Source organism: Pseudomonas sp. 313 (assembly GCF_000316965.1).
Classification (GTDB): Bacteria; Pseudomonadota; Gammaproteobacteria; order Pseudomonadales; family Pseudomonadaceae; genus Chryseomonas; species Chryseomonas benzopyrenica.
This window is the reverse complement of sequence record NZ_ANBZ01000067.1, coordinates 1-56,825: the sequence shown is the minus strand read 5'-3', so window position 1 is coordinate 56,825 and position 56,825 is coordinate 1. Positions and strand designations below refer to the sequence as shown.

Sequence of the window (56,825 nt, the reverse complement as noted above, 5' to 3'; positions counted from 1 at the left end):
GGCCTTGAAGCGTTCGAAGGACAGTGCCTCGGGGCGGTCGTCGGTGCGCAGCCGGCGTTCTTCCTTGATCACTTCCAGTTCCCGGGTGACCTCGTCGGGCGCCAGGCGCAGATGAGCCATGCGATCGGCTTCCAGCTCCAGGGCCACCGGCAGGCGATCGCGGGCGAGCAGCTGGTAGTAGACGGTGTAGTCATCGGTGGTGAAGGCATTCTCCTCGGCGCCCAGATCGCGCAGCAGGTGCGAGGCCTCGCCGGCACCGAGCTTGCGGCTGCCCTTGAACATCAGGTGTTCCAGGGCGTGGGACAAGCCGGTCGCGCCGGGTGCCTCCAGGCTCGAACCCACGCGATACCAGAGTTGCACCACGGCGACCGGCGCCCGGTGATCTTCGCGGACTACCAGCTTGAGGCCGTTGTCGAGGGTGAATTCCTCGGTGTTCTGCCGGCTGGCGGTGGCCAGGGCGAGGGTGGAGAGCAGGCTGAGCAGGACGACCAGGGCGGTCCGACGGAGGCGGGAGGCGGGCATCGCGAGAGCAGGCCTTGTAGCGCGGTAGGGGACGAAGCGGCTGCGTCCTGGGGACGGTCGCGCGTTTTTCGCCGACGGGGAGGTCTTCCGCCCGGCAGGCTGCTAGGATACGCATCCCTTTTCCCGACGGCCATGCCTGACGGTCGAGCCCCGCCTGGCGGAGCTCCCGCAGCTGGCTCGTCCGTTCGATACAGAGCCCTGCATGTTTGGATCCGACGACAAGAAGTCTCCCCCCACGGAGAAGAAAGGCCTGTTCGGCTGGTTCCGCAAGAAGACTGCCGAACCCGTAGCGACGCCGGCCGAAGCCCCCGCCGCCGCGCCCGAAGCCGAAGAGCGCTTGCCCGAGCCGCTGACCAGCGAACCGGTGCAGCATCCGGAGCCGGTACCCGAGCCGCCGGAGGCGATCCCCTCGCTGACCCCGGTCGCCGAAGAGGAGGCCCCGTCGCCGGTGGCCCTGACGGCGCTGGTCGAGCCGCTGGTGGCCGATCCCATCCTGCCGCCGGTCGAGGTCGAGCCGGTAGTTGTGCCCGAGACAGAGCCCGAGCCGGTATCGGCGCCGGTCGCGCCACTGGCACCGGTAGTTCCTGCGCCTGTCGTAGAGCCCGAGCCTGCTCCAGCCCCGGTCGTACCCGTCGCCCCGGTACGTCCTGAGCCCGTGGTGATTGCACCCGAACCCGAATCCGAATCCGCTGCGCCGGCCGTCGCCGCTCCGGCCGAACCAACCAAACTGGGTTTCTTCGCTCGTCTGCGCCAGGGGCTGTCCAAGACCAGCGCCAGTCTCGGCGAAGGCATGGCCAGTCTGTTCCTCGGCAAGAAGGCCATCGACGACGACCTGCTCGAAGAGTTGGAGACTCGCCTGCTGACCGCCGACGTCGGCGTCGAGGCCACCGGCGTCATCATGCGCAACCTGACCCAGAAGGTGGCGCGCAAGCAACTGGCCGACAGCGAGGCGCTCTATCAGGCCCTGCAGCAGGAGCTCACGGAGATGCTGCTGCCGGTGGAGCAGCCGCTGGTGATCGACACCTCGCACAAGCCCTACGTCATCCTGGTGGTCGGTGTGAACGGCGCCGGCAAGACCACCACCATCGGCAAGCTGGCCAAGCGCCTGCAGAACGACGGCAAGAAGGTCATGCTGGCCGCTGGCGACACCTTCCGTGCCGCCGCCGTGGAGCAGCTGCAGGTCTGGGGCGAGCGCAACCGCATCCCGGTGATCGCCCAGCACACCGGCGCCGACTCCGCCTCGGTGATCTTCGACGCGGTGCAAGCCGCCAAGGCCCGCGGCATCGATGTGCTGATCGCCGATACCGCCGGCCGGCTGCACACCAAGGACAATCTCATGGAGGAGCTGCGCAAGGTACGCCGGGTGATCGGCAAACTGGACGAGGCGGCGCCCCACGAGACCCTGCTGGTGCTCGACGCCGGTACCGGCCAGAACGCCCTCAACCAGGCCAAGCAGTTCCACAATGCGGTGCCCCTGACCGGCCTGGCGTTGACCAAGCTCGACGGCACCGCCAAGGGTGGGGTGATCTTCGCCCTGGCCAAGCAGAGCGCCCTGCCGATCCGCTATGTCGGCGTCGGCGAAGGCATCGACGACCTGCGGCCCTTCGAGGCGCGGCCCTTCGTCCAGGCCCTGTTCGCGGAGCGGGGCGTCTCATGATCCAGTTCGACCGCGTCTCCAAGCGCTATCCCAACGGTCACGTCGGCCTGCAGGAACTGAGCTTCCGTGCCGAACGCGGCGAAATCCTCTTCGTCACCGGTCATTCCGGCGCCGGCAAGAGCACCCTGATGCGGTTGATCCTGGCCATGGAAAGGCCCACCGGCGGCAAGCTGACCCTGGCCGGCCAGGACATCTCGCGCATCACCAATGCGCAGATTCCCTTCCTGCGCCGGCAGATCGGCGTGGTCTTCCAGAACCACCAGCTGCTCTATGACCGCACCGTGTTCGACAACGTCGCCCTGCCGCTGCAGATCCTCGGCCTGTCCAAGCCCGAGATCGCCAAGCGTGTGGCCGCCGCTCTGGAGCGGGTCAGCCTCAAGGACAAGCTCGACGACTATCCGGCCGAGCTGTCCACCGGCCAGCAGCAACGGGTCGGCATCGCCCGTGCCGTGGTGCATCGCCCGGCCCTGCTGCTCGCCGACGAACCCACCGGCAACCTCGATCCACGCCTGGCCTCGGAGATCATGGGCGTCTTCGAGGACATCAACAGCCTCGGCACCACGGTGCTGATCGCCAGCCACGACCATGCCCTCATCGCCCGCCTGCACCATCGCATGCTGACTCTGCAGCGCGGCCGCCTGATCGGCGACGAAGAGGAGAGCCAGCCATGAGCGCCACCGAACTGCCCCGTGGCCAGGAACAGGGCGGCAAGCCCCAGCGTCCGCAGCGCCAGGCCCCGAAGAAACCCAAGAGCGACTGGCGCAGCCCGCTGCACGCCTACCTCGAAGCCCACCGCACCGGCCTGAGGGACAGCCTCAGGCGCATGGTGCAGCAGCCCATAGGCACCTTTCTCACCTGCCTGGTGATGGGCATCGCCCTGGCGCTGCCCATGGGGGTGTCCTTGCTGCTGAAGAACGTCGAGCGCCTGGGTGGCTCCTGGCAGCGCGCGGCGCAGATCTCGGTGTTCCTCGACCTGCGCACCGGCCAGGACCAGGCCGAGGTGCTGATGAGCCAGATCAAGGTCCTGCCCGATGTGGCCGAGGCGCGCTGGATTAGCCCGGACGATGCCCTGAAGGAATTGCAGCAGGACGCCGGCCTCGGCGAGGCGTTGCGCGAATTGCCGCAGAATCCGCTGCCCGGCGTCATCGCCGTGACGCCCAAGGAAATCGACAAGAGTCGCCTCGACATGCTGCGCAGCCAGCTGGCCGAGATGAACGGCGTGCAGCAGGTGCAGCTGGACATGCAGTGGGTCGAGCGCCTCACCGCCATCCTCAAGCTGGGCGAGCGCTTCGTCTTCGGCCTGACCGTGGTGCTGGTGATCGCCCTACTGCTGGTGATCGGCAACACCATCCGCCTGGCCATCGAGAATCGCCGCACCGAGATCGAGGTGGTCAAGCTGGTGGGTGGCACCGACGGCTACGTGCGCCGGCCCTTCCTCTACATGGGCGCGCTGTTCGGCCTGGGCGCCGGCATCGCCGCCTGGGCGCTGCTGGTGTTCGGCCTCAACTGGCTCAACGGCGCGGTGCTCGACCTGGCCGGCCTCTACGGCAGCGATTTCGCCCTGGGCAGCGTCGCCATCGAAGACGGGCTGCAACTGCTGATCGGCGCCGTGCTGCTCGGCTACATCGGCGCCTGGCTGGCCGTTGCCCGCCATCTACGCGAACTCGCGCCGCGCTGACCAACGACCGTTTCCGACACCTTTGGAAACGGTCTAACCCCCTGATGACACAAGCATTTCACGGTGGTTTTCAGCTGGGGTTAAGGGAACCTGGACTAGTCTGGCGCTGTCCAAAAAATCAGTGTTAGACTGCCCAGTGCTTAGTGAATCGGAGGATTCGCATGACCACTTCGTTGCAACCTGTTCCTACATTGGTTCCTGGCGCCAGCCTGGAAGCCTATGTGCATTCGGTGAACAGCATTCCGCTGCTCACGCCGGAGCGGGAGCGTGAACTGGCCGAGCGCCTCTTCTACAAGGAAGACGTCGAGGCCGCCCGGCAGTTGGTGCTCGCGCATCTGCGCTTCGTGGTACATATCGCCAAGAGCTATTCCGGCTATGGTCTGGCCCAGGCCGACCTGATCCAGGAAGGCAACGTCGGCCTGATGAAGGCCGTGAAGCGCTTCAACCCCGAAATGGGCGTACGCCTGGTGTCCTTTGCCGTGCATTGGATCAAGGCGGAAATCCACGAATTCATCCTGCGCAACTGGCGCATCGTCAAGGTCGCCACCACCAAGGCACAGCGCAAGCTGTTCTTCAACCTGCGCAGCCAGAAGAAGCGGCTGGCTTGGCTGAACAACGACGAGGTCCATCGCGTGGCCGAAACCCTGGGCGTGGAGCCTCGGGAAGTGCGCGAGATGGAGAGCCGCCTGACCGGTCAGGACATGGCCTTCGATCCGGCCAGCGATGCCGATGACGATGCCGCCTACCAGTCACCGGCCCAGTACCTGGAAGACAGCCGTTACGATCCGGCACGCCAGCTGGAAGAGGCTGACTGGACCGACAGCTCCACGGCCAATCTGCACGAGGCCCTGGAACGCCTGGATGATCGCAGTCGCGACATCCTCTACCAGCGCTGGCTGGCCGAGGAAAAGGCGACCCTGCACGAGCTGGCGGCCAAGTACAACGTCTCGGCAGAGCGTATCCGTCAGCTGGAAAAGAACGCGATGAACAAGCTCAAGGGCAATATCGCCGCCTGATCCGCTCGTTGATTGAAAAACCGCACCTTAGGGTGCGGTTTTTTTATGTCTGCAAATCTTGTCGCCCAGCCAGTAGGCTGGCTTGGATCAGGCTCTGGCCATCGCGGCCATACAAGTACCGGGAAGTCCGTAGGAGCGGTCCATGGCCGCGATAGAGCGTCTGTAGGCTGAAAACCGCGTGCGAAGTCGCCTTGCTACTGCCCGGTCATCCGTCGCAGGTAGTCGCTACCGCCCAGCTGGCGCTCCTGCTGGCGGATCCAGGCGGCGCGTTCGGCGACATAGGCGCTCGGGCGGCTCGGGCTCCATTCGCGGGGATTGGGCAGCACGGCGGCCAGCAGGCTGGCCTGGCGGTCGGACAGGTAGGGAGCACCTATGCCGAAATGGTGACGAGCCGCGGCCTCGGCGCCAAACACGCCGTCGTCCCATTCCACGCTGTTGAGATAGACCTCGAGGATGCGCTGCTTGGACCAGAAGGTTTCCAGCAGCACGGTGAACCAGGCCTCGAAGGCCTTGCGCAGGTAGCTGCGGCCGCTCCAGAGAAAGAGATTCTTGGCGGTCTGCTGGCTGATGGTGCTGGCGCCGCGCAGGGAGCCGCCGGCTTCGTTGTGGCTGAAGGCCTGGCGGATCGCCGTCATGTCGAAGCCCCAGTGTTCGGCGAAGTGCTGGTCCTCGCCGGCGATCACCGCCATCTTGAGATCGTCCGGCAGCTCCTTCCAGGGTCGCCAGTCGCGCTGCAGGTCGATGGGTTTGCCGTCGATCCAGGACTCGACCTTGCGCTCCACCATCAGCATGCTGCCCGGCGGCGGCACCCAGCGCAGGATCAGCACCAGGGCGGCGCTGAGGACGGCGAACCAGAGGGCGATACGCAGGAGACGGCGGAGGAGGGTGAGCAGCATCGGCTTGGTCTTTGGCGGTTAGCGGGCCATTATAACCAGCGCTTCTCTTCCATCGCCCGGTAAAACCCATGTTGCGTCTCTTCCTGCTGTTCGCCGCCCTGGCCGGCTTCACCGGTGTCGGACTCGGCGCCTTCGCCGCCCATGGACTCAAGGGCCGGCTGACCGCCGACTACCTGGCCGTATTCCAGACCGGCGTGCTCTATCAGCTAATCCACGCCCTGGCGCTGCTCGGCGTCGCGCTCCTGTCGCTGCACTTTCAGGGGCGCCTGGTGGCCTGGGCCGGTGGCTTCTTCATCGCCGGCATCCTGCTGTTTTCCGGCAGCCTCTATCTGCTGACGCTGACCGGCATCTCGCGGCTGGGCATCATCACCCCCTTCGGCGGTCTGTGCTTTCTCGCCGGCTGGGCCTGCCTGGCCATCCTCGCCTGGCGCCTCGGCAGCCTCTGACCGAGCACTGGCCGTCGTTCCCGGTCTGGCGTCGCTGCAATGCACGCCCGACCGGCGTAGAATGCCGGCTCACCCCGTGACGATGCCTTTGCCATGCAGATTCTGTTGAACGGCGAATCCCTTGAATTGCCGGACGGCGCCACCGTCGCCGACCTGCTCGTGCGTCTTGACCTGACCGGGCGGCGAGTGGCGGTGGAACGCAACCTCGACATCGTGCCGCGCAGCCAGCACGCCACCACCGCCCTGGTGGACGGCGACCGGCTGGAAGTGGTCCACGCCATCGGCGGCGGCTAGCCGCGCAAGAGGAATCCAGATGAAAGACACTCCCTTTACCCTGGCCGGGCGCACCTATGAATCGCGTCTGCTGGTCGGCACCGGCAAGTACCGCGATCTCGAAGAGACCCGCCTGGCCATCGAGGCCTCCGGCGCCGAGATCGTCACCGTGGCGGTGCGCCGTACCAACATCGGCCAGACTCCCGGCGAACCCAATCTGCTCGACGTGATCTCGCCCGAGCGCTACACCATCCTGCCCAACACCGCCGGCTGCTATGACGCGGTGGAAGCGGTGCGCACCTGCCGCCTGGCGCGCGAGCTGCTCGACGGTCACAACCTGGTCAAGCTGGAAGTCCTGGCCGACCAGAAGACCCTGTTCCCCAATGTCATCGAGACCCTCAAGGCCGCCGAGACCCTGGTCGCCGACGGCTTCGACGTCATGGTCTATACCAGCGACGACCCCATCGTCGCGCGCCAGCTGGAGGCCATCGGCTGCATCGCCGTCATGCCGCTGGCCGGTCTGATCGGCTCGGGCCTGGGCATCTGCAATCCCTACAACCTGCGCATCATCCTCGAAGAGGCCAAGGTGCCGGTGCTGGTGGATGCCGGGGTGGGTACCGCCTCCGACGCCACCATCGCCATGGAGCTGGGTTGCGAAGCGGTGCTGATGAACAGCGCCATCGCCCATGCCCGCGAGCCGGTGCTGATGGCCGAAGCCATGAAGCACGCCATCGTCGCCGGTCGCCTGGCCTATCTGGCCGGGCGCATGCCGCGCAAGCTCTATGCGACCGCGTCCTCGCCGCTGGACGGCCTGGTCAACTAGACCTGGCGCCCTCCATCACGCGCCCGGCCTGTGCCGGGCTTCTCTTTTTCCCACTATCGATAACGCCATGACCGATCATCAAGACGACCAAACCCCCGACCGCCCCCGGCGCACCATCAAGAGCTTCGTGATGCGCGCCGGCCGCATGACCGAAGGCCAGCAACGCGGTCTCGACCAGGGTTGGCCACGCTTCGGTCTGGAGCTGACCGTCGGCCTGCAGGATTTCGACCAGGTGTTCGGGCGCCAGGCGCCACGTACCTTCGAGATCGGCTTCGGCATGGGCCATTCCACTCTGGAAATGGCTGCCGCCGCGCCGGAGCAGGATTTCATCGGCGTCGAGGTGCATCGTCCGGGCGTGGGCGCGTTGCTCAATGGCGCCATGACCCAGGGGCTGACCAATCTGCGGGTCTACAGCTGCGATGCCCTGGAGGTGCTGCGCCAGTGCGTGGCCGACGCCAGCCTGGACCGGGTGCTGCTGTTCTTTCCCGATCCCTGGCACAAGAGCCGCCACCACAAGCGGCGGATCGTCCAGCCGGCCTTCGCCGAGCTGGTTCGGCAAAAGCTCAGGGTCGGCGGGGTGCTGCACATGGCCACCGACTGGCAGGCCTATGCCGAACACATGCTCGAGATCATGAACGCCGCCCCCGGTTACCATAACCTCGGCGACGCCTCGGGCTATGTACCGCGTCCCGAGGAAAGACCCATCACCAAGTTCGAACGCCGTGGCGAGCGCCTGGGGCATGGCGTCTGGGATCTCAAGTTCGAACGCCAGAGCTGACCGTGTATCTCTGACGAATCGAGCTTGAGCTGGTGAGGGACAATTGGCATGATGGCCAATTGCCCTGCTGTGATGGCGGTTGCATTCGAATTCACAGAGACACCTGGATGTCAGCCCTTCCCGAGAATGCCAACCGGCTCCGCGCCGCCCTTCGTGCAGAGCGGATCCGATGACGGACCTGGTACGCCCCGACTCGCCAGCGGCCGAGTTGCACGCCGTACGGCGCTGGCTCGAAGTCGAACGCAGCGCCCGGCAGCGTACCGAACGCTCGTTGCACCTCATCGCCTCGGCCTTCGCCCTCTGCCGCGACGCCATGGCCGTGCTGACTGAAAGCGGTCAGATCATCGAAGCCAATGACGCCCTGCGCGCCCTGATGCTCAGCGCGGAGCGCAGTGTCAGCGGCCAGTACCTGTCGCATTACATCAAGCTGCCCGAGGCGGCCATCCGCACCTTCGAGCGCGACGGCTATGCCCTGTGCGAAGCCCAGTTCCACGTCTCCGCCAAACGCGTCACGCCGGTGGAGATCAGCCTGAGTCGCTTTGCCGGCGAGGCGGATCGCGAAGGCTATGTGGTCGCCAGCCTGAGGGACATCACCGAGCGCAAGCGCGCCGAGCAGGCCCTGGAGCGCATGGCCCTGAGCGATGCCCTGACCCAGCTGCCCAACCGGACCTCCTTCTACCAGGATTTCGAGACGCGCCTGCAGAACCTGGAGGAGACCGGCAACCTCGCGGTGCTGTTCATCGATGTCGATGGCTTCAAGGAGGTCAACGACTCCCTGGGCCATGCCGCCGGTGACGAGCTGCTCTGCGCCCTGGTGCGGGAGTTGCGCCAGGTGCTGGGCGCCGACGAGGTGCTGGCACGTTGGGGCGGCGATGAATTCGTCGCCCTGCTGGACGTGAGCGATCGCGAGCAGGCCCGCCAGGTGGCCGAGCAACTGGTGCAGGCGGTGGGTCGGCAGCAGTGCATCGCCGGCCACGATATCCGCGTATCGGCCAGCATCGGCCTGAGTCTGGCCCCCGAAGAAGGGCTGGATGTGGAAACCCTGCTGCGCAATGCCGATGCCGCCATGTACGCAGCCAAGGCGGCCGGCAAGAGCCGGGTGCGCTGCTACGATCCGCAGTTGACCAGCGAGGCGCGCAGCAAGGTGACCCTGTTGGCTCATCTGCATGGCGCCATCGAGGCGGAGCTCATCACCTTCGTGCTGCAGCCCAAGTTCGATGCCCGTCAGCGCATGATCAGCGCCGAGTTGCTGGCGCGCTGGAATTGCCCGGGCGTCGGGGCCGTGCCGCCCAATGTCTTCGTCGCCCTGGCCGAGCAGAACGGCATGGCCTCGGCCCTCGGGCGCCTGGCCATCCGCCGTGCGGCCGGTTGCGCCCGCGCCCTGCAGGACGCCGGCCTGCAGATCCCGGTGGCGGTCAACATCTCGCCGCTGCAGGTGGCCGATGATGAATTGGCCGAGGTCCTGGCGGCGGCCTGCGCCGAATTCGGTATCGCGCCCAGGGCACTGGAGCTGGAGGTGACCGAGTCGGTCTTCCTGCAGAAGGGCACGCCGGAGCGGCGCCTGGCCGCCTTGCGCGAGCAGGGCTTTCGGGTGGCGATGGATGACTTCGGCACCGGCTATTCGTCGCTGGGCTATCTGCACCGCTTGCCCTTCGACACCATCAAGATCGACCGCAGCTTTCTGCTGGCGGTGGACGCCGATGACAGATCCCGGCAACTGCTGGCCGGCATCGTCAGCCTGTGCCGCGCGCTGGACATGCAGATCGTCGCCGAGGGGGTGGAAACCCAGGCCCAGTTCGAATTGCTCAAGGACCTGGGCGTGGACACCTTCCAGGGCTTCCTGCTGGGGCGCCCGCAATCACTGGAGTGCCTGCTGGACAGTATCCGCGTCTGCCAGCGGGGCCAGCCCTAGCCGCGCCGCTCGGCCAGCACGCCCAGCAGGCAGACGCCGATCAGCAGCACCGGGGCCAGGGCATAGTTGTTGAACTGCGCCAGACCCTTGACCACCCAGGGGGTCAGGAAGGTCATGGCGGCGCCGTAGATCGCCAGGCACGCCAGGGCGAAGGCCGGGACGCGGATGGCGGTCGGCAGGCTGCCCAGGCGCGCCTGGATGAAGCCATTGACCTGGCTGCCGAACAGCACCAGCAGGGTGGCGGTGACCGCCAGGGCCACCTCGTCCAGGTGGCTGCGGCTCCAGCGGGAGAGGTCGGCGATATGGTCGAGCACGAAGTCCAAGGCAGAGCTCCTCGTCAGTCAGGCAGAAAGGATTGCAAGAGGTCGTTCAGGAACAGCTGGCCGCGAGCGGTGGGGCGCAGGCGCTGTGCATCCTCGGCCAGCAGGCCGGCCTGGCGCGCCGCGGTCAGCGCGGGTGCCAGACTGTCCAGCGACTGGCCGGTGCGCTGCGGATACCAGGCGGCCGGTACCCCGTCCACCAGGCGCAGGGCGTTCATCATGAAATCGAAGGGCAGGTCGGCCGGCTCCAATTGTTTTGCGCCGGCCTGGAAGGCCTTGGCCGGGTCCAGATAGTCCTTGGGTAGACGGGTCTTCCAGGTGCGCAGCAGGGTGCCGTCCGGGGCGCTCAGCTTGGCATGGGCGCCGGCGCCGATGCCCAGGAAGTCGCCAAAGCCCCAGTAGTTGAGATTGTGCCGCGCCTGGCGCCCGGGCTGGGCATAGGCAGAGGTCTCGTACTGCTGGTAGCCGGCGGCCGCCAGGCGCGCCTGGCCGGCTTCCTGGATGTCCCAGAGGGTGTCGTCCTCGGGCAGCTCCGGCGGCTGGCTCCAGAACACCGTGTTGGGCTCCATCGTCAGCTGGTACCAGGACAGGTGCGTGGGCGCCAGGGCGATGGCCTGGTCGAGGTCGCCGAGGGCATCGGCGACGCTCTGCTCGGGCAGGCCGTGCATGAGATCCAGATTGAAATTATCGAAGCCGGCGGCGCGTGCCCGGTCGGCGGCGCGGATGGCTTCCTCGCGGCCGTGGATGCGCCCCAGGGCCTTGAGCTTGGCGTCCTGGAAACTCTGGATACCGATCGACAGCCGATTGATGCCCAGACCGCGGTAGGCAACGAACTTGGCCTGCTCGAAGGTACCGGGGTTGGCTTCCAGGGTGATCTCGATGTCCGGCGCGAAGCTCAGCCGCCGGGCCACGCCGTCCAGCAGGCGGCCCAGGGCCTCGGCGGAAAACAGACTGGGTGTGCCGCCGCCAAAGAAGATCGAGGTCAGCGGCCGGCCATGGACGTGGATCAGGTCCTGGTCCAGATCCGCCAGCAGGGCGTCGACGTACTCCGTTTCCGGTAGCGTCGGGCCAGCGGCATGGGAGTTGAAGTCGCAATAGGGGCACTTGCGCACGCACCAGGGGATATGGACGTAGAGCGCCAGTGGCGGCAAGGCGAAGGTGTCGGTCACAGCTGGAGCCGTTGCTTGAGCTGGGCCATGGCGCGGGCGCGATGGCTGCGCTGGTTCTTTTCCGCCGGCGCCAATTCGGCCGCGGAGACCGCTTCGCCGTCGGGCTGGAACAGCGGATCATAGCCGAAGCCATGCTCGCCCTGAGCGGCATGCAGGATGCGCCCGGGCCAGAGGCCTTCGCAGAGGATCGGCAGCGGATCGTCGGCGTGGCGCACCAGGGCGAGCACGCAGACGAACTGGGCGGTGCGCTCGGCGTCGGGCACGTCACGCAGGGTGTCGAGCAGCTTGGCGTTGTTGGCGGCATCGCCCTGACCATCGGCGTAGCGCGCGGAATAGATACCAGGGGCGCCGCCGAGGGCGTCCACCGCCAGGCCCGAATCATCCGCCAGGGCCGGCAGACCGGACAGCCGCGCGGCGTTGCGCGCCTTGAGGATGGCGTTCTCGACAAAGGACAGCCCGGTTTCCTCGGGTTCCACCTGGCTGAATTCGCCCACCGAGCGCACCCGCACCCGGTCGCCGAGCATGGCCTGGAGTTCCTTGAGCTTGCCGGCGTTGTGGCTGGCGAGAACCAGTTCGGTTAGGTCGGACATGAGGGGCACCGTGTCGCATTGGGAAGGGCGGCGTATTGTACGCGAAGCCAGGCCCGGGCTGGCCGCGCCGCCCAGGCCTTACGTCATATGGCGACGCGCAGGTCGTGCAGATGCGGCGCGCTGACCCGATAGATGCCGATCTCGCCGAGCAGGTTGGGCCACAACTTGCTGGCCCAGCCGTGGCGGTGCAGGCGATCCACGGCAAGACGATCCAGTACCTGGGCGCGCTGTTCGCGGCAGAGGCGCTCGAAGTCCTCGAAGGTGCAGAAGTGGATGTTCGGCGTGTTGTACCAGGTGTAGGGCAGGAAGTCCGAGACCGGCATCCGCCCCTTGCCGCCTAGGTACAGCCGGCAGCGCCAGTGACCGAAGTTGGGAAAGGTGATGATGCACTGGCGACCGACCCTGAGCATCTCCTGGAGGATGCGGTCCGGGTACTGCATGGCCTGCAACGACTGGGTCATGACCACCACGTCGAAGCTGTCACTGGCGAAGTTGGCCAGGCCGCCGTCGAGATCCTGCTCGATGACGTTGACGTCCTTGAGTAGGCATTCGGCGATCTTGTCCGGGTCGATCTCCAGGCCGTAGCCGGTGACCTGCTTGTGATCGCGCAGCCAGGCGAGCAGTTCGCCGGTGCCGCAACCGAGGTCGAGGACCCGGCTGCCGGCGGGGATCCATTCCTGAATGATGTCCAGATCGGCGCGCACGGCAGCTATACCTCGATGCGGGTCATGTAGTGGGAGAAGGCCTGCAGATAGCGCGGGATGGGAATGAGGAAGGCGTCATGGCCCTGGGGCGCGTCGACCTCCAGGTAGCTGACGTCCTTGCGCGCGGCCATCAGGGCGTTGACGATCTCCTTGGAACGCGCCGGCGAGAAGCGCCAGTCGGTGGTGAAGGAGACGATCAGGAAGCGCGCCTGCACCCCGGCCAGGGTCTTGGCCAGGTCGCCGCCGTGGGCATGGGCCGGATCGAAGTAGTCGAGCGCCTTGGTCATCAGCAGGTAGGTGTTGGCGTCGAAACGGCCGGAGAATTCCTCACCCTGATAGCGCAGGTAGCTCTCGACCTGGAATTCGACGCTGTGGAAGTCGTAGTTGAGCTGGTCGGTCTTGAGTTCGCGACCGAATTTTTCGCCCATGGCCTCGTCGGACAGGTAGGTGATGTGGCCGACCATGCGCGCCAGCATCAGGCCGCGCTTGGGGATCACACCCTTTTCCTGGAAGTGGCCGGCGTGGAAGTCCGGATCCGAGAGGATGGCCTGGCGCGCTACCTCGTTGAAGGCGATGTTTTCCGCCGACAGCTTGGGCGCCGAGGCGATGGCCAGGCAGTGGCGGATGCGCTCGGGATAGCTGATGGTCCACTGCAACGCCTGCATGCCGCCCAGGCTGCCGCCGATCACCGCCGCCCACTGCCCGATACCCAGGCGATCGGCCAGGCGTGCCTGGCTGTTGACCCAGTCTTCCACGGTCAGCACCGGGAAGTCGGCGCCATAGGCCCGACCGGTCTCGGGGTTCGGACTGCTGGGGCCGGTGGAGCCGTTGCAGCCGCCCAGATTGTTGAGGGCGACCACGAAGAACTTGCGGGTGTCGATGGGCTTGCCGGGGCCGATGCAGCTGTCCCACCAGCCGGGCTTGCGGTCGTCCAGGCTGTGATAGCCGGCCGCGTGGTGATGGCCGGAGAGCGCGTGGCAGATCAGCACGGCGTTGCTGCGACTGGCGTTGAGTTCGCCATAGGTCTCGACCATCAGGTCATAGGCCGGCAGGGTGCGACCACAGGCCAGGGCCAGGGGCTCGTTGAAGTGCAGCAGCTCGGGGGTGACCAGGCCGACGGAATCTTCGGGAATGACGCTGGGCATTGACGGCTCGTCCGGGGCGGGGCTCGCCAGTCTAAAGAGCACCGCCGGGAGCGGCAAGGGCAGGCGTGGCGCGGCGGCCAAGGACCGCGCCACGGTAGCGGATGGCGCTAGCCGACCCGCGCCAGCGGCAGGGTGACCACGTTGTCGTGGCGCTGGGACGGCGCCGGCCGGCTGATCTGCTTGAGCATGTCGCTGACCTCGCTGAGCTGCCCGTGCAGGACGTCCTCGTGCACCTGTAGCCGGCGCACCTGCTCCTGGCTGTTGAGGTTCTGCTGGGTGAGCTGCTTGAGCGCCAGCATGCTGGTCTCCAGCAGCTGCTTCTGTTCGCGGGTGTGCTGCACCAGCGGGGTCAGGGCGCCGTCGTTCCAGCGCAGCACCTGGGCATGGGCGCCTTCCTGCAGCGCCTGGACCTCCTGGGCCACGGTGGCGAAGAAGCGGCGGGCCAGGGCGCTCTGCTCGGTGAGCAGGGTCTTGACCTGACGCTGGACCTCCTCGGTCTTGAGTTGCAGCTGGCGCAGCTCGCGGACATAGGGGCGGATGCGCAGTCGCGGCGCTTCCAGGGGATGCAGCGGATTCTCGACATTGTGCCGCTGGTAGACTGCGCCGAGCACCTTGTTGGCCCGGTCCGCCTCGTTGTCCAGGGCCAGCAGGTCATGCTCGACCACGCGAAAGAAACGGGCGATGGACTGGTTGATGCCGACGGTGGTCAGGCTGCTGCGGAATTCCCGGCGGGCGGTGTCCAGATGGGCGTCCAGGCGCTCCGACGCGACCAGGTCGGTCAGCAGCTTGCGCTGCCCGGCCAGCATGTTCTGGGTGGTGCGTAGGTCCAGCAGGCGACGGTGATACTGGTCGTATTCCTGGCGCGTGCGAGCGGTCTGCAATTCCAGGCCGGCACCGGGCAATTCCTCGTCGGCCAGTTGCGCGTACTGGGCGCGAATGGCTTCCAGGCGCTGCTCGATGAGGGTACGGCTGGCGCCCAGCAGACCACTGGCCTGCTGCACGATGCGCTGCTGCAACAGACGCTCGCGGGCGCCGACGATGCGTTCGGCGAGCAGCTGTTCGAGGCTGTCGAGCTGGCTGCGCGCGAGCAATTCCAGATCGCCGCGGACCTTGCCCAGCAGCGCCTGCTTGGCCGACAGCGGCAGGATGTGCTCGGCCGGCAGCGCCAGTTGCCGGGCGCTGGCCTGGCGGACGTTTTCCAGGGACTGGGCGACATGGGCGACCCCGCCGAGGTCGTCCCAGAGGCTGTCGATCTTGTTCATCACTGCGAACAGCCGCTCCGGGGCATCGCCCAGGGAGGGCTTGACGCACTGTTCCCAGAGCGCCAGGTCCGAAGCGGTCACGCCGGTGTCGGCACCGATGAGAAAGAGTACGGCCTGGGCGTGGGGCAGCAGCGACAGGGTCAGTTCGGGTTCGGCGCCCAGGGCGTTGAGGCCGGGGGTGTCGAGGATGCGCAGGCCCTGGCGCAGCAGCGGGTGGTCGATGCTGATCAGCGCGTGGCGCCAGGCCGGGATGCTGACCAGACCGGCGCTGTCGAGCTGTTCCAACTGCTCGGGGTCGAAGCCCAGTTGCACGGCAGCGGCGGTTTCCACCTCGCGGGTCTCGGTGACCTTGGCCAGCAGGGCGGCCATGGCGTCCGGGTGGCGGTCGTCCAGGGCGAAGCGCTGCCAGGCCTCGGGCGTCTTGCGCCAGGCGGCCAGGCTGCGTTCGTCCAGGCGGCTGTCGATGGGCAGCAGCTGCAGATAGGGCCCGTCGGCCCCGGCGTCATGGAAGATCTCGGTGGGGCACATGGTGGTGCGCCCGGCCTGGGACGGCAGCATGCGCTGGCCGTAGTCGGCGAAGAAGAGGGCGTTGATCAGCTCGGTCTTGCCGCGGGAGAACTCGCCGGCGAAGGCCAGGGTGATGCCGTCGGCCTGCAATTCGCTCTGGCAGCTGGCCAGGGCGGCGTCCAGTGCCGGGGAGGCCAGACGATTACGCTGCAACCAGTCGCGGTAGCGGCCCAATTGGGTGTCGAGTTCGGCTTTCCACGTGGCATAGGCATCGACGTGGCGGAACAGGCGTTCCATAGGGGACTTCCTTGACCTGGACAGCAAAGGCTGGACGGTGCCCCAGCGTCCAGAGGACGTCAATGCCGCCTCCGCCACGACGCGGCAGGCGGTCGTGGCGGGTGCGCGAGTGGTGCGTCAGAGGAAGGGGGCGAGAATCTGCGGCATGCCGGTGGCTGCGGCCAGCTGGCCGATGACGAAGCGATCCAGCAGATTGATCACGATGAAGGCGAAGATCGGCGACAGATCCAGGCCACCCAGACTCGGCAGGATGCGGCGGAAGGGGGCCAGCAGCGGCTCGCAGATCTGATTGACCAGCTCGGCGGCGGGGTTGTGGGTCTGGGGCGCGACCCAGGAGAGGATGACGCTGACGATCAGGGCGAAGAAGAACACCTTGAGGAACAGCGAAGCCACGCCCAGCAGGGCCCAGATCAGCAAGGCGGGGAACAGACCGCCGATGCTGGCGCCGAGCAGCACCACCACGACCATCATCAGCGCCAGCTGGACCAGGATCGCCAGTACCAGGGCCGCCAGATCGACGCCGCCGAAGCCGGGAATGATGCGCCGCACGGGCTTGAGCAGCGGCTGGGTGGCGCGCACGGTGAATTGCGACAGCGGATTGTAGAAGTCGGCCCGCACCAGCTGCAGGATGAAACGCAGCAGGATGATCAGCAGATAGAGACTGCCGAGGGTCTGGATGACGTAGACGAGGGCTTGCGCGAAAGCGGACATGGATACTCCTTATCGATCCGGCAACTGGGCCAGTTCCGCAGCCCGGTCGGCCGCGGCGGTGAGGGCTTCTTCCACCAGGTCCGCGAAGGCCCCGGCTTGGAAGGTTTCGATGGCGCGTTCGGTGGTGCCCTTGGGGGACATCACCGAACGACGCAATTGTTCGGGGCTGCGGTCGCCCTGACAGGCCATGGCGGCGGCGCCGCGGGCGGTGTGCAGGGTCAGCTGTTCGGCCACCGCGGCCGGCAGGCCGAGCTTGGTGCCGGCCTGAGTCATGGCTTCCATCAGCAGGAAGAAATAAGCCGGGCCACTGCCGGAGACGGCGGTGACCGCGTCCAGCTGCTGTTCTTCCTCGACCCAGAGGGCCAGGCCGACCGCGGCGAGGATCTCCTGGGCGCGGGCGCGCTGTTCGGCGGTGACCTGGTCGTTGGCGAACAGGCCGCTGGCACCCAGGCGCAGCTGCGAAGGCACGTTGGGCATGCAGCGCACCAGCGCGCGCTGGCCCAGCCAGCGTGTCAGGCTGGCGCAGGTGATGCCGGCGGCGACCGAGACGATCAGCTGGTCCGGGCGCAGATGGGGAGCCAACTCCTGGCAGACCTCGCCCATCACCTGGGGCTTCACGCCCAGGACCACCACATCGGCGTCGGCGAGCACGGCGCTGTTGCTGGCCTCGACGCGGATGCCGTGCTCCCGGGCCAGCGCCTCGCGCTTGGCCGGGTTGCGATTGCTGGCGCTGAGCTGCCGGGCCGGCACGCCCTGGGCGAGCAGGCCGCCGATGATGGCGCCGGCCATGTTGCCAGCGCCGATGAAGGCGATGCGGGTGTCGTTCATCGAGACTTCCTAGGTTGAAGAGGCGACGCCGTAGTCGCGGGCGCCGAAGAGGGCGGTACCGACGCGGACCCAGGTGGCGCCCTCGGCGATGGCGGCTTCCAGATCCTGGCTCATGCCCATGGACAGGGTGTCCAGGTTCAGGTTCAGCGTCTCGCTCATGGTGCGCAGCCGGGCAAAGGCGGCGCGCTGGCTGGCCGGGTCGTCGGTGGCTTCGGGAATGGCCATCAGGCCACGCAAACGCAGGTTGGGCAACTGGCTCACCGCGGTGGCCAACGCTGGGAGTTCGTCGGGGTGGCAGCCGGACTTGCTGGCTTCGCCGCTGACGTTGACCTGCAGGCAGATGTTCAGCGGCCCACGCTCGGGCGGGCGCTGTTCGGCCAGGCGCTGGGCGATCTTCAGGCGATCCACCGAATGCACCCAGTCGAAGTGGCTGGCGATGGCGCGGGTCTTGTTGGACTGGATGGGACCGATGAAATGCCACACCAGTGGCAGGTCGGCCAGCGCCGGCTGCTTGTCCAGCGCCTCCTGCAGGTAGTTCTCGCCAAAGTCGCGCAAGCCGGCGGCGGCGGCCTCGCGCAAGGCGGCGGCGGGCTTGGTCTTGCTCACCGCCAGGAGGCCGACAGTCGCGGGATCGCGGCCTGCCGTCCGGCTGGCGGCGGCGATGCGTTCGAGTACGGTTGCGCTATTCTCGGCTATCGTGGACATTCAGCCCCTGCTTGCGTCGGCGCATCCGGCAGGCCTCGGCGTACCGGATGAGTGAGTGGCGGTGACCAAGTCAGACCGCCAGTGCTGCGCGGCATTCTACCTGCTTGCTCGACATCTGGGAGTCCCATGGATATCACCGAATTGCTGGCCTTTTCCGCGCGGCAAGGCGCCTCCGACCTGCACCTGTCCGCCGGCCTGCCGCCGATGATCCGCGTCGACGGCGACGTGCGCCGCATCAACCTGCCGGCCTTCGAGCACAAGCAGGTGCACGCGCTGATCTACGACATCATGAACGACAAGCAGCGCAAGGACTTCGAGGAATTCCTGGAGACCGACTTCTCCTTCGAGGTGCCGGGCGTGGCGCGCTTCCGGGTCAACGCCTTCAACCAGAATCGCGGCGCCGGCGCGGTGTTCCGGACCATCCCTTCCAAGGTGCTGAGCATGGAAGAGCTGGGCATGGGCGAGGTGTTCAAGAAGATCACCGACGTCCCGCGCGGCCTGGTGCTGGTGACCGGGCCGACCGGTTCGGGCAAGTCCACCACCCTCGCGGCCATGCTCGACTACCTCAACAACACCAAGTACCACCACATCCTCACCATCGAGGATCCCATCGAATTCGTCCACGAATCCAAGAAGTGCCTGGTCAACCAGCGTGAGGTGCACCGCGACACCCTGGGCTTTTCCGAGGCCCTGCGCTCGGCGCTGCGCGAGGACCCGGACATCATCCTGGTCGGCGAGCTGCGCGACCTGGAGACCATCCGCCTGGCGCTGACCGCGGCCGAGACCGGGCACCTGGTGTTCGGCACCCTGCACACCACCTCGGCGGCCAAGACCATCGATCGGGTGGTGGACGTCTTTCCGGCGGAAGAGAAGTCCATGGTGCGTTCCATGCTGTCCGAATCCCTGCAGGCGGTGGTCTCCCAGACCCTGCTCAAGAAGGTCGGTGGCGGCCGGGTGGCGGCCCACGAAATCATGATCGGTACCCCGGCCATCCGTAACCTGATCCGCGAGGACAAGGTGGCGCAGATGTATTCCTCGATCCAGACCGGTGGCGGCCTGGGCATGCAGACCCTGGACATGTGCCTCAAGGCGCTGCTGGCCAAGGGGCTGATCAGCCGCGACGCGGCCCGCGAGAAGGCCAAGACGCCGGAGAACTTCTGATGGATTTCGACAGGTTCCTGCAGCTGATGGTGGACAAGGGGGCGTCCGACCTCTTCATCACCACCGGCGTGCCCCCTTCGATGAAGATCAACGGGCGCATGACGCCGGTCACCAAGGATTCGCTCACGCCGGATCAGTGCCGAGCCATCGTGCTGGGGGTGATGAACGACGAGCAGCGGCAGGAATTCCAGCAGAAGCGCGAGTGCAACTTCGCCATCAGCGCCCGCGGCATCGGTCGCTTCCGGGTCAGCGCCTTCTACCAGCGCAACCTGGTGGGCATGGTGCTGCGCCGCATCGAGGTCAACATTCCCACGGTCGAGCAGCTGCGCCTGCCGGAGATCATCAAGAAGCTGGCCATGACCAAGCGCGGGCTGGTGATCTTCGTCGGCGCCACCGGCACCGGCAAGTCCACCTCGCTGGCGGCCATGATCGGCCATCGCAACAGGAACTCGGCGGGGCACATCATCTCCATCGAGGATCCCATCGAGTACATCCACCAGCACCAGGGGTGCATCGTCACCCAGCGCGAGGTGGGCATCGACACCGAATCCTTCGAGGTGGCCCTGAAGAACACCCTGCGCCAGGCGCCGGACGTCATCATGATCGGCGAGATCCGCAGCCGGGACACCATGGAGCACGCCCTGGCCTTCGCCGAGACCGGTCACCTGTGCCTGGCCACCCTGCACGCCAACAACGCCAACCAGGCGCTGGATCGCATCATCCATTTCTTTCCGGCCGATCGGCACAGCCAGACCTGGATGGACCTGTCGCTCAATCTCAAGGGCATCGTCGCCCAGCAACTGGTGCCCACCACCGATGGCCAGGGCCGTCGTGCCGTGATCGAGGTGCTGCTCAACACCCCGCTGGCCGCCGACCTGATCCGCAAGGGCGAGGTGCACGAACTCAAGGCGCTGATGAAGAAATCCGGCGAACTGGGCATGCAGACCTTCGACCAGTCGCTCTATGGTCTCTATCGCGACGGCGAGATCAGCTACGAAGCGGCCTTGGCCCACGCCGATTCCGCCAACGACCTGCGGCTGATGATCAAGCTGGGGTCGGAAACGGACGCCGATCACCTCAATCAGCTCACCCGCAACCTCTCGGTGGACATGGGCGACGATCCGCCCAAGCGCTTCCGCTAGCCTTCGTCTTCGTTCTCGGCGGCCAGGGTCCTGGCCTCGCGCAGAGCGGCGACCAGCGCCTGGCGTGCCTGCTCCTGCTGCTCGGCGTCCGGGGTGCGCAGGATGTAAGAGGGGTGATAGGTGGCAATGATCCAGCGCTCGTCCAGCCGCAGTGGTCGGCCCATGAATTGCGCCAGGCCCCGTGGCTTGCGTTTGAGCAAGGCTTCCAGGGCGGTCGAGCCCAGGGCCACCACCACGGTCGGCTGGATGTCGCGCAGTTCCTGCTCTAGCCAGTAGCGGCAGGGCGCGATCTCCGGTCCCGGGGTGACGTGCTTGCGTCGCCTGCCCTGGGGAATCCATTTGAAGTGCTTGACCGCATTGGTCAGGAACACCTCGCTGCGCGCGAGGCCCGCCTCGGCCAGCGCCGCCATCAGCACCTGCCCGGCCGGTCCGACGAAGGGGCGACCCGCCAGGTCTTCCTGATCGCCGGGCTGCTCGCCCAAGAGCAGAATGCGGGCGGTGCGCGGGCCTTCGCCGGCCACCGGCTGGGTAGCCTTTTCCCACAACTCGCAGCGGCGGCACTCGTCGAGGGTGGTGGGCAGCGGGCGTTCCGGCTGGGCGCGTTCGGCGGCGATCAATACCTCGCGACCGCCCTGGCGACCCACCGCCTCGGCCTGGGCTAGGCGCTGGGCACCGGCTCGCGCCTCGCTGAGCAGCGCCGGGATCAGCGGCCCTTCCGGCAGGTCCTTCCAGAAGCGCGCCGGCATGTTACCCCTCAGGGTGCGTGGATTGGCCCGCGCCGGATTGAAGGTGCTGCGGTAATAGGCGCGCCAGAGTTCGTCGCCGGCGTTGCGGTCATCGTCTTCCGGCGTCTGCCGCGCCAGTTGCTGCAGCTCGGCGGGGCAGGGCTCCACCAGTTGCAGCGCCTGGCCATCCCAGAGCGCGGCGGCCTCGGGGGTCGCGATCAGCCAGCTGCTGTTGCCCATGCGGTCGCAGAAATGCGGCGCCGCCAGGGCCAGGACGTCATGGGCCGGCTGGTGCCAGGCCACCCAGGCCGGCGGCCCCGCGCTCTCCGCACGCGGTCGAAAGCGCAGGAAGGCGTGCACATGGTGGATCTCGCGGCGAATCGCCTTGACCCGACGCTGCAATTCGCTGCCGTCTTCGTCACCGGCCAGCATCGCCGCACGTTCGCCCCGGGCGACCCGCCAGAGCACCTGGTAGAGCAGCGCCCAGCGATCATCGCTGCGAAAGCAGGCGGCATAGGTCAGGGCTTCGGCCAGTTGCGGCGGGATACGTATGGCGCCGCTGGGCGGCGGCGGCGTGGCCTCGGCCGGTTCGTCGAACAGATCGCCCAGGCCGCGACTCTCCTGCCAGCTCACCTGGGCCGGGGCGATACCCGCCTGGAGCAACCGGCGCGCCTCCTTGCGCCAGCCGGCGAAGGTGCCGTCGAAGTCGACTCTCTGCATCTAGAGCAGGGCGAGCTGGGCGGGCGGTTCGGCGAGTTGCCGGCGCAGGTCGAGGGATTCCGCCAGGCGCGGCTGCGGTCGGTAGTCCTGGGTGATGATGAAGGGCCGTGCCTTCTCGACGCTGCATTTCAGGCGGATCAGGTCGGCGTAGCGGATGCGCCGCTCGCGCCTGAGCTCCACCAGCCGCTTGGCCGAGAGCACACCGATGCCGGGCACCCGGGCGATGAGTGCCTGGTCGGCGCGGTTGAGATCCAGCGGAAAAATGGCGCGATTGTGCAGCGCCCAGGCCAGCTTGGGATCTACGTCCAGCGGCAACTGGCCATCTTCGGTGGGCAGCTCTTCCGCCTGGAAGCCGTAGCCGCGCATGAGGAAGTCGGCCTGGTACAGCCGGTGCTCGCGCAGCAGCGGCGGCGGTTGCAGCGGCACCGTACCCGGGCTTTCCGGGATGGGGCTGAAGGCCGAATAGTAGACGCGCTTGAGGCGATAGGCGCCATACAGGGTCTGGGCGGTATCGAGGATGGTGCGGTCGTCGGTGGCATCGGCGCCCACGATCATCTGGGTGCTCTGGCCAGCTGGCGCGAAACGCGGCGCCTTGGCTTCGGCCTCGGCTTCCTCCAGCCCCAGGCGAATGTTGCCCATGGTCTTGCGGATGCTGCTGCCGTTCTTTTCCGGCGCCAGCTTGATCAGGCTGCTCTCGGTGGGCAGTTCGATGTTCACCGACAGGCGATCGGCATAGAGACCGGCCTGGGCGATGATCTCGGGATCGGCGTCGGGAATGGTCTTGAGGTGGATATAGCCGCGGAACTGGTGCTGTTCGCGCAGCAGCTGGGCCACCCGAGTCATCTGCTCCATGGTGTAGTTGGAGGAGCGGATGATGCCGGAGCTGAGAAACAGCCCGCTGATGACGTTGCGCCGGTAGAAGTCGAGGGTCAGCTGCACCACTTCCTCGGGCGTGAAGCGCGCCCGCGGCACATTGCTGCTGCGGCGATTGACGCAATACTGGCAGTCGTACTGGCAGAAATTGGTCAGCAGCACCTTGAGCAGCGCCACGCAGCGCCCATCCGGGGTGAAGCTGTGACAGATGCCCATGCCATCGGTCGAGCCCAGGCCGTCCTTGCCCTTCGAGCTGCGTTTGGGCGCACCGCTGCTGGCGCAGGATACGTCGTACTTGGCGGCATCGGCGAGAATGATCAGCTTGTCGGCGAGCTCCATCGAGATCTCCTGGACTGTGATTGCATACAGTATCCAGGAAGCGGAGCGTCGTTCAATGGCTTTGCGCCGGGCGGCGCCGAGTGGAGCGACACTCCGCCGGGCGGTAGTGCCCGGCGAAGCGAGGGGGAGGGATCAGGACTTGCGGGTACGCTTGGTACGCGGCTTGTCCGCGACGGACGTGGTTTCCGCTGCCAGGGTGGTGGGCTGTTGCAGCACCCGCTTGGCCGAGGCGAACCTCTTGGTCCAGTAGGGCTTGCTCAGGTGATCGACGCGAACGCTTTCGCCGCTACGCGGGGCATGGACGAAACGATCGTTGCCCAGATAGATGGCGACGTGATCGATGCCGCTGCGCTGACCGGTCTTGAAGAACACCAGGTCACCGGCCTTGAGATCGCCACGGGCGACCTTGGGGCCCTTGAGCTGGGACAGCTCACGGGAGGTACGCGGCAGCTTGACGTTGTGTACGTCGCGATAGACGTAGTTCACCAGGCCGCTGCAATCCAGGCCGTTCTGCGGATTGGTCCCGCCGTAGCGATAGGGCGTACCGACCAGGTCCATGGCGCGGGTCGCGACCTGGGCGCCGACGTTGCGGGTGGCAGCCTGGGCGGTGGCCTGCTTACGGTGCAGGGCGCTGGTGGCGCGGGCGGCGTGCTTGGCGCGGGCGGCGGAGGCTGCCTGGGTAGGGTCCACCTTCGCGACGCGGCGAGCGGCGGCCTTGGGCGCGGGAGCAGCGGAGGCGTGCCGGGCGGCGGTCTTGGGAGCTGAAGCGGCGGTGACATGCCGGGCTGCGACCTTGTGGACCGGAGCGGCAGTGCGCGCTGCAGAGTTCTCTTTCGCTTGTACTGCCGCGGGCAGCACAAGACAGGCGGAGAGCCATGTCAGAAGAAATAAACGCATTGTCGTAGGGGTGTCTGAAGATCGAAGCGAGGGATTCTATACCAACCCTGTGGATATTTTGTGCACCTCTCATCAAGAAATTATGTAATTTTTAGCGGAAAGTGGGGTCCCTAGAGCGCCAACCAGTGAGACTCCCTGGGCATTCATCCAGTTTTCGACATAAAGTCACGGTGAATGTAAGGGTGTCGGTAAGGTGGGTCTTTTCCTTCAGTCGCGAGGTCGTAGGCATGCAGTATCAGGACACCCACAGCAAGGTCATGGGCTATCTGCTGTGGATCTTCGGTTTTCTCGGCGCTCATCGCTTCTACTATGGCAAACCGGTCACCGGCACCCTCTGGTTCTGCACCCTGGGTCTGCTGGGCATCGGCTGGCTGATCGATCTGTTCCTGATCCCGGCCATGGATCGCGAGGCGGATCTGCGTTTCCAGTCCGGTTCGATCAACTACAGTCTGGGCTGGATCCTGCTGACCTTTCTCGGCATCTTTGGCGTCCATCGCCTCTATCTGGGCAAGTGGATCACCGCCATCCTCTATTTCTTTACCGCGGGTTTCTTCCTGCTGGGCGTGCTCTACGACTTCTGGACGCTCAACTCGCAGATCTCCGAAGAGAATCGCCGGCGGCTGGTGCGCTAATCCAGCTAAGAGACAGAGAAAAGGGGCTCCGCGGAGCCCCTTTTCTATTCAGGCGCCTCTATTCAGGCGCCGCGCTGGTAGGTCGCGCGTCCCCCTACCAGGGTGCGTTCGATGCGGCCGGGCAGGGTGAGGCCTTGGAAGGGGCAGTTGCGGCCACGCGACAGCCAGGGCGTGGCGGCCTGGGCGGTCGGCTGCTGGGCGAACAGCACCAGGTCCGCCGGCAGGCCCTTGGCCAGGCGGCCCGCCGCGAGGCGCAGCGCCTGGGCTGGACCGCTGGTCAGGCGTGCCAGCAGGGTCGGCAGATCCAGCAGGCCGTCTTCCACCAGGGTCAGGGCCAGCGGCAGCAGCAATTCGACACTGCTGATGCCCGGCTCGGTGGCGGCGAAGGGCGCCAGCTTGGCGTCCGCCTCGTGGGGCTGGTGATGGCTGGAGATGGCGCCGATCACCCCATCACGTACCCCGGCTCTCAGGGCGTCGCGGTCCCGCGCGGTGCGCAGCGGCGGCTTGACGTGATAGAGACTGGAAAAGCCCTGCAGGGCCTCGTCGGTGAGCAGCAGCTGGTAGAGCGCCACATCGGCGGTCACCGGCAGGCCGCGGGCCTGGGCGGCGGCGATCATCTCCACCGCGCGGGCGCTGGTCAGCTGGCCGAAATGGGCACGCACGCCGCTCTGTTCCACCAGCAGCAGGTCGCGAGACAGGGCGATGGTCTCCGCGGTCTCCGGGATGCCGGTGAGACCCAGGAAGCTGGCGGTGGGGCCTTCATGGGCGAGGCCGCCATGGGCTAGGTCGGCGTCCAGAGCGGTAAAGACCACGGTGAGGTCGAAGGTGGCGGCATATTCCAGCGCTCGCCGCTGCACCCGCAGATTCTCGAAGGGCTGCAGGCCGTTGGTGAAAGCCACGCAACCGGCGTCGCGCAAGGCCATCAGTTCGGCCAGCTGCTCGCCGCCCAGGCCCTTGGTCAGGGCGCCGATGGGATGGACGCGGGCGTGATCGGCGGTGCGCGCCCGGTCGAGGATGAGTTCGGCCACCGCGGTGGTGTCCAGCACCGGGCGGGTGGTGGGCGGGCAGCACAGGCTGGTGACGCCCCCGGCCGCGGCGGCGCGGGTCTCGCTGTCGACATTACCCTTGCGGGTCAGGCCCGGTTCGCACAGGGCGACATCCAGGTCGACCAGACCAGGCGCCAGGGTCAGGCCGCTGGCGTCCAGCTGCTCGTCGGCCTGGAAGCCCTGGGGCGCTTCGCCCAGGGCCAGGATGCGACCCTGGTCGACATGGACGTCGCTGACCTGGTCGAGGCCGGTGGCCGGGTCGATCACCCGGGCATTGCGGATGCTCAGGCTCACTGCGCATTCTCCTGTAGCTGACGCTGGGCGGTCTGCCCGCTCATGGTCATCGACAGCACCGCCATGCGGACCGCGATGCCGTAGGTGACCTGGTTGAGGATGACCGACTGCTCGCCGTCGGCGACCGCTGATTCGATCTCCACGCCGCGGTTGATCGGTCCCGGGTGCATGACGATGGCGTCGGGCTTGGCGCGGGCTAGGCGCTGGCGGGTCAGACCGAACAGCCGGTAGTACTCGCCTTCGCTGGGCAAGAGGCCACCCTGCATGCGTTCGCGTTGCAGGCGCAGCATGATCACCACGTCCACGCCGTCCAGACCCTCGGCCAGGTCGGTAAAGGTGCGCACGCCATAGAGTTCTTCGAGGCCGACCGGCAGCAGGGTGCGCGGCGCGACCACACGGATGTCGCGGCAGCCCAGGGTACGCAGCGCCAGCATGTCGGAGCGGGCGACCCGCGAATGCAGGATGTCGCCGACGATGGCCACCGAGAGGTTGGCGAAGTCGCCCTTGTGGCGGCGGATGGTCAGCATGTCGAGCATGCCCTGGGTGGGGTGGGCATGGCGGCCGTCGCCGCCGTTGATGATGGCTACATCCGGGCAGACGTGCTCGGCGATGAAATGGGCGGCGCCGGAGTCGGCGTGGCGCACCACGAACATGTCGGCGGCCATGGCCTCCAGGTTGCGCAGGGTGTCGAACAGCGTCTCGCCCTTGCTGGTGGAAGAGGTGGAGACGTTGAGGGTGATGACGTCCGCCGACAGCCGCTTGGCCGCCAGTTCGAAGGTGGTGCGGGTGCGGGTCGAATTCTCGAAGAAGACGTTGCACACGGTCTTGCCGCGCAGCAGCGGCACCTTCTTCACCGCCCGGGCGCCGACTTCCAGAAAGGAGTCGGCGGTATCGAGCAATTCGGTGAGGAGTTCGGCGGGCAGGTCGTCGAGCGACAGGAAGTGGCGCAATTGGCCCTGGGCGTTGAGTTGCAGCGAGCGCGTAGCGTCGGTCATGGCAGCGGATCCAGGTCAGGCGGCGGGGGCGTCGCGGTATTCGAGGGCGAGCGGCGTGGGGCCGGTCAGCTTGACGCGCTGGGTGGGGGCCAGGCTCAGGGTGGCGCCCACCACGTCGGGCTGGATCGGCAATTCGCGGGCATTGACGTCCAGCAGGCAGACCAGGGTCACACTGGCGGGACGACCATAGTCGAAGAGTTCGTTGAGCGCCGCGCGCACGGTGCGGCCGCTCATGAGCACGTCGTCCACCAGCACCAGGTGGCGCCCGTCGATCTCGAACGGCAGGGCCGAGGGCCGTACCTGGGGATGCAGGCCCTTCTGGGTGAAGTCGTCGCGGTAGAAGGAGACGTCCAGACTGCCCAGCGGGGTATCCAGGCCGAGTTCGGCCAGCAGGGCCTCGGCGACCCACAGGCCACCGGTATGGATGCCGACGAAGCCGGGATCGGTGATGCCACGGCGATCCAACGATAGGCGCAGGTCGGCGGCCAGCCGCGGCAGGAGCTCGGCGGGAGAGGGCAGGTGCATGGCTACTCCGATTGCGGGCGCGCGGCCCGTTCCAGTTGTTGGGTCAGCCAGCCTTCCAGGAGGAGGGCGGCGGCAAGGGCGTCCACCGGGCGCTCGCGATAGCCGTCGCGCTGACCGCCCTGCAGGCGCTCGCCCTTGGCGGCATAGGTGGTGAGGCGTTCGTCATGGGTATGCACGGGCAAGCCGTAGCGACCCTGCAGGCGGCGGGCGAAGCGTTCGGCGCGCTCGCTCATCTCGCTGGGGGTGCCGTCCATGTTCAGTGGCAGGCCGACCACCAGGGCGGTGGGGCGCCACTCGTCCAGCAGGCGCTGGATCTGCTGCCAGTCGGGCACGCCATTCTGCGCCTTGAGGGTGAGCAGTTCGCGGGCCTGACCGGTCACGGCCTGGCCGACCGCGACACCGATCTGCCGGGTGCCGTAGTCGAAGCCCAGGTAGAGGCCACTGGGTGCGCTCATGCGTGGCCCGCCTGGCGCGAGAGCAGGCGCAGGTCGACCCCCAGCAGGGCGGCGGCCGCGCCGAGGCGCTGCTCGCTGGGCGTCTCGAACAGCAGGGCGCTGGTGGCCGGGGTGGTGAGCCAGAGATTGGCCGCCAATTCCTCTTCCAGCTGGCCGGGACCCCAGCCGCTGTAGCCCAGGGTGATCAGGTGGCGGGTCGGGCCGGTACCGTCGGAGAGGGCAAACAGCACGTCCGGCGAGGTGGTGAGGCTGAGTTCGTCCAGTTCCAGGGTGTTCTGGAACACCGGGCCGGCGTCATGCAGGACGAAGCCACGATCGGTCTGCACCGGGCCGCCGGCATAGAGCATGACCTGGGTGTCTTCCAGGGTGGCCGGGACTTCGGGCCGCAGCTGTTCGAGCAGGTCGTCCAGGTGCAGGCCGTTGGGTCGGTTGATCACCAGGCCCATGGCGCCATCCGGGCCGTGGTCGACGAGGTAGATCACCGTCTCGGCGAAATGAGGATCGTCCATCTGTGGCATGGCGATCAGGAGCTGGTGCTGTAGGGTGGTGCTGGAGGTCGGCTTCATGACCGGCAAGTTTCCCGGTTGCGCGGTCCGGCTTCAAGTCCAACGGCGTCCAGGGCTATTGACTGGACAGGCGGTCGCCACGCTCGAAGCGCCAGGTGCGGATGATCTCCAGCCGGTCGATGTCGGCCAGATCGCCGCTGAAGGGGGCGAAGGGCGCCGCCAGCCGGACGATGCGCAGCGCCGCCTGGTCCAGCACCGGGCGGCCCGAGGATTCCAGCACCTGGACCTCGTAGAGCGAGCCGTCCTTGTTGATGGCCACCAGCAGGCGCAGGCTGCCATAGAGGCGGTCACGCTTGGCCTGCTCAGGGTAGTTGAGATTGCCGATGCGCTCGATCTTGCGCCGCCATTCTTCCTTGTAGCGGGCGCCCTTGTCCTTTTGCGTCGAGGCGGCGTTGATCCGCCAGATCTTTGGCCGCTTGGCGTATTGCTGGCGCTCCTCGGCGAGCTGGGCTTCCAGGCTGGCGAGTTCGGCGGCTTGGCTGTCTGATTCGGGGCTCGGAGCGTCACGCTGTTCCCGTTCGGGCGTCTCGCGACTGGGCTCGGCCTTGGTCGGCCGCGGGGCGCGGGTGGTCACCGCCGCCTTGGGCGCCTGGGCGCGATCCGCCGCCGGCGGGCGAGCCGGAGGCGCGGCCTGGCGGATCTCGCTGTCGTGGAAGGGCGCCTGCACCGGGGTGCTCGGCGCTGCCGCCTTGTCCAGGGTGCCACTGCCCTGCTGGTTTTCCTGGGCGAGGAAATCAGCCTGCTTGGGCGCCTCGTCGCTCTTGAAGCTGGCCAGCGTCACCTCCAGGGTGCGACTGATCTGGCTGGGCTCGGGCAGCGAGAAACCGACGCCGAGGATCAGCACGACGTGCAGCAGGGTCGCGATGAGCAGCGTGAAGCCCAGGCGGTCGGCGGGACGGACCTGGGCGGCGGGGGAGGAGGCGGTGCTGGGCATTGACTGGGTCGGCAAGGGCAGAGGACGCGCGGCAGGGCTGGCGCCAGTCTGCGGATTGTGTCCGCGCTTGTCCATGCCGCTGGGGGCGGCATGGACCCTCGCCTCAGCGCGCGCGCTTCTGCGCGATCACATCCATGAGGCGCTCGGCGATGCGGGTGTCGTAGGCCGCATCGATCTCGCGGATGCAGGTCGGGCTGGTGACATTGATCTCGGTGAGGTGCTCGCCGATCACGTCCAGGCCGACGAAGAGCAGGCCGCGCTTGCGCAATTCCGGGCCCACCGTCGCGGCGATCTCGCGATCCCGCGCCGACAGCGGCTGGGCGACGCCGCGGCCACCGGCGGCCAGGTTGCCACGGGTCTCGCCCTGGGCCGGAATGCGCGCCAGGCAGTAGTCCACGGGTTCGCCGTCGATCATCAGGATGCGCTTGTCGCCATCCTTGATGCCCGGCAGGTAGCGCTGGGCGATGATCTGCTGGGTACCGTGGGCGGTGAGGGTCTCCAGGATCACCGAGAGGTTGGGATCGCCTTCCCGATGCCGGAACACCGAGCTGCCGCCCATGCCGTCCAGCGGCTTGAGGATGACGTCACCGTGGCTGCGGGCGAACTCGCGGATGATGTCGACGCGACGACTGACCAGGGTCGGCGGCGCCAGCTCGGGAAACAGGGTGGCGAAGAACTTCTCGTTGCAGTCGCGCAGGCTGGCCGGGCGGTTGACCACCAGGGTGCCGCCACGTTCGGCCTGCTCCAGCAGGTAGGTGGCATAGACGAATTCGTTGTCGAAGGGCGGGTCCTTGCGCATCAGGATCACGTCCAGCTCGCGCAGGGGCAGGTCGACGTCTTCGCCAAAGGCGAACCAGCGCTCCGGATCCTGGAACACGTCCAGCTGCCGGCCACGGCCGCGGGCCTCGCCATCGACCTGGTACAGGTCCTGCATCTCGAAATAGTGCAGGGTCCAGCCGCGCGCCTTGGCCGCCCACAGCATGGCCATGGAGCTATCCTTCTTATAGGAGATGCGTTCGATGGGATCCATGACGATCCCCAGGCGGATACTCATTGACGCTAGACCTCGGTTCTACGTGGGCAAGGCGTCAGAATAGCCCTTCGATCCCCTTCAGTGCCAATGCTTGCGCGATCGTCGTGGTGGGCGGGCCGGTGGTCCGCCACCAGGGGATCTGCGTGGTACGTCACGGTATTGTGTGCTACAAAGAGGCGCCGCCAAAGTGCCCGGATCGACATCATTCACGTTTCATCGACGATGAGCTGGTAGCTTGAACATGGAACAGTATTCGGAAGGGCTGAAGGTCATGGTGATCGACGACTCGAAGACGATTCGTCGGACCGCCGAGACCCTGCTCAAGAAAGTTGGCTGCGAGGTCATCACCGCCATCGATGGATTCGATGCGCTCGCCAAGATCGCCGATAGTCATCCCCACATCATCTTCGTGGACATCATGATGCCGCGACTGGATGGCTATCAGACCTGCGCGCTGATCAAGAACAACAGCGCCTTCCGCGCGACGCCCGTCATCATGCTGTCTTCGCGTGATGGCCTCTTCGACAAGGCCAAGGGCCGCATCGTCGGCTCTGACCAGTACCTCACCAAACCCTTCAGCAAAGAAGAGCTGATCGGTGCGATCAAGACCCACGTCCCCAGTTTCACTCCGCTCGAACAAGCGTCCTGAGTGTCCTGAGGCGGGCGATTCTATCTAGTAGGAAATTTTCATGGCTCGAATTCTGATCGTCGACGACTCTCCCACCGAGATGTACAAGCTCACCGCCATGCTGGAAAAGCATGGGCATCAGGTGCTCAAGGCCGAGAACGGTGCCGATGGCGTCGCCCTGGCCCGTCAGGAGAAGCCGGATGCGGTCCTGATGGACATCGTCATGCCCGGCCTCAACGGCTTCCAGGCCACCCGGCAGCTGACCAAGGATGCCGAGACCAGCCACATTCCGGTGGTCATCGTCACCACCAAGGACCAGGAAACCGACAAGGTCTGGGGCAAGCGCCAGGGCGCCAAGGACTATCTCACCAAGCCCATCGACGAAGACACCCTGCTGCGCACCCTGGCGGGTGTCCTGCAAGGCTAACGTCCGACGTCCGTTTCTCGCGGCAGCGCCCTACAGGGCAGGGAATCCTATGAGCGACGCCACCACGCCCTATGAACTCTTGCGCCTGATCGATCTGCGCTGCCGCGAGCGGGCGGCCGGTCTGCCGGCGCAACAGGAAAACCAGCGCAGCTGGAGCGGTATCGGCTTTCGTCTCGGTGAATTGCGCTTCGTGATTCCCATGGGCGAGGTCAGCGAGATCCTGCCGGAGCCGCGCTTCACCGCGCTGCCCGGCGTCAAACCCTGGCTCAAGGGCGTGGCCAACGTACGCGGTCGCCTGTTGCCGATCGCCGACCTGGGGCAATTCCTCGGCGTGAAGATCCAGGCCCTGCGCAAACAGCGGCGCATCCTGATCGTCGACCATGGCGACCTCTTCGTCGGATTGGCGGTTGACGAAGTCCTGGGTATGCAGCATTTCGACATCGAGGCCTATCGCGAGCACGCCGACAACGTGCCGTCGGGCCTGCACTTCTTTCTGGAAGGTGTCTTCCAACGCGACGTGCCCTGGCTGGTCTGCAGCCCACGCGCCTTGGTCGAGCATCCCGAATTCATGGACGTCGCGGCCTAGGTCGCCAGGCGTCCGGGCGCTGCGAGGCGGATCGGGGTCGGGATGGCAGGAGCCGTCGCCGACGGGTGGGGGTAGGGCGACGAGCATCGGCTTCAAGCGAACCGATCCGGCGTCCGACAAGGATAGAACTAAAGGAACCAAGGTCCAGGCGGGGGCCGCTGATGAACAAACTCAATACCGGGAAAATCAACGCGTGGGTCGCGGGCATGTTCGTGGTGCTGATCGTCGCGATCGTGCTGCTGTTCGCCAACTTCGCGTACCTGGGCACCCAGACCAACTACGACAACCAGTATCAGGGTCAGGCCACCGAGCTGCGGATTCTCTCGCAGCAGCTGGCCAAGAGTGCCAGTGAGGCCGCCACCGGCAAGGCCGAGGCCTTCAAGGACCTGCGCCAGGCGCGCGCCGAGTTCGAGCGGCGCCTGACCATCCTGCGCAGCGGCGATCCGCAGACCGGTCTGCCGCCCTCGCCGGCGATCCTCGGCCCGCGTCTGGATACCCTGCAATCCCAGTGGGAGACCCAGCGCAAGCAGGTCGACACCATGCTCGGCAGCGAGCAGACCGTACTGTCCCTGCACCAGCTGTCCGGCGCGCTGGCCGACACCATTCCCCAGTTGCAGGTCGAGAACGAAGAGGTCGTCGACATCCTGATCGAGCGCGGCGCGCCCGCCGGCCAGGTGGTGGTGGCCCAGCGTCAGGCACTGCTGGCTGAGCGGATCCTCGGCGCCATCAACAAGATCCTTACCGGCGACGAAGCCGCCGTCCAGGCTGCCGACAGCTTTGGCCGCGACGCCAGCCTGTTCGGCCGGGTACTCAAGGCCATGCGCGAAGGCAATGCCTCCATGGGCATCGCCAAGATCACCGACCCCGAGGCGGTCAGCCGACTCAACGAAGCCAACAAGCTGTTCGAATTCGTCTCCGGCAACGTCGACGAGATTCTCGCCACCTCGCCCGAACTGCTGCAGATCCGCTCCGCCGTGGGCCTGATCTACCAGGGCTCCCAGGCACTGCTCGGTTCCGCCTCGGAGCTGAGCGCCGGTTACGCTTCGCTGGCCCAGAGCCGCAAGATCAACACCGTGGGCAGCTATCTGCTGGTGTTCATCGCCCTTGGCGCCATCCTGTGCATCGGCTACATCCTGGTGCGCGATACCCGCCGCCGCCTGGCCGAGACCGACGAGAAGAACCAGCGCAACCAGACCGCCATTCTGCGTCTGCTGGACGAGATCGCCGACCTGGCCGACGGTGACCTGACCGTGCAGGCCACGGTGACCGAGGACTTCACCGGCGCCATCGCCGACTCCATCAACTACTCCATCGACCAGCTGCGCGAACTGGTGGAGACCATCAACCAGACCGCCGTGCAGGTGGCCGCCGCCGCCCAGGAATCCCAGGACACCGCGACGGTACTGGCCGAGGCCTCGGAGCACCAGGCCCAGGAAATCGCCGGGGCCTCCGCGGCGATCAACGAGATGGCCGTGTCCATCGATCAGGTATCCACCAACGCCTCGGAGTCCACCGCGGTGGCGGAGCGCTCCGTGGCCATCGCCAACAAGGGCAACCAGGTGGTGCACAACACCATCATCGGCATGGACAGCATCCGCGAGCAGATCCAGGACACCGCCAAGCGAATCAAGCGCCTGGGCGAATCGTCCCAGGAGATCGGTGACATCGTCGGCCTGATCAACGACATCGCCGACCAGACCAACATCCTGGCCCTGAACGCCGCCATCCAGGCCTCCATGGCCGGTGACGCCGGTCGTGGCTTCGCCGTGGTCGCCGACGAGGTCCAGCGCCTCGCCGAACGCTCCTCCGGCGCCACCAAGCAGATCGAGGCCCTGGTCAAGGCGATCCAGACCGACACCAACGAGGCGGTCATCTCCATGGAACAGACCACCTCGGAAGTGGTGCGCGGGGCCGCCCTGGCCCAGGACGCCGGTGTGGCGCTGGAAGAGATCGAGAAGGTTTCCCAGAGCCTGGCCGGACTGATCCAGAACATCTCCAACGCCGCGCGTCAGCAGTCCTCGTCCGCCAGCCACATCTCCAGCACCATGAACGTGATTCAGGAGATCACCTCGCAGACCTCGGCCGGTACCACCGCCACCGCGCGCAGCATCGGCGAGCTGGCCAAGCTGGCCAGCGAGATGCGGCGTTCGGTGTCGGGCTTCAATCTGCCGAACGAGCAGCCGCTGGGCTGAATGCAGCGGCCACATCGTGGTGTGGCGAGGGGGAGACGGGGTGGGGGAGTCGAGTTGGGCGTTGCGCCGTGCTCCCGAGCTGCCGGATGCGGACTTCGAGCGTTGGCGACAGCTGCTGGAATCCCGCGCCGGCATGGTGCTGGACGATCGCCAGCGCAGCTTTCTGCAGATCCAGTTGGCCGCGCGCATGCGCGAACTGGCGATCGCGGACTACGACAGCTACTACCAGGTCGTCTGCGCGGGCATCAGCGGGCGCATCGAATGGGTCCGACTGCTCGATCGGCTGACCATCCAGGCCACCCGCTTCTTTCGCCATCCCCCTTCCTTCGCGCTGCTGGAAGCCTATGTGAGTGAATTCGCCCGGACCACCGAGGGCCAGGGGCTGACCCTGTGGAGTCTGGGGTGCGCCAGTGGCGAGGAAGCGTTTTCGATGGCCATCAGTACCGCCGAAGTCCTGGCACGGCAGGCGCGACCCCTGACGTTCGCCCTGACCGGCACCGACATCAGCAGCGAAGCCCTGCGCCAGGCGCGGCAGGGTAGCTACAGCCTGCAGCGGCTGGCCGGCGTGTCGGCCAGTCTGCGCGAGCGCTATTTCCGTGCCCAGGCGGACGGCAGTTTCGAGGTCGCCGCCGGCTTGGCGGAGCGACTGTGCTTTGCCCGGCTCAATGTGCTGGAACTGGGCCAGGCCCCCTTGCAGGGGCTCAATGTCATTTTTTGTCAGAACTTGCTGATTTATTTCCGCCGCTGGCTGCGTCGAGACCTGCTCAATCAGCTGGTCCAGCGGCTTGCACCGGGTGGGCTCTTGGTCCTGGGTGTCGGTGAGGTGAGCAATTGGAGCCACCCGCAACTGGTACCCGTCGATCATCCCGAAGTCCTGGCGTTCACCCGCCAGCCAGACCACCCGGCATGACAGGAGCCGAGATGATCGATCGACACGACTACGTAGCCCTCGAGTGGGTCAAGGGAGAGATCGCCGAAACCTTGCAGCAGGCCCGCAAGGCGCTCGAGGCGTTCGTCGACAACCCGCACGACCGTAGCCGCCTGGGTTTCTGTCGGACCTATGTGCACCAGGTCTACGGCACCCTGCAGATGGTGGAGTTCTATGGCGCCGCGCTGCTCGCCGAGGAAATGGAACTGCTGCTGCAGGCCCTCCACGAAGAGCGGGTGAACAGCTCGGACGAGGCGCTGGAGGTGCTGATGCAGGCCATCCTGCAGGTACCGCCCTATCTGGATCGGGTCCTCGAGGCCCGCCGCGATCTGCCACTGGCCATCCTGCCGCTGCTCAACGACCTGCGCTCGGCGCGTGGTGAAAAGCTGCTCTCGGAAACCAGCCTGTTCTCGCCGGATCTGTCCGCCACGCCGCTGTCGCTGAGCGATGCCGAACTGGCCGACCGCGCCGCGCCGGACTGGCTGCCACGGCTGCGCAAGCTGCGCCAGGCGCTGCAAGGTGCCCAGGTCGGGCTGTTCCGCGACCGCGATGTCCAGTTGCACCTGGATTACCTGCTGCGGGTCTTCGAGCGCCTGGACCAGCTCTGCGCCGGTTCGCCCTTTGGCGCCCTCTGGCCGGTGGCGGCGGGACTGACCGAATTGCTGCAGGCCGGCGAGCTGGACAACAGCAGCTCGATCCGCGGTCTGCTGCGACAATTGGATCGTGAACTCAAGCGGCTCATCAGCGATGGCGTGACCACCCTCAACCAGCCGGCGCCGGCCGATCTGCTGAAGAATCTGCTGTTCTATCTGGCCAAGGCGCCGGTGCAGAGTCCGCGCATCGCCGCGCTCAAGGCCCACTACCGTCTCGACGAAGCCCTGCCGGATGCCGAGCTGGTGGGTTTCGAGCGCTCGCGCATCGTCGGTCCGGATCGCGAGGCCATGCGTTCGGTGGTGACTGCGCTCTGCGAAGAGCTGGTGCAGATCAAGGACAGCCTGGACCTGTTCGTGCGCAGCGATCGCCAGCAGCCCGCCAGCCTGCGGGGCCTGTTGGCACCGCTCAAGCAGATCGCCGATACCCTGGCGGTGCTGGGCTTCGGTCAGCCGCGCAAGGTGGTGCTGGAGCAGCACGAATCCGTCGCCGACCTGGCCGCTGGCGTGCACGACGCCAGCGATGCCGCCCTGATGGACATCGCCGGGGCGCTGCTCTATGTCGAAGCCACCCTGGCCGGCATGGTCAGCGGCAACGAGGTCGGCGATGCCGAAGAGAGCCGCCTGCCCACCACCGACATCGATCAGTTGCACCGGGTGGTGGTGCGCGAGGCGCGCAATGGCCTGGAGCAATCCAAGGACGCCATCATCGAGTTCATCGCCTCCCAGTGGAACCATGTCCACCTGGAGCCGGTGCCTCTGCTGCTGACCCAGGTGCGTGGCGGCCTGGCGATGATCCCGCTGGAGCGGGCCGCGGCCCAGGTGCAGGCGGCCAACGACTACATCTGCCAGCAACTGCTGGGCAAGCAGGCGGTGCCGGACTGGCAGAGCCTGGATACCCTGGCCGACGCCATCACCAGCGTCGAGTATTACCTGGAGCGCCTGGCGGAAGATCCGTCCACGCCCCACGACATGATTCTCGACATCGCCGACGAGAGTCTCATCGCCCTCGGCTATCCGCCCAAGGCGGGCGGCGAAGGCGCGGCGGCGGAGGCGGAGGCGCCCCTGGTCTCCAGCGCGGTCGAGACGCTGCCTCTGGATCGCCCGGAAGAGCCGGCGCCGGAAGCGGAGCCGGTGCTCGAAGAGACGCTGGAACTCACCGCCCTGCCGATCGAGGAGCCTGCGGACGCTGAAGCAGAATCCCACGCCGAATTCCAGTCCGAACCTGACGAGCCTCTGACCGCCGATCGCCAAGCGGACGCGCAGGCAGCGGCCGATGTGGTGGCTGACGCGGCGCATGACGAGGCCGAGCCCGCGGGCGCAGAGGCCGAGGAGCTGCCTGCCGGTATCGAGCTGGACAGCCTGCCGCCGGCGACCGCCGATGCCGATGCGGTCGCCGAGGTGCTGGCCGCGCCGGTCAATCCCATCAATCCCCCGGCGGCGCAGGTGCCGCAGGCGCTGCTGCCACCGGCGGCCGATGCCGAACCGGCCGAGGAAGAGCTGCGCGAGGTCTTTATCGAAGAGGCCGGCGAGGTCCAGGTGGAACTGGAACGCTGGTTGCCGACCTGGCAGGCAGACCCCGAGCAGCGTACCGCGCTGAGTGAATTGCGGCGCAATTTCCATACCCTCAAGGGCAGTGGTCGCATGGTCCAGGCGCTGGTCATCGGCGAGCTGGCCTGGGCCCTGGAGAATCTGTTCAATCGCCGGCTGGACCATAGCGTCGCTCACAGTCCCGCCCTGCAGACGGTGGTCGAGCAGACCTGTGCCCTGCTGCCGGAGCTGGTCGAGGAATACGCCGAGGATCGCCAACGGCAGCGTGATGACGTCGACTGGCTGGCCCACGCCGCCCATGCGCTGGCGCGCAACGAAGCCCTGCCCGAGCGGGCTTCGGCGAGCGACGCAGTTCCCTCCGTGGCGGCGCTGCCTGAGGTGGAGAGCGTCGAGCCCGCGGCAGCGGCACTCGCCGCCGGCGAAGCCGATACCCAGCTGCTGGACATCTTCCGTACCGAGGCCCAGGCGCACCTGGAAACCGTGCGTCGCTTCCTCGAACAGGCCGACGCCGGTAGCGTCCAGCCGGTCTCCGACAATCTCCTGCGCGCCCTGCACACCCTCAAGGGCAGTGCCCATATGGCGGGCAGTTCGCCAATGGCCGAGCTGGCGTCGGCGCTGGAGCGGCTGGCCAAGGAATACAAGCTCGCCCATGTCGCCTTCGCCGAACCCGAGTGCGCCCTGCTGGCCCAGGGGGCCGAGTTGCTGGAGCAGCGGCTGGCTACCCTCGATGAGGGGTCGTTGGCGACCCCTCTGACGGGCGCGGCGGCCGTGATCGAGCACTGCGAGAGACTGCTGGAAGAGCTGAATCCGCAGCTGCCGATCCCCGCAGCACCGCTGCCGGAGCAGCGTGACGTCCTGCGCCTGACCGATTTCCTGATGCCGGCGATGGAGCTGCTGCTGGAAGCCGACGAACGCCTGAATGCCTGGCGCACCGATGGTGGCCTGGCGGCCTGCCCGGATCTGCTGGCCGAACGACTGAATACCTTTGCCGACGGGGCGGCCCGGGTCGGCCTGGCCGATGTCGAGCAACTGGCCGAGGCGCTGCAGGTGGTCTATGCCGCCGCGGCGAGCGGTTCGCTGCCGGCCGATGAAGCCTTTTTCCGCGAGGCGGAGGAAGCCCAGGAAGCCCTGATCAGCATGCTCAATCAATTGGCGGGCGGCATGCGGGCCACCCCCAACGAGGAGCGGATCCAGGGTCTGCGCGCCCTGCTGGCGGGCATTCTCGCCGGGCTGCCCATGGCGGCCACCACCCTGCTGGCCGAGCCCGAACCCGAAGACCTCTTCGATCCGGAAACGGCCACGCCGGTGGCACCCGAGCTGGCGCTCGACGTCGAACTGCCCGCCGAAGCCGAAGCCGAAGCCGAAGCCGAAGCCGAAGCCGAAGCCGAAGCCGAAGCCGAGCCTGACCGCGAGCTGCCGGAAGCGTCGCAGGAGCCGCTGCCGCAGGCCGCGGACACCGAGTCGCCGGACGCCGCGGCGGTCGAGTCGGAGGCTACCGCCACCGTCGATCCGGAGATGCAGCTGATCTTCCTCGAAGAGGCCCAAGATCTGCTGGACAGCGCCGACCGGGCACTGAAACGTTGGCTGGTGGAGCCCCAGCAGAGCTTCCACCTCGGCACCTTGCAGCGCGATCTGCATACCCTCAAGGGCGGTGCCCATCTCGCCGGGGTGGTGCCAGTGGCGCGCCTGGCCACCGAGCTGGACGCCATCTACGAAGGCCTGCTCGACGGCCGCCTCGCCGGTGGTGGCGAACTGGCCCAGCCTCTGCAAGACGCCCATGGCTGCCTGGCGGCGCAGTTGGACGAGCTGGCGGCGGGTACGCCGGTCAGCGAGCATGCCGAGCAGGTCGAGCGCTTGCAGCGCATCCGTACCGGTCACCTTGATGACCTGGCCGCAGGTGAATCTGAGCCAGCTCCAGGCCAGGTGGATGCCGCCAGTGACATCGATGACCCGGTAGCGGACAGTGCGCCCGAGACCGAGTCCCAGCACCCGGAACCGCTGCCCATGGCCGCTGTGCCGGAGGCGGACGAAGGTCCTGACGCTGAGCTGCTGGCCATCTACATCGAAGAGAGTCGCGACCTGCTCGACAGCATGGCGACCTCGCTGCGCGCCTGGGAAGCCGAGCCGCATAACAGTCTCGCGCTGGAATCCCTGCTGCGTGACCTGCATACCCTCAAGGGCGGTGCACGCCTGGCCGAGGTGGATGCCATCGGCGATCTGGCCCATGCCCTGGAGGCCTTCTATGAAGGCCTGGCGCGGGGACGGATCAAGCCCGGCGCAGAACTGGGCGGCCTGCTGCAGCGTTGCCATGACCGCCTGCACGAACAACTCGAAGCTCTGGCCCAGGGGCAGGCTCCGGCACCTGCCACTGACCTCATCGAGGCCCTGCGCAATTATCGCGGAGCGCCGCTGGCAGCGAGCGTGACCGCCACCGCTGTGGCCGTTGCCACGCCGGTCTTCGACGCAGACACCGACGCGGAAATCCTCGAGATCTTCATCGAGGAGGCCCAGGACCTGCTGGTCAGCATGGACGAGGCCCTGGCCGGCTGGCCGGCCGCGCCCGAGGTGGCAGTGGACGAGCTGCTGCGCTGTCTGCATACCCTCAAGGGCGGCGCTCGCCTGGCTGGCCTTCATGGCCTGGGCGAGCAAGCCCATGGACTGGAACAGCAACTGGTCGAGTTGCGTTCGCAGGCCGTAGGGCTGGGCGCAGGCGACCGCGTTCGCGACCTGGCGACCCAGGGAGTCGACGGGCTGCAACTGGCCGTGGCCCAGTTGTCGCTGCCTGCCACGCCCCTGACGGTCGCACCCCAGGCGTCGGACGCGCCCGCCGACCTTGAGCAGCAGTCCTTCGAAGCCGACCTGCCGCTGGCCGCGACGGACGCGGATGCTGACGTTGCAGACTCTCCAGGCGTGGACGGCGCAGCCGGTGCGCAACACGCACCGACCGAATTGCCGGTGGCAGGCGTTGCCGTGGCGCCGCTCATGGTGGCGGCCGAGACGCCCGCGGCGCCCATTGCGCCGCTGCCCTTCGTGCAGCGCCTGCAGCAGGTCCGCCAGCAGGCGGCGCAGCGGCGCTCTTCCCAGGAATTGGTGCGGGTGCCGGCCGCGTTGCTGGAACAGCTGGTCAACCTGGCCGGCGAGACCTCGATCTTCCGCGGTCGCGTCGAACAGCAGGTCAGCGACATCGGCACCACCCTCGGCGAGATGGAAGCCACCATTGAGCGGGTCCGCGATCAGCTGCGCAGGCTGGATACCGAGACCCAGGCGCAGATCATCAGTCGTCACCACGAAGACGTGGATCGCGCCGGCTACGAGGATTTCGATCCCCTGGAGCTGGATCGCTATTCCCAGCTGCAGCAGCTGTCCCGGGCGCTGTTCGAATCGGCTTCCGACCTCCTGGATCTGAAGAACACCCTGGGCCAGCGCAATCGCGATGCCGAGACCCTATTGCTGCAGCAGGCGCGGGTTAACACCGAGTTGCAGGAAAGCCTCATGCAGACGCGCATGGTGCCTTTCGAGCGCATGGTGCCGCGGCTGCACCGGGTGGTACGTCAGGTCAGCGCCGAACTGGACAAGCCGGTCGAGCTGCAGGTCGGCAACGCCGAGGGCGAGCTGGACCGCACGGTGCTCGAGCGGATCATTCCGCCGCTGGAGCACATGCTGCGCAACGCCATCGACCACGGGGTCGAGGACGCCGCCGGGCGCCAGCGCGCCGGCAAGCCGGCCGAGGGCGTGATCAGCCTGGATCTGCGCCGCGAGGGCGGCGACATCATCCTGACCCTGGCCGACGACGGTCGTGGCATCGATCTGGCCGCGGTGCGCCGCAAGGCCATCGAGCGCGGCCTGATGGCGGAAGACGCGCAGCTCACCGATCAGGAACTGCTGCAATTCATCCTCGAATCCGGCTTTTCCACGGCGCCAACCGTCACCCAGATTTCCGGACGTGGCGTGGGCATGGACGTGGTGCACCAGGAGGTGAAACAGCTCGGCGGCAGCGTGGACATCCACAGCGTGGCGGGCGAGGGGACGCGCTTCACCATCCGCCTGCCCTTCACCGTGTCGGTGAACCGCGCGCTCATGGTGCATGCCGGCGACGATCTCTATGCCGTGCCGCTCAACACCATCGAAGGCATCGTGCGGGTGACCGCGGCCGATCTCGAACGCTATTACCGTCCGGGAGCGGCCACCTTCGAATACGGCGGCCAGCACTATGACCTGCGCTACCTGGGGCACCTGCTCGGCAATGGCCAGCAGCCCAAGCTGAGTGGTCAGAGTCTGCCACTGCCGGTGGTGCTGGTGCGCGCCGCCGAATACGCGGTGGCCGTGCAGGTGGATGCGGTGGCCGGCTCGCGGGAGATCGTGGTGAAGAGCCTGGGTCCGCAATTCGCCGGGGTGCCGGGTCTGTCCGGTGCCACCCTGCTGGGGGACGGGCGCGTGGTGGTGATTCTCGACCTGCTGGCGATGATCCGCAGTCAGCGCGCCAGTGGCGAAGAGCTGGCGCGACTGGCGCAGGGTCCGGCCACCGTGGCCGAGGTCACCCGACCGGCGCTGGTCATGGTGGTCGACGATTCGGTCACGGTGCGCAAGGTCACCAGCCGCCTCTTGGAACGCCACGGCATGGAGGTCTTCACCGCCAAGGACGGGGTGGACGCCATCGCCCAGTTGCAGGAGCGGCAGCCGGACATCCTGCTGCTGGACATCGAGATGCCGCGCATGGACGGCTTCGAGGTGGCGACCCTGGTGCGCCACGATGCGCGCCTCAAGGACCTGCCGATCGTGATGATCACCTCCCGTACCGGGGAAAAACACCGCGAGCGGGCGCTGAGCCTGGGCGTGAACGAATACCTGGGCAAGCCCTACCAGGAGAGCGAACTCCTGGCCCACATCCATCGGTTGGTCAGGGAACATGACTGAGATGCACACCGCCCGCGTCGCCATCCTGGCCGACAGTCCGCTGCAGCGTCACGTGCTGCAGCAGGTGCTGGCCGACAATGGCTATCACGTCGTCCTCAACAGCGATCCGGAGCGCTTCGACGAAGCGGCCTGGCCCACGGTCGCGACCGACCTCTGGCTGATCGACCTGAGCCAGACCGAGGAATCACCGCTGGTGGACGCGCTGCTGGAGGGGGCTGAGGTGCCCATCCTGTTCGGCGAAGGCCAGGCGCCGGAGCGCTTCACCGATCCCTTCACCCAGTGGGAGAAGCGCCTGATCGGCAAGCTCAAGCGGCTGATCGGCGATCCGGTGGCGGCGGTCGGTCCGGCCCTGGAGACCCTGTTGCAGGACCAGGCGCGCCCCCCGCGCCTGACCCTGCCGGAACCCCTGGCGAATCTGCCGCTGCCCGCCGGCGATCCGGCTCCCGAGGTCTGGTTGCTGGCCGCCTCCCTGGGCGGTCCGGCGGCGGTAAAGGCCTTTCTCGATGCCTTGCCGGGCGGTCTGCCGGTCGGTTTTCTCTATGCGCAGCACATCGGTGACGGCTTTGCCGCCAACCTGCTGCGCGCGGTCGGCCGGCACAGTCAGTGGCACATCCAGGGCGTGCGCCCGGGTGAGCCGGTGCGCTGTGGCGAGGTGGTGGTGGTACCCACCCAGCAGGAACTCACCTTCCGTGTCAACAGCGCCCTGGACATCGTCGAGCGCGCCTGGCCCGAGCCCTATACGCCGTCGATCAGCCAGATGATGCTCAACCTGGCGCAGCACTTCGGCACCCGTTGCGGGGTCATCGTCTTCAGTGGCATGGGCAACGATGGTACCGCCTCGGCGCCCTATGTGCGGCGCCGCGGTGGCACGCTCTGGACCCAGTCGGCGAGCACCTGCATCGCCCCGAGCATGCCGGAAAGCCTGCGCGAATCGGGTCTCGCGACCCTTACCGCCGATCCCCGCGGCCTGGCCGAAGCCCTGGTGGCGCGCCTGGCCGAGCAGCGAAGCTAAAGGAATCTCCGATGTCGACCGCCGCTCCCGCCGAACACCTGACCGGTCTGCTGTTGACCCTGGCCGATCGCACCCTGCTGCTGCCCAATGCGGCGGTGGCCGAACTGGTGCCCTGCCGCGAGATCCGGCCGCTGCCGGTGCAGCCCGACTGGTGCCTGGGACAGGTCGCCTGGCGCGATCTGCGCCTGCCGCTGATCAGCTTCGAGGCGCTCTCCAGCGGCCATGCCGCGCAATTCGACGGCGATCGCCATGCGCGAGTGGCCATTCTCAATGCCCTGGGTGGGCGTGAGCGGGTCCGGTTCCTGGCCCTGCTGATCCGCAGCATTCCGCGTTCGCTGCGCATCACCCCGGAGCTGGCCGCGGCCGAGGTACCCCTGGCCGCCCTGGAGCTGGGCGCGGTGGCCTACGAAGGCGGCACGGCGCGCATCCCCGATCTGATCGGGGTGGAAGAGCGCCTCGCCGCCGCGGGTGTGTTCTAGTCCTGTCGGGTCAGGCGCATCGCGCCGTTTTCTTCACGGCTGATGCCGACGCCGCGATAGTCGGCCAGCGTCGGCAACCCCAGGTCCAACGGCTGGCGATGGGTGGCGGTGATGGCCACGGCATCGGCGCCGGCCGCCTTGGCCGCGGCAAAACCGGCATGGGCATCCTCGAACACCAGGCAATCACCGATCTCCACGCCCAGCTTGCGCGCCCCGGCCAGGAAGCAGTCCGGCGCGGGTTTGCCCTGGGTGACGTCCTCGGCGCAGATCATCACCGGCGGCAGAGCCATGCCCGCGGCGGCCAGGCGGACTTCGGCCAGGCGGCGTGACGCCGAGGTGACCAGGGCCCAACTGCCGGCCGGCAGGCTGGCGAGAAAGGCCGCGGCCCCGGGGATTTCCTGGATGTCCGCGACATCGGCGATCTCCAGTTCGGTGATGGCGCGGGTCTCGGCTTCGATATCGGCGCCGGCGGGCGCGAAGCGCTTCACCGTCTCCACCGCGCGCACGCCGTGCATCACCGCCAGGACGTCCGCCGGGTCGAGGCCATGGCCGAGGGCCCAGGTGCTCCAGGCGCGTTCGGCGGAGGCCACGCTGGTGAGCAGGGTACCGTCCATGTCGAACAGGAAGGCGGCGTAGGGGCGAGAGGGCAGGGTCATCCAGGGCTCCAAAACTATCCGTGGGGAAAGAGGCGGGCCACCGCGGGGCAGCGGCCCAGGTCAGATCATGGGGTCTGGAAATCACCCCAGAGTTGCTGGGCCACGCTCAGGGCCACCACCGGGGCGGTCTCGGTACGCAGCACCCGCGGCCCAAGGCGGGCCGGCTGGAAACCGACGGCGCGGGCGGCCGTGACTTCGGCCTCGCTGAGGCCGCCTTCGGGACCGATCAGCAGCGCCAGACGGGTAGGGCGGGCATGGCTTTCCAGCGGCTCGGCCACCGGGTGCAAGACCAGCTTGAGGTCGGCATCCAGCCCGGTCTGCCAGTCGGCCAGCAACTGTGGCGGATGGATCAGCGGCACCGTGGAGCGCCCGCACTGCTCGCAGGCGCTGATGGCGACCTGACGCCAGTGCTGCAGACGCTTGTCGGCGCGTTCGTCCTTGAGGCGCACCTCGCAGCGTTCGCTGACCAGCGGGGTGATCTCGGCCACCCCCAGTTCGGTGGCCTTCTGGATCGCCCAGTCCATGCGCTCGCCGCGGGACAGGCCTTGGCCGAGGTGGATCCGCAGCGGCGAATCGGGCTGGCCGGGCAGTTCCTCGGTCAGGTCGACGCTGAGGGTTTTCTTGCCCACCGCGGCGACCTGGCCGAGGTACTCCCGGCCGCTGCCGTCGAACAGCTGCACGGCATCCCCCGGTGCCAGGCGCAGCACGCGGCCCAGGTAGTGAGCCTGGGCCTCGGGGAGGTCGAGGCGGCCGAGGGCCAGGGGCAGGTCGAGGTGGCAGCGGGTGAGACGCATGGCGGACTCCAGATCAGCCGGGATCGCGGTGGTTGGGGTGCAGGTCGCTCAGGGCGACGCTGACCGAGGTGCGGGTGGCAAGCTCGATGCCTTCGCTCGCCACCTCGGCGAGGAAGTCGATCTGCTCGGGGGTGATGACATAGGGCGGCAGGAAGTAGACCACGTTGCCCAGGGGGCGCAACAGGGCGCCGCGGGAGAGGGCGTGCTGATAGACGGCCAGGCCACGGCGCTCCTGCCAGGGGTAGGGGGTGCGGCGGGCCTTGTCGGCGGTCATCTCGATGGCCAGGGCCATGCCGGTCTGGCGTACCTCGCCAACGTGGGGATGGTCGACCAGATGCGCGGTGGCCTCGGCCATGCGCCGGGCCAGGGGCTTGTTGGCCGCGATGACGTCGTCCTCGGCGAAGATGTCCAGGGTCGCCAGGGCGGCGGCGCAGGCCAGCGGATTGCCGGTGTAGCTGTGGGAATGCAGGAAGGCGCGCAGGGTGTGGTAGTCGTCGTAGAAAGCCTGGTAGACGGCATCGGTGGTCAGGCAGGCGGCCAGCGGCAGGTAGCCGCCGGTGAGGGCCTTGGACAGGCAGAGGAAATCCGGACGGATGCCGGCCTGTTCGCAGGCGAACATCGTCCCGGTGCGGCCGAAGCCCACGGCGATCTCGTCATGGATCAGGTGCACGCCATAGCGGTCGCAGGCCTCGCGCAACAGGCGCAGATAGACCGGGTGGTACATGCGCATGCCGGTGGCGCCCTGGATCAGCGGCTCGACGATGACCGCGGCGACGCTGGCGTGATGCTCGGCCAGGGTGCGCTCCATGTGCGCGAACATCTGCCGCGAGTGCTCTTCCCAGCCCAGGCCCTCGGGGCGCAGATAGCAGTCGGGGCTCGGCACCTTGAGGGTGTCGAGCAACAGGCCTTGGTAGGTCTCGGTGAACAGCGCCACGTCACCCACCGACATGGCCGCCACCGTCTCGCCGTGGTAGCTGTTGGTCAGGGTGACGAAGCGACGCTTTTCCGGCTGGCCCACGTTGCGCCAGTAGTGATAGCTCATCTTCAGCGCCACCTCGATGCACGAGGAGCCGTTGTCGGCATAGAACACCCGGTCGAGACCGGCCGGGGTCAGGGCGACCAGGCGCTCGGACAGTTCGATCACCGGCTGGTGGCTGAAGCCGGCGAGGATGACGTGCTCCAGCTGGTCGACCTGGGCCTTGATGCGGTCGTTGATGCGCGGATTGGCGTGGCCGAAGACATTGACCCACCAGGAGCTGACCGCGTCCAGGTAGCGGTTGCCGTCGAAGTCCTCCAGCCAGACGCCTTCGCCGCGGCGGATCGGGATCACCGGCAGCTGCTCGTGATCCTTCATCTGGGTGCAGGGGTGCCAGAGCACCTCCAGGTCACGGCGCATCCAGTCGTGATTGGTCATTGGCGGTCTCCTGGCGGCGGGCCCGGCGATAAAAAGGGGGCGCAAGCCTAAGCCAGGGCGCGCGACGGGAGCAAGGCGCGGGCCGATTGCCGGTCGTGGCGGCAGCTAGTGGCTCCGGAGCCGCTGGCGTATGCTGCGCCACCGCCGTTTCCCGGTCCCAGGAGTCTAGAAAAGATGTCGTCGCGTTGGACAGGTTTTACCGTCTGCTTGGCAGCCGGCGTATTCGCTACCAGCCTGAGCGCAGGCGCTGCCGAGAAGGCCCATAAAGAGACGCACAAGGTGCCGGAAAAGGCCGCCGCGGCGCCCGCCGCGCCCAGTGGTCCCTCGGTGATCGTGGTCGGCGCCGGCATGGCCGGTCTGGCCTCGGCCTATGAACTGCAGCAAGCCGGCTGGAACGTGACTCTGCTGGAAGCCGGCGCGCGCGTCGGCGGTCGCTCCGGCCTCGCCTCCAGCGAATGGATCGGCGACACCAAGGCCCAGCCGGTGCTCAATCACTATCTGGACACCTTCAGGCTCAAGACCGTGGACGCGCCGTCCTTTGTGCGCACCCCGGGCTATCTGATCGAGGGCCAGTACTATTCCCAGGACGACCTGGCGCAGAAGCTGCCGGCCGTGGCCGATGCCTTGAAGCGCGTCGACAAGTCCCTGGACGACCTGGCCGCCGCCATCAGCGATCCGCTGCAGCCGACCGCCACCCCGACCCTGCACGCCCTCGACCAGATCAACGCCGCCACCTGGCTGGACAAGCAGAATCTGCCGCCGGTGGCCCGCCAGCTGATCAACCAGCGCATCCGCGTCCGCTACGACGAGCCCTCACGGCTGTCGCTGCTCTATCTGGCCCAGCAGACCCGCGTCTATCGCGGCGTCGAGGACAAGGACCTGCGCGCGTCGCGCCTGCCCGGCGGTAGCGAGGTGCTGGCCCAGGCCTTCGTCAAGCAGATCAAGACGATCAAGACCGACAGCAAGGTAGCGAGCATCGTCCAGGACAAGGACGGCGTCGTGGTCAAGGCCGGTGCCACTGGCTACAAGGCCGACTACGTGGTGATGGCGGTGCCGCTGCGCGCCCTCGGCCAGGTGCAGATGACCCCGGCGCTGGATGCCACCCAGCAGGCGGCGATCAAGGGCACCACCTATGGCTGGCGTGACCAGATCCTGCTCAAGTTCAAGACCCCGGTGTGGGACAGCAAGTCGCGCATGAGCGGCGAGATCTACAGCGACCAGGGCCTGGGCATGCTGTGGGTGGAGCCGGACGTGAAGGGCGGCGCCAATGTGCTGGTCAACCTGGCCGGTGATAGCGCGCGCCTGGTGCAGGCCTTTGGCGACAAGCAGATGGTCGACCAGGTGCTGATCCGCTTCCATGCCTTCTATCCCAAGGCGCGCGGCGCCTTCTCCGGCTACGAAGTCCGCCGCTACAGCCGCGATCCGGGCCTGGGCGGCGCCTACCTGGCCTATGGTCCGGGCCAGATCACCCGCTACTGGCGGTTGTGGGAAAAGCCCACCGGTCGGGTGATCTTCGCTGGCGAGCACACCGATCCGCTGCACCCGGGCACCCTGGAAGGCGCCCTCGCCAGCGGTCAGCGCGCCGCCGGCCAGGTCCGCGACCTCAAGGCCGGCAAGGCCGTGATGCCGGTCGCGGCCAGTGCCAAGACCACCGCCCAGCCGGCTGCTGCGCCCAAGGCCACCGAGGCCGCGCCGGCCAAGGACAGTGGCGAGCACGGCTTCTTCTGGAAGCTGTTCCACTGGTCGTTCTGAGCGTGACCCGAACCCGGACGCTGCCCCTGCGCAGCTTCTGGGCCGGAGCGGACGGGGCCTTGGCGCGCCGTCCGATCCATCGATTCCTTCGATATTGATTCGACACTTTTTCCGCTTTCCATCGATACGTTTGCGGCTAGGCTTAGGCAAAGCTTTTTCAGGAGAGAAAAGCGATGCACTGGCGCAACGACGGCCTTCGCTACGGTCTGGTAAGTCTGGTTCTGCATTGGGTCATGGCCCTGGCGATCGTCGCCATGTTCGCCTCCGGCCTGTGGATGCGGACCCTGGACTACTACGACACCTGGTACCACACCGCCCCCGAACTGCATAAGAGCGCCGGCATTCTCTTGCTGATCGCCCTGGTGCTGCGCCTGCTCTGGCGCCTGGTCAGTCCGCCGCCGCCGGTGGAGGGTAGCCCCCTGGTACGTCGCGCCGCGGGTGCCGGGCACTTCCTGCTCTATGCCTTGATGCTCAGCGTCATGGTGGCCGGCTACCTGATCTCCACCGCCGATGGCGTGGCCATCGATGTCTTCGGCTGGTTCAAGGTCCCGGCGACCCTGAGCGGCCTGCCGGATCAGGCCGATACCGCCGGCAAGATCCACCTCTGGTTCGCCTGGACGCTGATCGTCCTGGCCGGTCTGCACGTGGTGGCCGCGCTCAAGCACCATTTCGTCGACCGCGACGGCACCCTGGTCCGGATGCTCGGCCGGGTCCACACTCCTTCCTGATGTTCGCTTCCCACCACCACATGGAGCTCCATCCAATGCTGAAGAAAACCGTTGCCGCCCTGGCCCTGGGTACCGCTCTGCTGGGCGCTGGCCAGGCCATGGCCGCCGATTACAAGATCGACAAGCAGGGCCAGCACGCCTTCATCCAATTCCGCATCCAGCACCTGGGCTACAGCTGGCTGTACGGCACCTTCAAGGACTTCGACGGCACCTTCAGCTTCGATGCCAAGGATCCGTCCGCCGACAAGGTCAAGGTGACCATCAACACCGACAGCGTCGACACCAACCACGCCGAGCGCGACAAACACCTGCGCAGCGCCGACTTCCTCAACGTCGCCGCCCATCCCCAGGCCAGCTTCGAATCGACCAAGGTCACCCCCACCGGCGACGGCACTGCCGATGTCACCGGCAACCTGACCCTGAACGGCGTGACCAAGCCGGTCACCATCAAGGCCCACTTCATGGGCGAGGGCAAGGATCCGTGGGGCGGCTACCGCGCCGGCTTCGAGGGCACCACCACCCTCAAGCTCAAGGATTTCAACATCCAGAAGGACCTCGGTCCGAAATCCCAGGAAGTGGAATTCATGCTGTCCTTCGAAGGCGTGCGCCAGTAACGGGACGCCCCCAGGTTGTAACCAAAAATGCCGGATTCGTCCGGCATTTTTGTGGGCGGTCGTTTTTGGTGACGAGGCGGGCGGCAGCGCGATCCCCTGGCAGAACTCGCCTCCGGCCTCATGGTCTGCTACCCAGGTCGGTCGCAGCGCCTGGCTTTGTCGCCATCGCCGTGTTCATGAAGCGTCGAAGCATCCGGCGAAATACCCGAGCATGGCACTTGGGTTATTTACAAACAGTCGTGAACGTAAGTATATTTGTCTGATAACAATATCCTATGCTCGAGCCGGTGCGGATCCACAAGGCGCGCTGCGCATGCTCATTTCCCCGCTTTCAAGGACTTTTGATATGCAGATCAAGCCGGCGCATGCCTTTTTCGCTCCCGCCCTGCTGGCCGTGGCCCTGGCCCTGGGCGCCTGCGGCAAGCAGGACAACAAGGACCAGCAGCAGCAACAGCAACAGCAGAAGCCTGCGGAAGTCGGGGTGGTGACGGTGCAACCTCGCACCGTCACCCTGACCGACGAACTGCCCGGGCGTACCTCCGCCTTCCGTATCGCCGAGGTGCGGCCCCAGGTGAGCGGCATCCTGCTCAAGCGCTCCTTCACCGAAGGTGCCGACGTGAAGGCTGGCCAGCAGTTGTATCAGATCGATCCGCGCACCTACGAAGCCAACGTCAATTCCGCCAAGGCCTCCCTGGCCCAGGCCCAGGCGACCCTGGCGTCGAACCGGCTCAAGGCCCAACGCTATGGCGCCCTGGTCAAGGAACAGGCGATCAGCAAGCAGGAAGCCGACGATGCCCTGTCCATGCAACGGCAGAATGAAGCCCAGGTGGAATCGGCCAGGGCCGCCCTGCGCAATGCCGAGATCAATCTGGCCTACACCAAGGTCGCCGCGCCCATCGCCGGCCGCATTGGCCGCTCGATGATGACCGAAGGCGCCCTGGTCACCGCCGATCAGACCACCGCCCTGACCAGCATCACCCAGCTCGATCCCATCTATGTCGACGTCACCCAGTCCGCCACCGACCTCTTGCGTCTGCGCCGCGAGCTGGACAGTGGTCAACTGCAGAAGGTGCAGGGCGAGAACGCCGCCGAGGTCAAGCTGATGCTGGAAGACGGCAGTGCCTACAGCCGTTCCGGCAAGCTCAAGTTCGCCGAGGTCTCGGTGGATCAGGGTACCGGCTCGGTGACCATCCGTGCCGAATTCCCCAACCCCGACAAGCTGCTGCTGCCCGGCATGTTCGTGCGTGCCCAGCTGCAATCGGGGGTGCGCCAGAATGCCATCCTGGTACCCCAGCAAGGGGTCACGCGTGATCAGAAGGGCAAGCCCACCGCCATGGTGGTGAATGGGGAAGGCAAGGTCGAGCTGCGCGAGTTGGTGACCGAGCGGGCCTTGGGTGCCGACTGGTTGGTATCCAAAGGCATCAAAGCGGGTGACAAGGTCATCACCGAAGGTCTGCAGAAGGTTAAACCCGGCGCCAGTGTCACTGCCAAGCCTGCCGGCAACGTCGCCTCCGCCGAGCAGCAGCCGGCCGGTCAGGGCCAATAAAGGGAGCGCCCGATGTCAAAGTTCTTCATCGACCGGCCCATCTTCGCCTGGGTAATCGCCCTGGTGATGATGCTCGCCGGCATCCTGGCGATCGTCAATCTGCCGATCAACCAGTACCCGAACATCGCCGCTCCGGCGGTCTCGATCCAGGTGACCTATCCTGGCGCCTCGGCGCAGACGGTGCAGGACACCGTGGTCCAGGTCATCGAGCAACAGATGAACGGGATCGACAACCTCAGGTACATCTCCTCGGAGTCCAACTCCGACGGCAGCATGACCATCATCGTGACCTTCAATCAGGGTACCAACTCGGACATCGCCCAGGTCCAGGTGCAGAACAAGCTGCAGCTGGCGACGCCCTTGCTGCCACAGGAAGTGCAGCAACAGGGTATCCGCGTCGCCAAGTACCAGCGCAACTTCATGATGGTGGTGGGCCTGGTCTCCAAGGACGGCTCCCTGACCAAGGACGACCTGTCCAACTACATCGTCTCCAACATGCAGGATCCCATCGCGCGGACCAGCGGTGTCGGCGACTTCCAGGTATTCGGCTCGCAGTACGCCATGCGTATCTGGCTGGATCCGGACAAGCTGTTCAAGTATCAGCTGACCCCGGTCGATGTCAGCAATGCGGTCAGCAGCCAGAACGTGCAGATCGCCTCGGGTCAGCTCGGTGGCCTGCCGGCGGTCAAGGGCCAGCAGCTCAACGCCACCATCATCGGCAAGACCCGCCTGACCTCGGCCGAGGAATTCGGCAAGATCTTCCTCAAGGTGGATCAGAGCGGTGCCCAGGTTCGGCTGCGTGACGTCGCGCGGATCGAACTGGGTGGCGAGAACTCGTCCATCGATGCCCAGTTCAACGGTAAGCCGGCTTCGGGTATGGCCCTGCGTCTGGCCACCGGGGCCAACGCCCTGGACACCGCCAAGGCGGTCCACGCCACCATCGACCGCCTCAAACCGTTCATGCCCGAAGGCATGGACGTGGTCTATCCCTATGACACCACGCCGGTAGTGACCGCGTCCATTCACGAGGTGGTCAAGACCCTGGGTGAGGCGATCCTGCTGGTGTTCCTGGTGATGTTCCTGTTCCTGCAGAACTTCCGGGCCACCCTGATTCCGACCATGGCCGTACCGGTAGTCCTGCTGGGTACCTTCGCGGTGCTGCTGGCCGCCGGTTTCACCATCAACATCCTGACCATGTTCGGCATGGTGTTGGCCATCGGCCTGCTGGTGGACGATGCCATCGTGGTGGTGGAAAACGTCGAGCGGGTGATGGCCGAGGAGGGGCTCTCGCCCAAGGAAGCGACCCGTAAGTCGATGGAGCAGATCCAGGGCGCCCTGGTGGGTATCGCTCTGGTGCTGTCGGCGGTGTTCGTGCCCATGGCCTTCTTTGGCGGCTCCACCGGGGTGATCTATCGCCAGTTTTCCATCACCATCGTCACTTCCATGGCGTTGTCTGTGCTGGTGGCTCTGGTCTTCACGCCCGCGCTGTGCGCCAGCATGCTCAAGCCGGTCAAGCAGGGGCACCACGAGAAGCGTGGTTTCTTCGGCTGGTTCAATCGCAAGTTCGAGAGCGGCCAGCACCGTTACGAGCGCAGCGTCGCCGCGGTGATCCGCCACAAGATCCCGTTCCTGCTGGTCTATGTGGTCATCGTCGCCGGCATGGCTTTCCTGTTCACGCGCATTCCCTCGTCCTTCCTGCCAGAAGAAGACCAGGGCATTCTGTTCGGCCAGGTCACGACACCGCCCGGTTCGTCCGCCGAGCGCACCCAGCAGGTGCTCGATACCATGCGCGAGCAGATGATGAAGAACGAGCCAGCCGTGGGTTCGATGTTCACCGTCAACGGCTTCAACTTCGCAGGTCGCGGTCAGAGTTCGGGCTTGGCGTTCATCCAGTTGAAACCCTGGGACCAGCGCCCTGATGCCAACGACGCCGCCGGTGCGGTTGCCGGACGCGCCATGGGCTATCTCTCGCAGATCCGGGATGCCATCGTCTTCGTGGTGGTACCGCCCGCGGTACTGGAGCTGGGTAACGCCACTGGTTTCGACTTCTATCTGCAGGACAACGGCGGCATTGGCCACGAGGCGCTCATGGCCGCGCGCAATCAGCTGCTCGGCATGGCTGCGCAGAATCCCAAGCTGATGCAGACCCGGCCCAACGGTCTCAACGACGAGCCGCAGTTCAAGCTCATCGTCGACGACGAAAAGGTGCGGGCGCTCGGTTTGTCGCAGAGCGATGTCAATCAGACGCTGTCCAGCGGCTGGGCCTCCAGTTACATCAACGACTTCATCGATCGTGGTCGGGTGAAGAAGGTGTACATGCAGGGCGAAGCCAGCGCACGGATGAATCCCGAGGATTTCAACAAGTGGTACGTGCGCAACGGCTCGGGCGAGATGGTGCCGGTGTCGGCCTTCGCCCGTGGCGAGTGGATCTACGGCTCGCCCAAGCTGGAGCGCTACAACGGCATCTCCTCGCTGGAGATCCTGGGATCCGCCGCGCCTGGCTACAGTACCGGTGACGCCATGGCCGAGATCGAGCGCATGGCCAAGGACCTGCCGCAGGGCGTGGGTATCGCCTGGACCGGTCTGTCCTACGAGGAGCGGCTGTCGGGCTCCCAGGCACCGGCGCTCTATGCCTTGTCGATGCTGGTGGTGTTCCTTTGCCTGGCGGCGCTGTACGAGAGTTGGTCGATTCCGATCGCGGTGCTCCTGGTCGTGCCACTGGGCGTCATCGGTGCGCTGTTGGCCACCTACTTCCGCGGCCTCGCCAACGACGTGTTCTTCCAGGTCGGTCTACTCACCACCATTGGCCTGGCGGCGAAGAACGCCATCCTGATCGTGGAATTCGCCAAGGAGCTGCACGAGGGCGGCAAGAACATCGTCGACGCGGCGGTGGAAGCGTCACGCATGCGCCTGCGGCCCATCATCATGACCTCCATGGCCTTCATCCTGGGCGTGGTACCCCTGGCGATCTCCTCGGGTGCCAGCTCCGGCAGCCAGCACGCCGTGGGTACCGGCGTGATCGGCGGCATGCTCACCGCCACGGTACTGGCGATCTTCTGGATTCCCATGTTCTACGTGGTGGTCAGCAGCCTGTTCAAGGACAAGGCCACCAAGGACCAGGAAGCCCATGGCAAGGAAGGACACTGATATGAAGAAGTCTGTCTTGGCGGTGGTCGTGGGCATGCTGGCCGTCTCCGGCTGCAGCCTGATCCCCGATTACCAGCGGCCCAATGCACCGGTGGAGAACGCCTGGCCCCACGGCCAGGCCTACGATGCCCTGACGGTCAATCGCGACCAGCAGGCGGCCGACATCGGCTGGCGCGATTTCTATCGCGACCCGGCGCTGCAGCAGTTGATCCAGCTGTCGCTGGACAACAACCGCGACCTGCGCCAGGCCGCCCTGAACGTGCGGCTGTATCAGGCGCAATACCGCGTGCAGCGCGCCGAGCTGTTTCCCGACATCGGCGTCAGCGGCACCGGGACCCGTACCCGGTCACCCGAGGACCTGAGCCAGGTCTCCGCCATCCGCGAACTGCTCGCCGGCAACAGCGCCGATGGCGCGGGGGGTGGCGGCGGTGGCAGCATCAGCAGCCAGTACAGCGTGACCCTGGGTTTCACCTCCTATGAGTTGGACCTGTTCGGGCGCCTGCGCAGCCTCAGCGAGCAGGCGCTGCTCAACTACTTCGCCACCAGCGAAGGACGCCGCAGCACCCAGATCTCGCTGGTCTCGGAAGTAGCCAACGCCTACTACGCCTGGCTCACCGACCAGCGCATGCTGCAACTGACCCGCGAGACCCTCGCCGCCTACCAGCGCTCCTACGACCTGACCCGCCAGACCGTGGAGAACGGCGTGGCCAGCGGGCTGGACCTGCGCCAGTCGCGCACCGCCCTGGAAGGGGCGCGGGCGAATCTGGCCCAGTACACCCGCCAGGTTGCCCAGGATCGCAATGCCCTGACCCTGCTGCTGGGCACCTCGATCCCGGCGGACCTGCCGCAAGGCAAGGGCCTGGATGGCAAGGACCTGCTCGCCGATCTGCCGGCCAACCTGCCGTCGGATCTCTTGCAGAAGCGTCCGGACATCCTCCAGTCCGAGCTGCAGCTGCGCGCCGCCAACGCCAACATCGGCGCGGCCCGGGCGGCCTTCTTCCCGCGCATCAGCCTGACCGCCCAGGGCGGCACGGCCAGCCGGGATCTCAATGGCCTGTTCGACGCCGGTTCCGGCTACTGGACCTTCTCGCCAAGCATCAACATCCCGATCTTCACGGCCGGTAGCCTCAAGGCCAGCCTGGATGCGGCCAAGATCCAGAAGGACATCAACGTCGCCACCTACGAGAAGTCGATCCAGACCGCCTTCCGCGAGGTGGCCGATGCCCTGGCGGCGAAGGGCACCTACGACGACCAGCTGCAGGCCCAGCAGGACCTGGTGCAGGCCAGCCAGGAATACTACGACCTGGCCAACCTGCGCTATCGCCAGGGCATCGACAACTACCTCACGGTACTCGACGCCCAGCGCTCGCTGTATAGCGCCCAGCAGCAACTGATCACCGATCGGCTCAACCAGCTCAACAGCGAGGTCACCCTGTACAAGGCCCTCGGCGGTGGCTGGCTGGAGCGCAGCCAGACGCGACCGCCACTGGCGGCCAAGCCCTGACCCTGGTTTGAAGAGACGCCGGCCCGAGCCGGCGTTTCCTTGTCCGCCATCCCCGTCTATCGACGCCGCTGGGGGGCTGGGTATACTGCCCCCTGTCCCTTTCTCTGGAGTTTCTGCATGCGCTATCGCCTGTTGCTCGGCCTGCTCGCCGCCACTGGTCTGACCCTGGCCGGCTGTGCCAGCAGCCCTCAGCAATTGAGTCCGCAACCCCAGATCACCGCGCCCATCGCGCCGGTCGGCCAGGGCCAGCCGGTCTCGGTCCGCGTGGTCGACGGTCGCTCCTCCTTCACCCTGGGCACCCGTGGCGGGCTCTATCCCGACACCAGCGTGGTGGTGGTGCAGACCCAGGACGTGATTCCCAAGCTGCAGGCGGAAGCCGAGAAGGCCGTACGCCAGATGGGCTTCACCCCGTCGCCCAATGCCGGCCCGGGTGCGCCCCAGCTGACCCTGACCCTGGCCGAGCTGAACTACCAGTCGCCCAAGGAACTGTACGTCACCGCCTCCGATGTCGCCGCGGCCTTCCAGGTGGACGTGCGCAACAGCCAGCGTGGCTACCGCGGCCGCTACGGCGCCAGCCTCAACCAGCGCTTCGGCATGGCACCCAACGCCGAGGCCAACACCAAGCTGGTCAGCGATGTGCTGAGCGATGCCCTGACCCGGGTGTTCAAGGATCCGACCGTGGTGCAGGTGCTCAGCGGTCGCTGAAAACCTGACGCCCACAAAAAAG

51 protein-coding genes (1 of these 51 running past the window's edge) are annotated in these 56,825 nt (G+C 66.8%); 27 read left to right on the top strand and 24 right to left on the bottom strand.

What is annotated here, in order from left to right; genetic code table 11:
* Positions 1-522 carry the beginning of a pitrilysin family protein gene (locus C722_RS0113520; protein WP_017641005.1) on the bottom strand. It extends 840 nt beyond the left edge of the window, so only the first 522 of its 1,362 coding nucleotides appear in the window; the start codon lies at positions 520-522; the stop codon falls past the left edge of the window.
* 202 nt (positions 523-724) lie between these two features.
* On the opposite strand from C722_RS0113520, the gene ftsY reads away from it, so the two are divergent.
* From ftsY to rpoH, 4 genes are all read left to right on the top strand, one after another.
* Entirely contained in the window at positions 725-2,179 is a 1,455-nt protein-coding gene (gene ftsY, locus C722_RS0113515; RefSeq protein ID WP_017641004.1) for a signal recognition particle-docking protein FtsY, read from the top strand.
* Complete coding sequence (gene ftsE / locus C722_RS0113510; RefSeq protein WP_007161647.1) at positions 2,176-2,850, top strand: cell division ATP-binding protein FtsE; 675 nt, start codon at positions 2,176-2,178, stop codon at positions 2,848-2,850. Before ftsY ends, ftsE begins: the two co-directional genes overlap by 4 nt.
* Positions 2,847-3,857: a permease-like cell division protein FtsX gene (gene ftsX, locus C722_RS0113505; RefSeq protein WP_017641003.1), complete on the top strand. Its 1,011-nt coding sequence runs from the start codon at positions 2,847-2,849 to the stop codon at positions 3,855-3,857. The genes ftsE and ftsX overlap by 4 nt, the downstream gene beginning before the upstream one ends.
* 161 nt (positions 3,858-4,018) lie before the next feature.
* On the top strand, positions 4,019-4,873 hold the full coding sequence (gene rpoH / locus C722_RS0113500) for an RNA polymerase sigma factor RpoH (RefSeq protein WP_026083834.1): 855 nt from the start codon (positions 4,019-4,021) through the stop codon (positions 4,871-4,873).
* A 194-nt stretch (positions 4,874-5,067) separates the two neighbouring features.
* Here rpoH and mtgA read toward each other — a convergent pair whose 3' ends face one another.
* Positions 5,068-5,769, bottom strand: a complete 702-nt coding sequence (gene mtgA / locus C722_RS0113495; protein WP_017641001.1) for a monofunctional biosynthetic peptidoglycan transglycosylase — start codon at positions 5,767-5,769, stop codon at positions 5,068-5,070.
* Between the two features lie 68 nt (positions 5,770-5,837).
* On the opposite strand from mtgA, the gene C722_RS0113490 reads away from it, so the two are divergent.
* The 5 genes from C722_RS0113490 to C722_RS0113470 all read left to right on the top strand — a co-directional run bounded on the left by C722_RS0113490 (position 5,838) and on the right by C722_RS0113470 (position 10,001).
* Positions 5,838-6,215, top strand: a complete 378-nt coding sequence (locus C722_RS0113490) for a DUF423 domain-containing protein (protein ID WP_017641000.1) — start codon at positions 5,838-5,840, stop codon at positions 6,213-6,215.
* Between the two features lie 93 nt (positions 6,216-6,308).
* Entirely contained in the window at positions 6,309-6,509 is a 201-nt protein-coding gene (gene thiS / locus C722_RS0113485) for a sulfur carrier protein ThiS (protein WP_017640999.1), read from the top strand.
* 19 nt (positions 6,510-6,528) lie between these two features.
* A complete protein-coding gene (locus C722_RS0113480; RefSeq protein ID WP_017640998.1) occupies positions 6,529-7,311 on the top strand; it encodes a thiazole synthase in 783 nt (260 codons plus the stop codon).
* Positions 7,312-7,378: 67 nt separating this feature from the next.
* Complete coding sequence (gene trmB, locus C722_RS0113475) at positions 7,379-8,089, top strand: tRNA (guanosine(46)-N7)-methyltransferase TrmB (RefSeq protein WP_017640997.1); 711 nt, start codon at positions 7,379-7,381, stop codon at positions 8,087-8,089.
* Between the two features lie 169 nt (positions 8,090-8,258).
* A complete protein-coding gene (locus C722_RS0113470) occupies positions 8,259-10,001 on the top strand; it encodes a bifunctional diguanylate cyclase/phosphodiesterase (RefSeq protein ID WP_017640996.1) in 1,743 nt (580 codons plus the stop codon).
* Here the strand turns inward: C722_RS0113470 and C722_RS0113465 are convergent.
* From C722_RS0113465 to C722_RS0113425, 9 genes are all read right to left on the bottom strand, one after another.
* Positions 9,998-10,324 carry a DUF3392 family protein gene (locus C722_RS0113465; RefSeq protein ID WP_017640995.1) on the bottom strand — a complete coding sequence of 109 codons (327 nt, stop codon included), beginning with the start codon at positions 10,322-10,324 and terminating at the stop codon, positions 9,998-10,000. The two genes, C722_RS0113470 and C722_RS0113465, sit on opposite strands and share 4 nt — an antisense overlap.
* Positions 10,325-10,338: 14 nt before the next feature.
* Positions 10,339-11,490: a radical SAM family heme chaperone HemW gene (gene hemW / locus C722_RS0113460; RefSeq protein ID WP_017640994.1), complete on the bottom strand. Its 1,152-nt coding sequence runs from the start codon at positions 11,488-11,490 to the stop codon at positions 10,339-10,341.
* The gene (gene rdgB, locus C722_RS0113455; RefSeq protein WP_017640993.1) at positions 11,487-12,080 is read right to left on the bottom strand and encodes an RdgB/HAM1 family non-canonical purine NTP pyrophosphatase; all 594 of its coding nucleotides are present in this window, start codon (positions 12,078-12,080) and stop codon (positions 11,487-11,489) included. Before rdgB ends, hemW begins: the two co-directional genes overlap by 4 nt.
* Positions 12,081-12,163: 83 nt before the next feature.
* Complete coding sequence (gene metW / locus C722_RS0113450) at positions 12,164-12,784, bottom strand: methionine biosynthesis protein MetW (RefSeq protein ID WP_017640992.1); 621 nt, start codon at positions 12,782-12,784, stop codon at positions 12,164-12,166.
* 5 nt (positions 12,785-12,789) lie between these two features.
* Positions 12,790-13,929: a homoserine O-acetyltransferase gene (locus C722_RS0113445; RefSeq protein WP_017640991.1), complete on the bottom strand. Its 1,140-nt coding sequence runs from the start codon at positions 13,927-13,929 to the stop codon at positions 12,790-12,792.
* 107 nt (positions 13,930-14,036) lie between these two features.
* Positions 14,037-15,995 carry a dynamin family protein gene (locus tag C722_RS0113440; protein ID WP_017640990.1) on the bottom strand — a complete coding sequence of 653 codons (1,959 nt, stop codon included), beginning with the start codon at positions 15,993-15,995 and terminating at the stop codon, positions 14,037-14,039.
* A 117-nt stretch (positions 15,996-16,112) separates the two neighbouring features.
* A complete protein-coding gene (locus C722_RS0113435; RefSeq protein ID WP_017640989.1) occupies positions 16,113-16,706 on the bottom strand; it encodes a YggT family protein in 594 nt (197 codons plus the stop codon).
* Positions 16,707-16,715: 9 nt separating this feature from the next.
* Entirely contained in the window at positions 16,716-17,534 is an 819-nt protein-coding gene (gene proC / locus C722_RS0113430) for a pyrroline-5-carboxylate reductase (RefSeq protein ID WP_017640988.1), read from the bottom strand.
* A 9-nt stretch (positions 17,535-17,543) separates the two neighbouring features.
* A complete protein-coding gene (locus tag C722_RS0113425; RefSeq protein ID WP_017640987.1) occupies positions 17,544-18,239 on the bottom strand; it encodes a YggS family pyridoxal phosphate-dependent enzyme in 696 nt (231 codons plus the stop codon).
* A 126-nt stretch (positions 18,240-18,365) separates the two neighbouring features.
* Between C722_RS0113425 and pilT the strand changes: the two genes are divergently transcribed.
* Both pilT and C722_RS0113415 read left to right on the top strand, forming a co-directional pair.
* Complete coding sequence (gene pilT, locus C722_RS0113420) at positions 18,366-19,400, top strand: type IV pilus twitching motility protein PilT (RefSeq protein ID WP_007161666.1); 1,035 nt, start codon at positions 18,366-18,368, stop codon at positions 19,398-19,400.
* Positions 19,400-20,542 (top strand): PilT/PilU family type 4a pilus ATPase, encoded by a 1,143-nt coding sequence (locus tag C722_RS0113415; protein WP_017640986.1) that lies wholly within the window; start codon positions 19,400-19,402, stop codon positions 20,540-20,542. The genes pilT and C722_RS0113415 overlap by 1 nt, the downstream gene beginning before the upstream one ends.
* On the opposite strand, the gene C722_RS0113410 is transcribed toward C722_RS0113415, so the two are convergent.
* The 3 genes from C722_RS0113410 to C722_RS24925 form a co-directional block, all read right to left on the bottom strand.
* Positions 20,539-21,987, bottom strand: coding sequence for a UdgX family uracil-DNA binding protein (locus C722_RS0113410; RefSeq protein WP_017640985.1), 1,449 nt, complete (start codon positions 21,985-21,987; stop codon positions 20,539-20,541). The two genes, C722_RS0113415 and C722_RS0113410, sit on opposite strands and share 4 nt — an antisense overlap.
* Positions 21,988-23,199 carry a putative DNA modification/repair radical SAM protein gene (locus tag C722_RS0113405; protein WP_017640984.1) on the bottom strand — a complete coding sequence of 404 codons (1,212 nt, stop codon included), beginning with the start codon at positions 23,197-23,199 and terminating at the stop codon, positions 21,988-21,990.
* Positions 23,200-23,331: 132 nt separating this feature from the next.
* Positions 23,332-23,889: a C40 family peptidase gene (locus C722_RS24925; protein WP_017640983.1), complete on the bottom strand. Its 558-nt coding sequence runs from the start codon at positions 23,887-23,889 to the stop codon at positions 23,332-23,334.
* 434 nt (positions 23,890-24,323) lie between these two features.
* Between C722_RS24925 and C722_RS0113395 the strand changes: the two genes are divergently transcribed.
* Positions 24,324-24,728 (top strand): TM2 domain-containing protein, encoded by a 405-nt coding sequence (locus tag C722_RS0113395; protein WP_017640982.1) that lies wholly within the window; start codon positions 24,324-24,326, stop codon positions 24,726-24,728.
* 62 nt (positions 24,729-24,790) lie between these two features.
* Here C722_RS0113395 and C722_RS0113390 read toward each other — a convergent pair whose 3' ends face one another.
* The 7 genes from C722_RS0113390 to gshB all read right to left on the bottom strand — a co-directional run bounded on the left by C722_RS0113390 (position 24,791) and on the right by gshB (position 30,597).
* Entirely contained in the window at positions 24,791-26,068 is a 1,278-nt protein-coding gene (locus C722_RS0113390; RefSeq protein WP_017640981.1) for a dihydroorotase, read from the bottom strand.
* Positions 26,065-27,063, bottom strand: a complete 999-nt coding sequence (locus C722_RS0113385) for an aspartate carbamoyltransferase catalytic subunit (RefSeq protein ID WP_017640980.1) — start codon at positions 27,061-27,063, stop codon at positions 26,065-26,067. The genes C722_RS0113390 and C722_RS0113385 overlap by 4 nt, the downstream gene beginning before the upstream one ends.
* A 15-nt stretch (positions 27,064-27,078) precedes the next feature.
* Positions 27,079-27,588 (bottom strand): bifunctional pyr operon transcriptional regulator/uracil phosphoribosyltransferase PyrR, encoded by a 510-nt coding sequence (gene pyrR / locus C722_RS0113380; RefSeq protein WP_017640979.1) that lies wholly within the window; start codon positions 27,586-27,588, stop codon positions 27,079-27,081.
* Positions 27,589-27,590: 2 nt separating this feature from the next.
* Positions 27,591-28,043 carry a Holliday junction resolvase RuvX gene (ruvX, locus tag C722_RS0113375; protein WP_007161675.1) on the bottom strand — a complete coding sequence of 151 codons (453 nt, stop codon included), beginning with the start codon at positions 28,041-28,043 and terminating at the stop codon, positions 27,591-27,593.
* Positions 28,040-28,609: a YqgE/AlgH family protein gene (locus tag C722_RS0113370; protein WP_017640978.1), complete on the bottom strand. Its 570-nt coding sequence runs from the start codon at positions 28,607-28,609 to the stop codon at positions 28,040-28,042. Before C722_RS0113370 ends, ruvX begins: the two co-directional genes overlap by 4 nt.
* Before the next feature lie 55 nt (positions 28,610-28,664).
* On the bottom strand, positions 28,665-29,543 hold the full coding sequence (locus C722_RS0113365; protein ID WP_026083833.1) for an energy transducer TonB: 879 nt from the start codon (positions 29,541-29,543) through the stop codon (positions 28,665-28,667).
* 103 nt (positions 29,544-29,646) lie between these two features.
* On the bottom strand, positions 29,647-30,597 hold the full coding sequence (gshB, locus tag C722_RS0113360) for a glutathione synthase (protein ID WP_017640976.1): 951 nt from the start codon (positions 30,595-30,597) through the stop codon (positions 29,647-29,649).
* A gap of 220 nt (positions 30,598-30,817) precedes the next feature.
* On the opposite strand from gshB, the gene pilG reads away from it, so the two are divergent.
* The 8 genes from pilG (at position 30,818) to C722_RS0113320 (ending at position 43,943) form a co-directional block, all read left to right on the top strand.
* A complete protein-coding gene (pilG, locus tag C722_RS0113355) occupies positions 30,818-31,225 on the top strand; it encodes a twitching motility response regulator PilG (protein WP_007161679.1) in 408 nt (135 codons plus the stop codon).
* 40 nt (positions 31,226-31,265) lie between these two features.
* On the top strand, positions 31,266-31,631 hold the full coding sequence (pilH, locus tag C722_RS0113350) for a twitching motility response regulator PilH (protein ID WP_007161680.1): 366 nt from the start codon (positions 31,266-31,268) through the stop codon (positions 31,629-31,631).
* 49 nt (positions 31,632-31,680) lie between these two features.
* On the top strand, positions 31,681-32,217 hold the full coding sequence (locus C722_RS0113345; RefSeq protein ID WP_017640975.1) for a chemotaxis protein CheW: 537 nt from the start codon (positions 31,681-31,683) through the stop codon (positions 32,215-32,217).
* 161 nt (positions 32,218-32,378) lie between these two features.
* On the top strand, positions 32,379-34,409 hold the full coding sequence (locus tag C722_RS0113340) for a methyl-accepting chemotaxis protein (protein WP_017640974.1): 2,031 nt from the start codon (positions 32,379-32,381) through the stop codon (positions 34,407-34,409).
* 61 nt (positions 34,410-34,470) lie between these two features.
* Positions 34,471-35,319 (top strand): protein-glutamate O-methyltransferase CheR, encoded by an 849-nt coding sequence (locus C722_RS0113335; RefSeq protein ID WP_017640973.1) that lies wholly within the window; start codon positions 34,471-34,473, stop codon positions 35,317-35,319.
* 11 nt (positions 35,320-35,330) lie between these two features.
* The gene (locus C722_RS0113330) at positions 35,331-42,452 is read left to right on the top strand and encodes an Hpt domain-containing protein (protein WP_017640972.1); all 7,122 of its coding nucleotides are present in this window, start codon (positions 35,331-35,333) and stop codon (positions 42,450-42,452) included.
* A complete protein-coding gene (locus C722_RS0113325; RefSeq protein ID WP_026083831.1) occupies positions 42,445-43,464 on the top strand; it encodes a chemotaxis protein CheB in 1,020 nt (339 codons plus the stop codon). Before C722_RS0113330 ends, C722_RS0113325 begins: the two co-directional genes overlap by 8 nt.
* Positions 43,465-43,475: 11 nt before the next feature.
* Complete coding sequence (locus C722_RS0113320) at positions 43,476-43,943, top strand: chemotaxis protein CheW (RefSeq protein WP_017640970.1); 468 nt, start codon at positions 43,476-43,478, stop codon at positions 43,941-43,943.
* Here the strand turns inward: C722_RS0113320 and C722_RS0113315 are convergent.
* The 3 genes from C722_RS0113315 to C722_RS0113305 form a co-directional block, all read right to left on the bottom strand.
* Positions 43,940-44,599 (bottom strand): HAD-IA family hydrolase, encoded by a 660-nt coding sequence (locus C722_RS0113315; protein WP_017640969.1) that lies wholly within the window; start codon positions 44,597-44,599, stop codon positions 43,940-43,942. The genes C722_RS0113320 and C722_RS0113315 overlap by 4 nt on opposite strands.
* A 65-nt stretch (positions 44,600-44,664) precedes the next feature.
* Complete coding sequence (locus C722_RS0113310) at positions 44,665-45,393, bottom strand: 16S rRNA (uracil(1498)-N(3))-methyltransferase (RefSeq protein WP_017640968.1); 729 nt, start codon at positions 45,391-45,393, stop codon at positions 44,665-44,667.
* 13 nt (positions 45,394-45,406) lie between these two features.
* Positions 45,407-46,807: an adenosylmethionine--8-amino-7-oxononanoate transaminase gene (locus C722_RS0113305; RefSeq protein ID WP_017640967.1), complete on the bottom strand. Its 1,401-nt coding sequence runs from the start codon at positions 46,805-46,807 to the stop codon at positions 45,407-45,409.
* Positions 46,808-46,981: 174 nt separating this feature from the next.
* Here C722_RS0113305 and C722_RS24920 point away from each other — a divergent pair, with 174 nt between their 5' ends.
* The 7 genes from C722_RS24920 (at position 46,982) to C722_RS0113270 (ending at position 56,803) form a co-directional block, all read left to right on the top strand.
* Positions 46,982-48,559, top strand: coding sequence for a flavin monoamine oxidase family protein (locus tag C722_RS24920; protein WP_037063910.1), 1,578 nt, complete (start codon positions 46,982-46,984; stop codon positions 48,557-48,559).
* A 173-nt stretch (positions 48,560-48,732) separates the two neighbouring features.
* Positions 48,733-49,287, top strand: a complete 555-nt coding sequence (locus C722_RS0113295; protein ID WP_017640965.1) for a cytochrome b — start codon at positions 48,733-48,735, stop codon at positions 49,285-49,287.
* Positions 49,288-49,322: 35 nt separating this feature from the next.
* The gene (locus C722_RS0113290) at positions 49,323-49,901 is read left to right on the top strand and encodes a YceI family protein (protein ID WP_017640964.1); all 579 of its coding nucleotides are present in this window, start codon (positions 49,323-49,325) and stop codon (positions 49,899-49,901) included.
* 346 nt (positions 49,902-50,247) lie between these two features.
* Positions 50,248-51,447, top strand: coding sequence for an efflux RND transporter periplasmic adaptor subunit (locus C722_RS0113285; RefSeq protein WP_017640963.1), 1,200 nt, complete (start codon positions 50,248-50,250; stop codon positions 51,445-51,447).
* Between the two features lie 12 nt (positions 51,448-51,459).
* Positions 51,460-54,594 carry an efflux RND transporter permease subunit gene (locus C722_RS0113280; protein WP_017640962.1) on the top strand — a complete coding sequence of 1,045 codons (3,135 nt, stop codon included), beginning with the start codon at positions 51,460-51,462 and terminating at the stop codon, positions 54,592-54,594.
* A gap of 1 nt (position 54,595) precedes the next feature.
* Positions 54,596-56,098 (top strand): AdeC/AdeK/OprM family multidrug efflux complex outer membrane factor, encoded by a 1,503-nt coding sequence (gene adeC / locus C722_RS0113275; RefSeq protein WP_017640961.1) that lies wholly within the window; start codon positions 54,596-54,598, stop codon positions 56,096-56,098.
* Positions 56,099-56,215: 117 nt separating this feature from the next.
* Positions 56,216-56,803, top strand: a complete 588-nt coding sequence (locus C722_RS0113270) for a YajG family lipoprotein (protein WP_007161696.1) — start codon at positions 56,216-56,218, stop codon at positions 56,801-56,803.
* The last annotated feature ends 22 nt before the right edge of the window (positions 56,804-56,825 follow it).

Excerpts from the sequence above, each read along its gene's own strand:
- ftsY (WP_017641004.1), top strand. The coding sequence starts at position 725 with ATGTTTGGATCCGACGACAAGAAGTCTCCCCCCACGGAGAAGAAAGGC.
- ftsE (WP_007161647.1), top strand. The coding sequence starts at position 2,176 with ATGATCCAGTTCGACCGCGTCTCCAAGCGCTATCCCAACGGTCACGTC.
- ftsX (WP_017641003.1), top strand. The coding sequence starts at position 2,847 with ATGAGCGCCACCGAACTGCCCCGTGGCCAGGAACAGGGCGGCAAGCCC.
- rpoH (WP_026083834.1), top strand. The coding sequence starts at position 4,019 with ATGACCACTTCGTTGCAACCTGTTCCTACATTGGTTCCTGGCGCCAGC.
- mtgA (WP_017641001.1), bottom strand. The coding sequence starts at position 5,769 with ATGCTGCTCACCCTCCTCCGCCGTCTCCTGCGTATCGCCCTCTGGTTC.
- C722_RS0113490 (WP_017641000.1), top strand. The coding sequence starts at position 5,838 with ATGTTGCGTCTCTTCCTGCTGTTCGCCGCCCTGGCCGGCTTCACCGGT.
- thiS (WP_017640999.1), top strand. The coding sequence starts at position 6,309 with ATGCAGATTCTGTTGAACGGCGAATCCCTTGAATTGCCGGACGGCGCC.
- C722_RS0113480 (WP_017640998.1), top strand. The coding sequence starts at position 6,529 with ATGAAAGACACTCCCTTTACCCTGGCCGGGCGCACCTATGAATCGCGT.
- trmB (WP_017640997.1), top strand. The coding sequence starts at position 7,379 with ATGACCGATCATCAAGACGACCAAACCCCCGACCGCCCCCGGCGCACC.
- C722_RS0113470 (WP_017640996.1), top strand. The coding sequence starts at position 8,259 with ATGACGGACCTGGTACGCCCCGACTCGCCAGCGGCCGAGTTGCACGCC.
- rdgB (WP_017640993.1), bottom strand. The coding sequence starts at position 12,080 with ATGTCCGACCTAACCGAACTGGTTCTCGCCAGCCACAACGCCGGCAAG.
- C722_RS0113445 (WP_017640991.1), bottom strand. The coding sequence starts at position 13,929 with ATGCCCAGCGTCATTCCCGAAGATTCCGTCGGCCTGGTCACCCCCGAG.
- C722_RS0113440 (WP_017640990.1), bottom strand. The coding sequence starts at position 15,995 with ATGGAACGCCTGTTCCGCCACGTCGATGCCTATGCCACGTGGAAAGCC.
- C722_RS0113435 (WP_017640989.1), bottom strand. The coding sequence starts at position 16,706 with ATGTCCGCTTTCGCGCAAGCCCTCGTCTACGTCATCCAGACCCTCGGC.
- proC (WP_017640988.1), bottom strand. The coding sequence starts at position 17,534 with ATGAACGACACCCGCATCGCCTTCATCGGCGCTGGCAACATGGCCGGC.
- C722_RS0113425 (WP_017640987.1), bottom strand. The coding sequence starts at position 18,239 with ATGTCCACGATAGCCGAGAATAGCGCAACCGTACTCGAACGCATCGCC.
- pilT (WP_007161666.1), top strand. The coding sequence starts at position 18,366 with ATGGATATCACCGAATTGCTGGCCTTTTCCGCGCGGCAAGGCGCCTCC.
- C722_RS0113415 (WP_017640986.1), top strand. The coding sequence starts at position 19,400 with ATGGATTTCGACAGGTTCCTGCAGCTGATGGTGGACAAGGGGGCGTCC.
- C722_RS0113410 (WP_017640985.1), bottom strand. The coding sequence starts at position 21,987 with ATGCAGAGAGTCGACTTCGACGGCACCTTCGCCGGCTGGCGCAAGGAG.
- C722_RS0113405 (WP_017640984.1), bottom strand. The coding sequence starts at position 23,199 with ATGGAGCTCGCCGACAAGCTGATCATTCTCGCCGATGCCGCCAAGTAC.
- C722_RS0113395 (WP_017640982.1), top strand. The coding sequence starts at position 24,324 with ATGCAGTATCAGGACACCCACAGCAAGGTCATGGGCTATCTGCTGTGG.
- C722_RS0113385 (WP_017640980.1), bottom strand. The coding sequence starts at position 27,063 with ATGACCGACGCTACGCGCTCGCTGCAACTCAACGCCCAGGGCCAATTG.
- pyrR (WP_017640979.1), bottom strand. The coding sequence starts at position 27,588 with ATGCACCTGCCCTCTCCCGCCGAGCTCCTGCCGCGGCTGGCCGCCGAC.
- ruvX (WP_007161675.1), bottom strand. The coding sequence starts at position 28,043 with ATGAGCGCACCCAGTGGCCTCTACCTGGGCTTCGACTACGGCACCCGG.
- C722_RS0113370 (WP_017640978.1), bottom strand. The coding sequence starts at position 28,609 with ATGAAGCCGACCTCCAGCACCACCCTACAGCACCAGCTCCTGATCGCC.
- C722_RS0113365 (WP_026083833.1), bottom strand. The coding sequence starts at position 29,543 with ATGCCCAGCACCGCCTCCTCCCCCGCCGCCCAGGTCCGTCCCGCCGAC.
- gshB (WP_017640976.1), bottom strand. The coding sequence starts at position 30,597 with ATGAGTATCCGCCTGGGGATCGTCATGGATCCCATCGAACGCATCTCC.
- pilG (WP_007161679.1), top strand. The coding sequence starts at position 30,818 with ATGGAACAGTATTCGGAAGGGCTGAAGGTCATGGTGATCGACGACTCG.
- pilH (WP_007161680.1), top strand. The coding sequence starts at position 31,266 with ATGGCTCGAATTCTGATCGTCGACGACTCTCCCACCGAGATGTACAAG.
- C722_RS0113345 (WP_017640975.1), top strand. The coding sequence starts at position 31,681 with ATGAGCGACGCCACCACGCCCTATGAACTCTTGCGCCTGATCGATCTG.
- C722_RS0113340 (WP_017640974.1), top strand. The coding sequence starts at position 32,379 with ATGAACAAACTCAATACCGGGAAAATCAACGCGTGGGTCGCGGGCATG.
- C722_RS0113330 (WP_017640972.1), top strand. The coding sequence starts at position 35,331 with ATGATCGATCGACACGACTACGTAGCCCTCGAGTGGGTCAAGGGAGAG.
- C722_RS0113325 (WP_026083831.1), top strand. The coding sequence starts at position 42,445 with ATGACTGAGATGCACACCGCCCGCGTCGCCATCCTGGCCGACAGTCCG.
- C722_RS0113320 (WP_017640970.1), top strand. The coding sequence starts at position 43,476 with ATGTCGACCGCCGCTCCCGCCGAACACCTGACCGGTCTGCTGTTGACC.
- C722_RS0113315 (WP_017640969.1), bottom strand. The coding sequence starts at position 44,599 with ATGACCCTGCCCTCTCGCCCCTACGCCGCCTTCCTGTTCGACATGGAC.
- C722_RS0113310 (WP_017640968.1), bottom strand. The coding sequence starts at position 45,393 with ATGCGTCTCACCCGCTGCCACCTCGACCTGCCCCTGGCCCTCGGCCGC.
- C722_RS0113305 (WP_017640967.1), bottom strand. The coding sequence starts at position 46,807 with ATGACCAATCACGACTGGATGCGCCGTGACCTGGAGGTGCTCTGGCAC.
- C722_RS24920 (WP_037063910.1), top strand. The coding sequence starts at position 46,982 with ATGTCGTCGCGTTGGACAGGTTTTACCGTCTGCTTGGCAGCCGGCGTA.
- C722_RS0113295 (WP_017640965.1), top strand. The coding sequence starts at position 48,733 with ATGCACTGGCGCAACGACGGCCTTCGCTACGGTCTGGTAAGTCTGGTT.
- C722_RS0113290 (WP_017640964.1), top strand. The coding sequence starts at position 49,323 with ATGCTGAAGAAAACCGTTGCCGCCCTGGCCCTGGGTACCGCTCTGCTG.
- C722_RS0113285 (WP_017640963.1), top strand. The coding sequence starts at position 50,248 with ATGCAGATCAAGCCGGCGCATGCCTTTTTCGCTCCCGCCCTGCTGGCC.
- C722_RS0113280 (WP_017640962.1), top strand. The coding sequence starts at position 51,460 with ATGTCAAAGTTCTTCATCGACCGGCCCATCTTCGCCTGGGTAATCGCC.
- adeC (WP_017640961.1), top strand. The coding sequence starts at position 54,596 with ATGAAGAAGTCTGTCTTGGCGGTGGTCGTGGGCATGCTGGCCGTCTCC.
- C722_RS0113270 (WP_007161696.1), top strand. The coding sequence starts at position 56,216 with ATGCGCTATCGCCTGTTGCTCGGCCTGCTCGCCGCCACTGGTCTGACC.